The following is a 57,671-nucleotide window of genomic DNA, read 5'->3' as shown; positions in this document are numbered from 1 at the left end:
ACGTTGACGTAGCCGCCGCGCAGGCTGGCCAGGATAGCCGGCACCTTGTCGAAGCCGCCGGCCACGGCGATACGCAGGCCTATGGCTTTCAACATGTCCAGCGATATGCCGATTGTCCGGTCGTCGAGCGGGCCGGCCACCGGATTGCCCTGGCCATCGATGAAGCGGCCGGCGACGACGCCGACCGCGTTCCTGGCGAGATATTGCTGCAGTGAAACGGATTCGAAGAAGCCACTGGTGTGGATCGTCGAGTTCGGACGCAGCGACGAGATGCCGAAAAGCGCCTTGTTGGCTTTGGCAAGCGCGTCGAACTGGCTTTGAATGAGCGGCTCGCGCAAAAGCATGTCGCGGACTTCGGCGGTGGACACGACGGCAGGCGCCGTGATGTTGATCAGCCGCGCCTTGACAGCGCCGGCGATTGCCGATGCGCAGAGCTCCGGCGTATAGGCGAAGTTGGCGGCCGTTCCACCTGTGGCCTGGACGACGGTGACGTCCTGCAGGCCGGGCACCGATGCCTGCTCGCCGATCGCCAGCACCGTGCGTCCCCAGGCGACGGCCAGCGTGTCGCCGGATTTCAACAGCTTGGCCAGCGCCTGCGCCGCCGCCCCGCCGAGGCGGTCGATCAGCGGCCGCGCGTTGTCGTCGCTCGGCACGACCAGGCAGTCATGCAAGCCGAAATGGCGTTTGAGCTCCTGCGCGATCGAAAGCGAGCTCAGCCGCGACGGTTCGAGCGAGATGTTGACGATGCCGCGGGCGCGGGCGTCGGCCAGATAGCTGTTCACCGTCGCCCGCGATATGCCCATGATCTCGGCGATGTCGCCTTGCGTCATGTGGTCTTCGTAGTAGAGCCAGCAGGCCCACACATACGGGTCGTCGCCGTAGCGCAAGGGGATGGGCTCGGCCGCCGCCTCGGTTCCGTTCCTGCGCGCCGATGATGTCTTGACGGTCATGCTGCCTGGTTTCCCCGAATCCAAGATCGATCGTCAAGATGAGCGCAAACGGGCGAACTCTCAATCTTGCTGCGATCGGCCATCTAGCGCGCTCCCGGCTGCAATGTCAGCCGGGAGCCTTTGCTCGGGAGGAGCATATTCATAAATCAATGGCTGGCGGTCGCAGGCGACCGCAGCTTCTGCTTGGCGCCGGATGCCAGGGTTGTCAGGATCAGCGCGCAGGATGTCGCGCCGGCGTCGAGGACGCCCACCGAACGTTCGCCGAGCCGGCTGGCGCGGCCAATCTTGGCCACCAGATCCCTGGTGCTGTCACGGCCTTCCTCGGCTGCGGCGGCCATCGCGTCGAGTGCGTCCGCAAACGGCTTGCCGGCGGCGTTGGCGCTGTTGAAGGCCTCGATGGCCGGCACAAGCGCGTCGAGCAGGGTCTTGTCGCCGACCTTGGCCGACCCGATCGTCTGGATGCCTTCGAGGCCGCTGCCCAGCATGGCGCCGAAGGTCTCGGCGCCGATCGACGGCGAGGCTTCGATCGTTTCGGCGAACTGGGTGAACATGATGCCATAGAGCGGTCCCATGGAGCCGCCTATCTCGGTCATCAGCACCGTGCCGAGCGTATCGAAGGCCGAAGCCAGCGACATGTCGTTGCCCCTGATCCTGTCCGCCGCCATGCCGAAGCCCTTGGCCATGTTGACGCCGTGGTCGCCGTCGCCGATCTTGCCGTCGATTTCGCTGAGATAGGCCCGGTTTTCGATAATCCGGTCGGCGAGCGAAAGCACGATGTCGCCCGCGGAAGCATTGTCAAACTGCTGCATTTGCCTGTCTCCTAAAGCCTTGCGGGACAATCGACATCGACGTCCAGCAGCCGCTTCAGCTCTGCGTCGAGCGCCATGACCGTGAGTGTGGCGCCGACCATTTCCAAGGAGGTGAAATAGTTGCCGACATAGGTCTTGTGGATGATCAGACCGCGTCCGCCGATCTCGGCCTCGATGGTGTCGTTGAGGATGTAGAGTTCGTTGACCGGCGTCGCGCCGAGGCCGGACACCAGCACCGCCACTTCGGTTCCCGCCGCAAGCGCATGATCGTCGAGCACGATCTTGACCATATCCCGCGCAATGTCGGCCGCCGGCTTCAACGGCTCGACCCGCACACCCGGCTCGCCGTGGTGACCGATGCCGACCTCCATCGTGCCCGGCTCGATCAGGAAATTCGGGTGCCCGACGGCAGGCAGCGTGCAGGGACCAAGGCCGACGCCGATCGAGCGGCAATTGTCGATCGCCCTTTGCGCCGTCGCGTGCACGTCCTCGAGGCTTGCGCCTTCCGCCGCCAGCGCACCGGCGCATTTCCACATGAAGATCTCGCCGGCGACGCCGCGGCGCTTTTCGCGTTCGTCCGGTCCCGCCGAGCAGACGTCGTCATTGGCGACGACGGTGGCGATCTCGATGCCTTCCTTGGCGGCCAGCTTGATGGCCATCTTCACATTCATGTTGTCGCCGGCATAGTTGCCGTAGAGGCAGACGACACCTTTGCCGCCATTGGCTTCGCGCGCCGCGTCGAGGAAGCTCTTGGCCGTCGGCGAGGAGAACAGTTCGCCGACCGCGACCGCGTCCAGCATGTTGCGGCCGGTGTAGCCGATGAAGGCCGGCTCGTGACCGGAGCCGCCGCCGGTGATCACGCCAACCTTGCCGGCGACCGGGGCATGGCGGGCCGCGATGACGCGGGGGTTGCTGCCGAGCCTGACGATGTCGGCATGCGCCTTGACGAAGCCCTTGACCGTGTCCTCGACGACCTCGTCGGGATTGTTGATGAAACGCTGCATTGTTGCTCCCGCCGCTCAGATGATGGTGTAGCCGCCGTCGACCAGAAGGTCGGCGCCGTTGATCATGTCGGCGCCGTTCGAGGCCAGGAACACGGCAGCGGCGGCGATTTCCTGCGGGAAGGCGAAGCGGCCGGTCGGAATGCGCAGCTTCAGCGCCTCGCCACGCGGCCCGTCCCAGGCCTTCTTGCCGAGCTCGGTCAGAACCACGGTCGGTGAGATCGTGTTGACCGTGATGCCGTGCCTGCCCCATTCGGCGGCAAGCGTCCTGGACAGGCCGATGACGCCGAATTTCGAGGCGCAGTAGGCGGCGTGCTGATCGATCGCGACGGTACCGGCCTGCGAGGCCATGTTGATGATCTTGCCGCCCTTGCCGGCCTTGATCATGGCGCGCCCGGCGGCCTGGGAAATCAGGAACGTTCCCTTGAGATTGATGGCGATGGTCTTGTCCCAGGCATCGAGGCTGAGCTCCTCGGCGGGGGCAAGCATGACCACGCCGGCGCTGTTGACGACGATGTCGATATGGCCGAATGCGGCTTCCGCCGCGGCAAACACCGTCGCCACGGATTGCGGGTTGGACACATCGCAGACGAAGGCTTTCGCGCCATTGCCGAGTTCGACGGCTTTCGCCTGCGCAACCGCTTCATTGATATCGATCACCCCGACAATTGCGCCCTTGGCGGCGAATGCCGATGCGATGGCGCTGCCGATGCCCGAAGCGCCGCCGGTGACCAGGGCGACCTTGCCGCCCAGCGAAAAATTGAGATCAACATCTATTGTTTCGGTCATGGTTCTCTTCTCGGCCTGATGGAATGCGGGGCGGGCCGCAAAGCCCACCCCGCGGCTGGATCACTTGCGCGTCGCAAGCAGCTTGTCGACATTGTCGGCCGTCACTGGCGTCCACGGCACATTGTAGAGCTTCTCCTTGCCGTCCTTCCAAGGCATGTCCTTGTAGGTCTCCCAGATGTCGGACTGCGGCTTGTAGTCACCCTTCTTGGCATTGAAGATGGCAAGGTCGAGCGCACCTTGCGCCTGGGCGCGGGCATCCTGGAGGATCGAGGTCATGTCGCCGTTCTTGACCGCATGCAGCGCGTCGGTGATGCCGTCGATGCCGGCAATGGAGAAGCTCTTCACGTCAAGTTTGGCCGCCTTGATCGCCTCGATGGCGCCGAGCGCCATCTCGTCGTTCTGGCCGATCACGCCATTGATCTGGTTCGGGTGAGCGGTGAGCCAATTCTCCATCAGCGTCTGGGCCTCGGCGCGCGACCAGTTCGCCGTCTGGTCCTCGAGGACCTTGACGTCGGGGCATTCGGCCAGCGCCTTCTTGTTGCCTTCCAGCCGCGAGATCTGCGCGGACTGGCCGACGGGACCTTCGAGGATGACCACATTGCCCTTGCAGCCGATCTTGTCGAGCACGGTCTTGGCTTCCATGTAGCCCGAGATCGTATCGTCCGATCCGACATAGGAGGTCAGAAGATCGGAATGGACGCGGGTGTTCGAGCCGATGACCGGAATGCCGGCGTCGGCGGCGGCTTGCACGGCGGCAGCGCCCGCGTCGACGTCGATCGGCGCAAAGATGATCGCATTGTACTTTTGCGTGACCATCGTCTTGAACTGGTCCTGCTGCACCAGCGCGTCATAACGGCCGTCAAAGACCGTCAGTTCGACCTCGCCGCTCTTGACGGCGGGATGGTCCTGCAGCGCGGCCACCCAGATCTGCATGAACTCGGCATTCAGCCCGTAGGGCGCGGCGCCGATCTTGATCTTGTCCTGCGCCATGGCCGGCGCGGCCAGCAGCGCTGTCGCGGATGCGAGCGCAATCATCCATCTTTTCATTTCGTTACCTCCACCTTGAGTGAGCGACCGACATGGTTCGCCTTGCAACGGACACGCCTGACGCAGGTCCGGTACCGGAAAGGGGCCTAGGCCCCGTAGTTTCGCTTCTGGTCGAGCATCACGGCGCCGACGATCAGGGCGCCCTTGAGGACCTGCTGGTAGTAGGATTGGATGCCCATCAGATCGAGGCCGTTGTTCATGACGCCGATGATCAGCGCGCCGATCAGCGTGCCGGTCACCCTGCCGACGCCTCCCGACAGGCTGGTTCCGCCAATCACCACCGCCGCGATCGCGTCGAGCTCGTAGGCAATGCCGGCCTGCGGGAGCGCGGATCCGGTGCGGGCGCTGAGCAGCATCCCGGCGAAGCCGGCAAGGCCGCCGGAAATGACGTAGACGAGGAACTGGATGCGGGTGATGTTGATGCCCGAGGTCCTGGCCGCGTGCGGGTTGCCGCCGACGGCATAGATGTAGCGGCCAAAACGCGTCCGGTTGAGGATCCACCACGACACGGCGAACACGACGGCAAGAATGAAGACCGGCGCGGGTATGCCGAACACGTCGCCGGTGCCGATCCAGCGGAAAGCCGGCGTCAGCGCGGGAACCGGACGGCCGCCGCCATAGATGAGGGTCATTCCGCGCGCCGCCGAAAGCATGCCGAGCGTCGTCACGAAGGCCGGCACCGAGAAGCGTGACACGATGAGGCCCGAAATCGAGCCGCAGGCAATGCCGACCAGCAGGCCGATGCCGAGGCCCAAAGCAACCGGATAGGGCGCGCCGGCGATGCCGGCGGTCGCCGAAGTGGTCATGAAGCTGGCGCTGACGATACCCGCGAGCGCGACGACGGAGCCGACCGAGAGATCAATGCCGCGGGTGAGGATGACGAAGGTCATGCCGATGGCCAGGACACCGTTGATCGATGTCTGCAGCAGCACGTTGGAGATGTTGCCAGCCGTCAGGAAGAACTCGTTGGAGACCGAAAGCACCGCCACCAGGATCAGGAAGGCAAGGAAGATGCCGTACTCCTGGATCAGCAGCCGGCGCTGCTCGGAACCGAGCCAGCCTTGCATCGTCTTCTTGTCGCCAACCGACATTCCTGGCTCCTTTGCCGCCGAACCCTGTTCAGGTCGATAGGTGGACGAGTGATTGCGCATCCGTTTCCTCCCGCCTGAAGATTCCGGCGCTTCTGCCGGCCCGCATCACCATGATCCGGTCCGAAATCCCGAGAACTTCATCGATCTCGGAAGAGATCATCACCACCGTGCCGCCGGCGGCGGCGAAGTCGCAGATGATCCGGTAGATTTCACGCTTGGCGCCGACATCGACGCCACGGGTAGGCTCGTCCAGCAGCAGCACCTTCGGGTTGCGAAGGAACCACTTGCCGAGCACCACCTTCTGCTGGTTGCCGCCCGACAGGCCGGAGACCGGCATGGTGTCGCGCGCCGCCTTGATCTGAAATCGCTCCCGCATCCGGCGGCTTGCTTCCGCCTCGCGCGCCCGGTCCATGGCAAAGGCCGGGCTCATCTCGGGCAGGCTGGCCATGCAGATGTTGGCGCGCACGGAATCGGAAAGATTGAGGCCGGTCAGCTTGCGATCCTCGGTGACCAGCGCCAGGCCATGCGCCATCGCATCCGCCGGCTTCGAAATGGCGACCGGGGTTCCGTCGATGGCAATGGTTCCGGCCGAAGGCCTGTCGAGCCCGAACAGGCAATTGAAGATTTCCGTCCGCCCAGCCCCCATCAGCCCGTAAATGCCGAAGATCTCGCCCTTGCGTGCCGCAAAGGAGATGTCCTCGATCTTGTTCGGGCAGGTCAGCCCGGCAATTTCGAGTCCGGTTTCCTCGGTCGGCGTGTTGGTCTTGACGTATTCCTCGGACAGTTCACGGCCGACGATCATGCGGATCAGGCCGGGCCGGTCGATCTCGGCAAGTGCCCCGCTGCCGACATAGGAACCGTCCCGGAAGACCGTGTAGGAATCGGCGACCTGGAATATTTCCGACAGGCGATGCGACACGTAGACGATGCCGCGGCCCTGCTTCCGCAGGCGGCCAATCGCGGCAAACAGGTGCTGTGCCTCCCGCTCGCCGATCGCCGACGTCGGTTCGTCCATGAAGATGACCTCGGCGTCGTGGCTGAGCGCCTTGGCGATCTCGACCAGCTGCCTCTGCGCGACCGAGAGGTTCATCATGTATTGGGTGGCTCGAATGTCGAATTCGAGGTCGTCCAGAAGCTTCTGCGCGGCGCGGTTCATGCCGCGAAAATCGATGCCGCCGAACCGCGCCTTGGGTTCGCGGCCGAGATAGATGTTCTCGGCGACCGTCATGTGGGGAACCGGGCTCAGTTCCTGCTCGATGATGGCGATCCCCGAGGCCAGCGCGTCGGCGGGGCTGGCGAATTCCACGTCCTTGCCGCGGCGGCGGATCGAGCCGGCATCACGCTTTTGGATGCCCATCAGGATCTTCAGAAAGGTCGACTTGCCGGCGCCATTGCCGCCGCAGAGCGCGTGAACCGTGCCGGCGCGAAGCTGAAAGCGGCCGTCGCGCAAGGCGGCGACGCCACCAAAGGACTTCTTCAGCCCCTCCACTTCGAGCAACAGCTCCACCATCGTCCTCCCATGACTTCGGATAATCCCTGTCGGATGCCGATCGGCACGTGATCTCCCGCCCAAATGCCGATGCTGACAATAGTCAAGTTTCGATCGACAAATGTCAAGTGATGCGCAAACTTTAAAATTTGGAGACCGGAGGAGTTCCTCTGGATTTAGAAAAACCATGGAAAAACAAACGATTATCGAGGCCGCCCCAATTCGTGGCGTGCTCGACAAGGGATGGTGTTCACGGAATTGTTCCGCCGATGGTTCACGGGGGAAGGGCTAGAAGGACCGAACCGCAAGCCACGTTGCGGCTCGTGCGGGACGGTCGATTTAACGGAGAAGACTCTGCCGAAAAAAGGCGGAAGGGGCAGGGCGCCGCTATGACGCCGTCCCATGTCCAGGACAGGCACGAAGGCCGCGCCTTGAGCGTAGGCCTGCCTCGTCGTCTCATCCGGTGCCGCCTTGCTACGAAGCGTGGCGTTCGTCGTCGGAGCGGCTGAGGACCATGCCGCGCTAACCCGCCCTATTGTCTACGCCTCGATTTCGAGAGCCGACAACGGCTTCGAGCAACAGGCGAGGATGAAGCCGTCGTCGATCTCGTGATCGAGGATGCCGCCATTGTGGCTCATCTCGACGGCGCCGGAGACTTTCTTCACCTTACAGGTTCCGCACAGGCCGAATTCGCAGGCCGCCGGGATCCGCACGCCCGACGAGCGCGCGGTCTGCAGCACGGTCTGGCCGGCGACGCACTCGGCGTCGACGTCCGAAAGCGCGAAGCGGATCGGTGTTGCGGCTTCGACGGGAACGGCGACGCCGTCCTGCGCCGGTGCTGCGAACGGTGCCGGGATTTCCTCCACCGCGGGCGCGGCAAAGCTCTCCTGGTGGTATTTCGTCATGTCGAATCCGGCGGCGTCCAGCATGCCGCGCACGGCGCGCATGAAGGGGTCCGGACCACAGCAGAAGATCTCGCGTTCGCGGAAATCGGGCGCCAGCAGCGGCAGCCGGATGGCGTCGATACGGCCCATATGGCCGTACCAGCCCTCGCGGCTCGACCGCTCCTCGATCATGAAGCCGAGCGATAGGCCCGGCATATGGCCGCCGAGCAGTTCGAGCTCCTTGCGGAAGATGATCTCTTCGGCGCGCCGCGCGCAATTGACGAAGCCGACATCGGTCCATGGCGCGCAGTCGTTCAGCCAGCGCAGCATCGACATCATCGGCGTCACGCCGGAACCGGCCGAGATGAACAGATATTTGGCCGCTGGATGGCTGTGCAGCGAAAAGTCGCCCGCCGGCCCATAGGCCTTGACGTGCGAGCCGGGCTTCAGGTGATCGAACATCCAACGCGTGCCGATGCTGCCGGCCTGCGCCTTCACCGTCACGGCGATCGAGAATGGCCGCGACGGCGAGGACGACAGCGTATAGGTGCGCATCAGCGGCCCGTCCGACGTCGGCAGCTCCAGCGTCACGAACTGGCCCGGCTTGTAGCGGAACCAGGTCTGGTTGTCGGAGCGGAAGGTGAAGGTCTTCACGTCAGGCGCTTCGTCGGTGACGCCGATCACTTCCAGCACCTGCAGCCTGTCGTTCCAGGGCGCCATCTGGTCGAGATGGCGATAGAGGCCAAGGTCAGTCATCGCGTTCATCCCTCAACCTCTCAGGCGACATTGCGCAACGCCGGCCTGCCATCTCCGGCAAGGCGCGGACCGATGAAGCGCGCGTACCAGTCGACGAACTGGATCACGCCACCCTCATGCAACTCCGAATAGGGACCAGGTTCATAGGCCGGCGACAGGATGCCGAAGGCGTTTTCCTCGACGATGCGGCGGTCCTGGTCATTGGTCTCGGTCCAGACATGGGTGAGCTCGGCGAGATCGTAGTCGACGCCCTCGACCGCATCCTTGTGGACCAGCCATTTGGTCGTCACCGCCGTTTCCGTGGCGCTGATCGGCAGCACGCGGAAGGTGACGGCATGGTCGATCAGGATGTGGTTCCAGGTCGTCGGATAGTGATAGTGCATCAAGGTGCCGATACGGTCGGCCGAGACTGTGTCGGAGAGGTTCTTCTTCACCGCCCGCTTGCCGGTCATCGTGTAGCTGACAGCATCGCGCAGCAGCGGCGCGCGGGTGGCGCGGTATTGCCCGGCCGGGTCGATGCGGAACTTGCTCGGCAGGCCGGTTGCCTCGCATTTGGCCCAATGCGCCAGCATCTCCGGGTCGCTGTCGGCGCCTTGCACGCCGGTCACTGTCGGGGCTTCCGGGAAGGTCTTGCACAGCTCCGGATGATTGCCGGCGCAATGGTAGCACTCGCGGTTGTTTTCCCAGACCAGCTTCCAGTTGCCCTTCTCGACGATCGTGCTCTCGAAGGCGATCTTTGCTTCGCTGAGCCGGTGCGGCTTGAGATAGGGTTCGATCATCGCCCGCATCGGCGCGAAGTCGGCGGGCTCCTTGGCCAGGCAGATGAAGATATAGCCGGCCACGCTTTCGCAGGCGACCGGCTTCAGGCCGAACTGGCTCTTGTCGAAGCCGTCGGCCATTTGGCGGGCGAACAGCAGCCTTCCGTCCAGCTCGTAGGTCCACTGATGATAGGGACAGACCAGCTTGGCCGCCGTGCCCTTGTCGGTATTGCAGACGCGGCTGCCGCGATGGCGGCAGGAATTGTGGAAGGCATTGATCTTGCCCTGCTGATCGCGCACCAGCACGACCGGATAGTCGCCGATCTGCACGGTGATGAAGCTGCCGGGCTTGGGCAGTTCGCAATCATGGCCGATGAACAGCCAGTCGCGATACCAGATCAGCTCCATGTCCAGTTTGAAGAAATCGGGATCCGTGTAGAAGGGCTGCTCGAGCGAGAATCCGTCCCTGCGGCTGTTCAAGAGCCTCAGCATGTCGTTGCGCGTATCCATGTCCTGTCCTCATACTTCAAGGACTGAACTGGTGGTGATTGAGGAAGGATTAGGCGCAGACCGGCGAAAGCCGACATGCGCCATCCGCCTCTTGACCGCCCACCGCGATCAGTCGAGTTCAAATTCTCGGGCTGGTTTCCGGGCTCTGGAGTGTCCTTGCAGACGATCGCGACACCTTCCCAGGCTTTTGCCCAGTGGTCTCCCGTTGCGACTTGAACTCCACCACCGTTGCGGGGGCAGCGCCGGAATCTGACCGGCTTCCCAATTCTCCGCTCCATCGTCACGAAGCGGCACCTGAGATGACATGATCTAATCACGACAGCGCTGGCGACATCGGCATGAAAGCGACATCGCATCCATGTGGCGCGACACGCATGCACAACGATCGGGTCAAGAATCGCGGTCCACGAAAATCGTCGCGGTGACGGCTGTACCGGCTATCAGAATCGACCCCGGAATGGGCGCTAAAAGGCTAACGGTATCGGAAAGTGACTATTAGCAGATTCTAAAATCGAACCGAACGGTTCGTTTCTATTGACGGTGCGTGCATCACGGTGTGAACGCTGAGCCTCCGATACAGTCGGTGATCGCGGCGCTGGTTTTGCCTAACAGTATGATATCAAAAACAAAAATACATGACGTAGAAGGCCTTGGCACAATTTCAAGTGGTGGATTCTTGGTCCACGCGGAACAACTTCGTGATTGGAAACGGCCAACTGGCTTTCCCACATCGGGGCTGTCCGAACGACGCGATTTTAATCCCAAGACACGCCGCTAGACGGACGGAAAAATACTGGAGTGCCCAAAATGAAAAAGATTGTTCTCACTGCCGCCGCCCTTCTGGCCATTTCCGGCAGCGCCTTCGCGGGTAGCGACCACTACGGTTCGAATGCCCCGGCAGCCACGGCTGTCGACAGCCAGTACACCGCTTCGACCAAGAAGTCGGCCCCGGCCACTCAGGCGCCTGCTCAGCCGGGCGCTGACCGCAACCTTTTCGGCAACAACTAACAGCCGCAGGGGACAGTGGGCATACCCCGCTGTCCCGGCAATCTAGAAATTCAGGAGACTTGAAATGAAGAAGATCATCCTTGCTGCCGCCGCCGTTCTGGCCATCTCCGGCAGCGCCTTCGCCGGCAGCGACAACTATGGCTCCAATGGCGCCAACCAGCCTGCCGCAACTTCGGTTGACAACTCGCGCACGGCTTCGATCCGCGAAAACGGCTCGCCCGTCTACAAGCTGCTCAATTCATCGAGCGACGTGCAGAAGTCGATCCCTCAGAGCAGCGACCGGGACCGCTTCGGCAACCACTAACAGCCGAAGTCGACCTCTAGAAAAAGAGCGGCGGGCATAGCTCGCCGCTCTTTTTTACGCCGTCGAGACGGGGTTCTGTCTTAAGCCGCTTTTGCTTCCGGCTTCTGAAGTGCGAAGGAATGTCCGTCCGCATCGAAGATATGCAGATCCTCGCCATTGGCGCTCAGCCGCAGCGTCGAGCCGCGCTTGACCTCGACATTGCCAGGCAGCTTGGTCACCAGCGGCAGGTCGGCGCGGCCGATGTCGACATAGACCAGCTGAACCTCGCCGAGCTGCTCGACATAATCGACTGTTCCCTCGAACAGATAATCCGCGCCGGTGGCGACGATCAGATCCTCCGGCCGCACGCCGAAGCTCACCGCCGCCCCCTTGGCCGAGACAGGCGTCGTAATCGGCACCGTAGCCTTGCGCCCGCCGACATGGCTGACGACGGTTGGGCTGCCGGTCTTGTCGATCGTCGCCGGCAGGATGTTCATGGCCGGCGAGCCGATGAACTGGGCGACGAACAGATTGCCAGGCTTCTTGTAGAGATCCATCGGCGTACCGACCTGCTCGATATGGCCGTCCTTCAACACCACGATGCGGTCGGCGAGCGTCATCGCCTCGACCTGGTCGTGGGTGACGTAGATCATGGTCGTGTTGGGCATCGATTCCTTAAGCTTGGCGATCTCGATACGCGTGGCGACGCGCAGTGCGGCATCAAGGTTCGACAGCGGCTCGTCGAACAGGAACACTTTCGGATTGCGCACGATGGCGCGGCCGATGGCGACGCGCTGGCGCTGCCCGCCCGACATCGCCTTGGGCAGCCGGTCGAGATATTTGGTCAGCTGCAGGATTTCGGCGGCCTGCTTCACGCGCCGGTCGATCTCGGCCTTGTTCTCCTTGCCGATCTTCATCGAGAACGCCATGTTGTCGTAGACGGTCATGTGCGGATAGAGCGCGTAGGACTGGAACACCATGGCGATGCCGCGCTTGGACGGCGGCACGTCATTGACCACTTCGCCGTCGATCTTCAACTCGCCCGACGTGATTTCCTCGAGCCCGGCGATGGAGCGCAGCAAGGTCGACTTGCCGCAGCCCGACGGACCGACGAAGACGATGAACTCGCCCGATTTGATATCGAGGTCGATGCCATGGAGAATGTTGAGATTGCCGTAGGACTTCTTCACTTGTCTCAGATTGACATCGGCCATTGGTTTCCTCCCAGTGATTTCCTCAAAGATTTCAGTCGATGCGCCCGAACCAGGCGCCGTAACCGCCAAGCTCGATCGAACCGGGGCTCGCCTGCCCGGAAAACCCGTGTCCCGGCAAAGGTTGCAGGGATCGGCTGCCAAGGTCAACCTTGGCCGGCTTGGCGCCGAGGTTGAAGACGCAGACAATCTGCTCGTTGCCCGCCCGGCGTGTGAAGGCGACGGTGTCGCCCTCACTTTCGATGAAGGTGATATCGCCCTTGGCCAGTGCCGGATGGGCGCGGCGGAAGGTGAGGAAGCGCCGATAGTGCTCGAGCAGCGAAGCCTGGTCGCCCTGCTGGACATTGACTGCTTGTGCCAGATGCTTGGCCGGCACCGGCAACCAGGGCTTTGCCTGGGAGAAGCCGCCGTTCTTGGCGCTGCCATCCCACACCATGGGCGTGCGGCAGCCGTCGCGGCCCTTGAATTCCGGCCAGAAGCGGATGCCATACGGATCCTGCAAATCCTCGAAGCGCAACTCGGCTTCGCCGAGCCCGAGCTCTTCGCCCTGGTAGAGGCAGACAGAGCCGCGCAGCGACATCAGCAATGCCGAGATGACCTTGAGATAGGCGATCGGGTCGGCTTCGCTGGCGGCCCAGCGCGAGGCCGGGCGCATCACGTCATGGTTGGAAAAAGCCCAGCACGACCAGCCGTCGCTGGCGACCTTGCCGAAGGCTTCCAGCACCGAGCGGACCTTGTCCGCGCTGATCTTTTCCGGCGCCAGGAAGTCGAAGGAATAGCACATGTGCACGCGCTTGCCGCCGGCGGTATAGGCCGCCACGACCTCCAGCCCGCGCTGCGAATCGCCGACCTCGCCGACAGCGGCGGTCGCCGGATATTCGTCGAGCAGGGCGCGGAAGCGTTCGAGGAAGCCGAGGTTTTCCGGTCGGCTCTTGTCGTAGATATGGTCCTGATAATTGTAGGGATTGACCGCCGGCGCGGTCTGGTCGTTGCGCTCCTCCGGCGGCAGCGGCGGATTGTTTTCCAGGCCCTGGCTGTGGAAGTAGAAATTGATCGTGTCGAGGCGAAAGCCGTCGACGCCGCGTTCCAGCCAGAAGCGGGTGACATCGAGCAGCGCGTCCTGGACTTCGCGGTTGTGGAAGTTGAGGTCCGGTTGCTCGGCCAGGAAATTGTGCAGATAATATTGCTGGCGGCTGGTGTCCCACTGCCAGGCCGACCCACCGAAGATCGACAGCCAGTTGTTGGGCGGCGTGCCGTCGGGCCTTGCGTCCGCCCAGACATACCAGTCCGCCTTCGGATTGGTTCGGCTCGCCCGGCTTTCCTTGAACCACGGATGGCTGTCTGCCGTGTGCGACAGCACTTCGTCGATCATCACCTTGAGACCCAGCCGGTGCGCCTCCGCCGTCAGCGCATCGAAATCGGCCAGCGTGCCGAACATCGGGTCGACGTCGCAATAGTCCGAGACGTCGTAACCGAAATCCTTCATCGGCGACTTGAAGAAGGGCGAAATCCAGATGGCATCTGCGCCAAGCGAGGCGATGTAGGGAAGCCTGCCGATAATGCCCTTGAGGTCGCCGATACCGTCGCCATTCGAATCCTGATAGCTGCGCGGATAGATCTGGTAGATCACAGCACCTCGCCACCAGTCGCGATCGATGGCGAGGTCAGGGTTCGAACTGGCTTTCAAAGCGGATTGCATTGTCTCAGCCTCCTTTCACCGAACCGGCAAGCAGTCCGCGGACGAAATAGCGCTGCAGCGAGAAGAACACGATCAGCGGCACGATGATGGTCACGAAGGCCGATGTCGTCAGAATCTCCCAATCGCCGCCGCGCGAGCCAAGCAGTGCGTTGAGCCTGGCCGTCAGCACGATCTGGTCTGCTTCCGTACCAAGGAAAACCATCGCCACCAGCAGATCGTTCCATACCCACAGGAATTGGAAGATGGCAAACGACGCCAGCACCGGGAAGGACAGCGGCAGCACGATCTTGACGAAGATCTCGAAATCGCTGGCGCCGTCGATGCGTGCCGATTCCATGATTTCGCGTGGCAGGCCGGCGATGTAGCTCCTGAGCAGATAGATGGCGAAGGGCAGGCCGAAGCCGGTATGCGCCAGCCAGATGCCGAGATAGGTCTTCGACGGCACGCCGAAGAAAGTGCCGACGCCGTTGTAGAGTTTCAACAGCGGGATCAGCGACATCTGCAGCGGCACCACCAGGAGGCCGATGATCACCGCGATCAGCAGCGCGCGACCGGGAAAACGCATCCAGGCCAGCGCGTAGGCGGCAAAGGCAGCGATCAGGATCGGGATGACGGTCGCCGGAATGGTGACGGTCAGCGAGTTCATGAACGAGCGCCCGATGCCTTCCGAAAGCAGCACGGTCTTGTAGTTATCGGTGGTGAATTTCGGCGGCGCCGACGAGGCGTAGTAAACGCGCTGGCCGCGGTCGCCTTCGAACGCCTTGGGCGAGACCATGACGAAGCTGCCATCGGCATTGACCTGCAGGGTCACGCCGTCGCCGAGATCGGCCGGACTGCCGACGGGATACTGTGTCGGGGCCGCCGCCTTGACGCCGAAGGCGCTGATCGCACGCTTGGCGCCGTCGCCGAAGATGTTGCCCTCGAGGACGAACTTGCCGTCCTTCTGGGCCTGCGCCGAGGCGGGCGGCAGTCGCCCGGCTTCCGTCTGGCTGGAACTGGAGAACGAGTTCCACCAGCCCGAGGCGATGATCTGGTCCTTGTCGCGCAGCGAGGATACCAGGATACCGAGCGTCGGAATGGTCCAGATCGTAACGAAGATCAGCACCGCGATGTGGACGCCGAAGCGGCTGGCAAAGGAATTTCCGGTGGCGACGGCCATCTCAATGCCCTCCCGTTTCTTTATTGGCCTGGCGAATGTTCCAGACCATGATCGGAATGACCGCGATCATGATGATGATGGCTATCGTCGCGCCGCGGCCGAAATCACCGCCGCCGCGGAACATCCAGTCGAACATCAGATTGGCCAGCACCTGGCTGTTCCACTGGCCGTTGGTCATGGTCAGCACGATGTCGAACACCTTGAGCACCAGAATGGTGATCGTGGTCCAGACGACGGCGATGGTGCCCCAGATTTGCGGCACCATGATCTTCCAGAAGATCTGGAACGGGTTGGCGCCGTCGATCACGGCGGCTTCCAGCGTCTCTTCGGGAATGCCGCGCAGCGCCGAGGACAGGATGACCATGGCAAATCCGGTCTGGATCCAGATCAGGATGACCATCAGGAACAAATTGTTCCAGAACGGCAGCGATATCCAGACCTGAGGCTGGCCGCCGAAATGCTGGATGATGGCATTGAGGATGCCGATCTGCACCTGGCCTTCGCCGCGGTATTCGTAGATGAATTTCCAGATCACGCTGGCGCCGACAAACGAAATTGCCAGTGGCAGGAAGATCAGGCTCTTGGCGATCGTGCCCCACCAGATCTTGTCGGTCAGCACGGCGATGATCAGGCCAAGGAAGGTGCAGGCGGCGGGCACGACAGCCAGCCACAGCACATTGTTGAGGATCGAGTTGCGGAAGTCGCGGTCGCCGAAGGCCCATTGATAATTGGCCAGGCCGACGAAATTGATGCCGCCGCGATCGAGGAAGGAGAGCCGCAGCGTTTCGATCACGGGGTAGATCAGATAGATGGTCAGGATGATCATCGCCGGACCGACGAACAGCCACGGCCGGACCAGGCCTTGCCGGCGCAGATTGTCGATGGCCGCAGCGCCGGCGACACCGCGCGATGGGAATATCAGGTCGACCAGCTTGTTGGCGCCCCAGAAATAGGCGACGCAGCCGCCGACACCGACGATGATGACAAATATGGCCGAGAAAATCTGAGACGCCATGCATTCCTCCCCCTGCGCACGATCCGGCAAGGTTTGTGTCCTTGGGGATCAGGCGCCGATTCAGTTGTTTGAAGCGCGATCGGCCGCAAAATGTCTCGCGTACGGATTGCGCTTCATGTCGATGCGCTCATGACGAAACGGGGCGGCGTGGGCCGCCGTCGAATCCGGGCCATCAAGGTCCGAATCCAGTGCGAAGATAAAGCGGCCGCTCGGCGACCGAGGCGATCAATTGCTTACTTGATCCCGTCCCAGCTCTTTTGGATGTCTGTGGCGACATCCTGGGCGGACTTGCCGCCGACCAGATCGATCATCCCGGTCCAGAACGAGCCGGCGCCGATCTTGCCCGGCATCAAGTCGGAACCGTCGAAGCGCACGGTCGTCGCTCCAACCAGAATCTCGCCCTGCTTCTTCAGCGCTTCGCTGCCATAGGCGTCCTTGTTGGCTCCCTTGAAGGGGGTGACGAAGCTTTTCTGCGCCATCCACAATTCATGCGCGAGCGGCATCTGCAGGAACTTGATGAATTCGCGCGATGGCTTGGAATCCTTGGTGATCATCACCAACGTTCCGGCCACTTCCAGCGGCGTGCCGAGCTCCGGCTTGGAGGCGTAAGGCGGATAGTTGAAGAAGTCAGCATCCTGACCGAGCTTTACGCCCTCCGGGAAGAAGGAGGGGATGAAGGACGCCTGATGGTGCATGTAGCACTTCGGCGGTACCGAGAAGAGGCCCTTCGGGCTGTCGCGGAAATCGGTCGCCGCGACTGCCTTGGCGCCGCCGTCCACCATTTTGTCGTCGGTGGCGATCTTGCCGAAAATGTCGATCGCGTTGACCACGGCGGGGTCGTTGAACGGAATCTCGTTCTTGACCCACTTGTCGTAAACCTCAGGCGGCTGCGTGCGCAGCATGATGTCCTCGACCCAGTCGGTCGCCGGCCAGCCGGTGGCGCCGCCGGAGCCAAGCCCGATGCACCAGGGCTTGCCGCCATCGGCGATGATCTTCTTTTCAAGCTCGGCCAGTTCCTCCTGGGTCTTGGGCACCTTGTAGCCGGCTTCCTGGAAATTATCGGGCGAGTACCAGACCAGCCCCTTCACGTCGATCTTGTAGGGAAGCGCATAGAATCCGGGCTTGCCATCCTTGCCGGCGAAGGTGCCGAGCTTGGCCCAGGAGTCGCCGGCCGCGTAGTTCTCCTTGACCCATGCGGCGACGTCGTCACCCAACGGGGTCAGCACGCCCTTGGAAGCAAGATCCTGGATGAGGCCCGGCTGCGGCAGGATGGCGATGTTGGGCGGGCTGCCGGCCTGGGTGTCGATGACGATCTGCTGCTCGTAGTTCTCGGACGAGGAATATTTGATCTCGACGCCAGTGGCTTCGGCGAAATAATCGAGCACCGAACGGGCAAGCGCCTCGTCTTCACCGCGCCATGGCCCGAAGATCGTCAGGGTCTGGCCCTTGAGATCGACTTTCTTGAGGTCTTCGTAATTTGCCCAGTTGAAGCGCTTGTCCTCACCCGGCTTGAACTTGAGTTCGGCATGCGCGGGCGCATTCAGGGCGAACGTGGCAAACGCAGCGCCCAGCAAAAGCATTTTCTTCATCGGTATTCCCTCCCAGTGGGTCACATACACCGGACGGAACCTCCATTCCGCCCGCCGACGCTGCAGGACTGTGACTCAGTCGCAAGGAAACCGCAACCTTTCGAAGAGTCTTCCAAAGCGCTTTGGCTTTCCCGATCACGCCATTGATTCACTCAAGAGTCAAGAGGGGGCAGTGGCTAATCGATTTAAGCTTGAGCATTTGTGGGCAAAAAAGTGCGCTGCAACATACTTTTATGGCGGTGCAGCAGTAATTTCTGTTTCAAACTCGCGCAAACCGCGCTTATGCTTGGTACTGGTATGACCACGCCCTTGTGGTGCTTGGGTCGATTCAATTTAAAAGCGCTTTGAGGGAATGGAGGCCTTTGTGAACCTCAAGCAGCTAGCGCATATGCTGGCGCTTTCGCAGACCACGGTAAGCCGGGCGTTGAACGGCTATCCGGAGGTCAACGAGGAAACGCGCCGGCGCGTCATGGACGCCGCCAAGCGCCATGGCTATCGCCCCAATCCGAGCGCGCGGCGGCTGGCGACCGGCAAATCCGGCATGATCGGTTATGTCCTGCCGACGGGTGCGGCCGTCGACATCGATCCACATTTCGTCGAGTTCCTGTCCGGCCTGGGCGACTATGCCCGCTCGCACGAGCTTGACCTCGTGCTGTCCCCGGCCGATGCCGACGACCAGGAGACGACCTACCGGCGCATCGTCGCCAACCGGCAGGTCGACGCCGTCTATATCTCTTCGCCGATGCCGCAGGACAGTCGGGTGGCGCTGGTCAGCACGCTCGGCATTCCCTTCCTCGTCCATGGCCGCAGCGAAGGCTTCGATTTCGACTATCCCTATCTCGACATCGACAATGAGGGCGCCTTCCATGAGGCGGCACGATTGCTGGTGCAGCTCGGCCACCGGCGGCTGGCGCTGATCAATGGCGACGACCGCGAGACCTTCGCCATCCATCGTGAGCGCGGCGTGCGCCGGGCACTCGCGGCAAGCGGGCTGACCCTGGGCGAACGCCATGTCTGCTCCGTGGCCATGACCGAAGAAAACGGCTATCGCGCCACCAGGCGTCTGCTGGAGGCTGGCGACGCGCCGACGGCGATCGCCTGCTCCAGCCTGATCATGGCGCTGGGCGTCGTGCGCGCCGTGCGCGACCTCGGCCTCACCATTCCCGGCGACGTCTCGCTGATCGCCCATGACGACGTCTTTCCCTGGCTGAAGCCGGAGAATTTTTCCGTGCCGCTGTCGACGACGCGCTCGTCGATCCGTCTCGCTGGCGCCCGCGTCGCCGAACGGCTGGCAGCGCGGATTTCCGGCCTGGAAGAGGGGGCGCGCGGCGAGGTCTGGCCGGTCGACCTGGTGGTCCGGGGATCGGTCGCCGGGGCGCCGGCCTGAAGCCGTGCTGATAGTGCGAGACTATTGCTTCGCCGTCTCCGCCGCCTTGAGGTCCAGCAGCCCATAGCCGAAATCATTGTCGCGCCCCTTGGGGCCGAGATCTTTTGCCGTTGCCGCCAAGGCCTTCTCGATGTCGTCGGCTGAGCGGCCGGGCGCAGCATGGATGAGATTGGCGATGGCGCCGCTGACGATCGCCGCCGCGAACGAGGTGCCGGTGACAACGTCCGAGCCGGCGCCGCTCGGCGCCACCATCTCGACGCCGGGCGCCGAGATGAAGACATAGGCGCCACGATTGGCCTGCGGCATCAGCTCGTCCTTGGCGTCGGTGGCGGTCACCGCGATGACGCCGTCGAAAGCGGCCGGATAGCCATAGGGCGCTTTCGGGCCGTTATTGCCTGCCGCGGCCACCAGCACCATGCCGAGCGCGCGGGCATTGCGGCAGGCGGCGCCGAGCAGGTCGTTCTTCGGCCCGACGAAGCTCATATTGATGATGCTGACATTCTGCTCCGCCGCCCAGTCGAGCGCCGACAGAATGACGTCCATGGTCGACTTGCCACCTTCGAAGGCGCGGGCGTGATAAATCTTGGCGCCCGGCGCCATTCCCTCCAGCGCGCCGACGCCGGCGATCAGCCCGTCGATCGACGTGCCATGGTCGCGCTTTTCGATCGGCACGTCTGGCATGGCGTCGAACTGCGCGGCGATGACGCCTGCCAGTGCCGGATTGCTGTCGTCGATGCCGGTATCGATGACGGCGACACGAACGTTTTCGCCGCTGGCCTGTTTGGCATCGAGCGCGATGCGATCGAAGGCATAATTGACGATGCCGGCCGCCTGCTGCAGCGAATAGATGTGGTTGGGCTCGCGCCGCTGCGTGCGGCCATCGGCGGCAAGCTGCGCCAGCACGACGCCGACGGGGCGACCGTCGGGAATGCCGAAGCGCACCAAAGTGGTGCCAAGCAGCCGGGACTGGCGCTGCGAGCGCACTTCGAGGCCGAAGGAGGCGGCGATCTGCTGCACGGCGCCGGCATCACCGTCGACCGTCACCAGCACCTCGTCGGGCACGAAATCGCCGGTCACGGCGCGCGGCGGCTGGACGGCAATAAGATCGGTCGGCGAGACGATCGGGCCGCCGGCCGGTGGGCCGGCCTGGTTGTTGCCCGGCGGCGTCGCCGGTTCCGGTCGCGGTGTCGGCACCGGTGCCGGGGGCGCGACCGGGTTGGGGAAGAGGTCGACGATCAGGGCAGGAAGAAGACGGCGCCGGCCTGGGCAGGCCCCGCACCTCCGGCATTGTCGCCGGCGCCGCTGCCGTCCTTGGGGCAGTTGGCGCCAGCGGCATTGGTGCCGTTGCGGCAGTCGATTTTCGTCTGGTCGCCATTGGCGGCGTTGCTCTGCGCCGACGCAGGCACGGCGGCGATTGTCATCGCCACTGCCAGGATCGCTGCAAATCGAAGGGCCGCCTCAGCCGCCATCAACCGGTTTCCTTCCCTCGATCACAGTCTCCGCGAAAGGCTGGGCGGCAATAAGGCCAAGCTGCTTGGTATAGTCGGCCGCGTTGGCGGCGGGGATGGCAAGCCGGAAGACGCCGTCGGCGGTTGGTCCGCCGATAACCTTCAGCCCGTTGCTGCCGAGGAACGCCGAAATATCCGACATCTTCGCATCCGGTTTGAACTTGACCAGCGCGAACGGCAGTTTCGCCAGATCGTCTTCCGCGCCGGCGATCTCGAAATCCTTGCCCTTGCCGCCGGGCTGCACCAGGGATTGCACCGCGATCAGCGCCAGCAGAACCGCCGCCGCAGCCCAGGCGACGCCGACCGGCACCGCCATGAAGCGGCCCCAGGCCTGCGCCAGCCAGGACGAGCCTGCCGGCTTGCGTGCAGGTCCGGCCTCGGCGTCGAGCGCCTTGGCGAAGCGGCTGAGCGCATCGGCAGGCGGGCGGATCGCTTCATTGGCGGCCGATGTGCCGGAGAATTCGGCTTCGGCCTCGCCAAGGGCTGCCATTGCCGCCGGATCGGTCGCCAGCCATTCCTCGATAGCTTCGAGGTCGGAACCTTCCAGCGAGCCGTTCAGATAGAACGGCAGCAGCGTTTCCATTTCGTCGCGGCGCGACATCTTTTCAGCGGCGCTCATGGCCACCCCCTGTCGTAACCGGCGGCCTTGAGGGCCTCACCGAGTTTCTTGCGGGCGTAGAACATCCGGGTCTTGACGGTCGCGACCGGGATGCCGAGCACCTCGCCGATCTCGGTCACCGATTGTCCGTGATAATAGGCAAGGTCGATCACCGTGCGATGCTCTTCGGGCAAGGCGTCAATGAAGCGGCGCAAGGCGGCGGCCTTGTCCTCTTTCATCGTGACGACCTCCGGCGTGTCGGCGCTGTCGGGCACCGCTGCGGCGGCCTCGTCGTCGATCCAGTCTTCCTTCTTCTTGCGCAGCAGCGACAACGCCTTGAACCGGGCGATGCCGAGCAGCCATGTCGAGACTTCGGAGCGTCCCTCGAACCCCGGCGCCTGTCGCCACAGTTCGAGGAAGACTTCGTTCGCGATATCGTCAGCCATCATTTCCGATCCCGTCTGGCGCGCCACGAAGCGGTAGACCCGCGCGTGGTGACGCATGAACAGGAGCCGAACGGCGGCACGGTCGCCCTTCGCGACCCGGTCGACAAGCGCGCGATCGGTCTCCGTCGCTGCCGTCATGGCCGGTCGAGCCGCCTGGCTCCTGTCTGCTCTGTCGCTGATCGGTCCAAAAAGGTTCATCCTCCGCCAAGGAATTTGCGGAGGCTAACTGAAGAAAGGGGCGGTTGCCAGAGCTGCCAGCTCAACTCAAAAAGGGCTTCGCCTTCATTGTCGCCGGAATGGCTACGCCCAGCCGGCTCAACACGGTCGGCGCCAGCTGCAACTGGTCGAGCAGCACCTCGCCCTCGGGGCCTTTGCCGGGCCCGAAATAATACAGCGCGAAATCCTGCATCTCGTCGTCGTGGCCGCCATGGTGGCCGCGGTCGGTCTGGCCGTGATCGGCGGTGACCATGACCTCGTAGCCGGCCGCGATCCAACCCGGCAGGAAGGCCGCCAGCATACCATCCATCGCATAGACGGCATGGTCCATCTCGTGGCAGTCGTGGCCGAAGCGATGGCCCATCGAATCCAGCGTGCAGGTGTGCAGGATGCCGTAGTCGATGCCATGGCGTTTCGTCAGCATGGTCAGCGTCGCGAACAGATCGACATCGCTCGGCGTCATCTGGTTGCGCAGATTGTAGCCAGTCATGGTGTGGAAGCGGCCATGCGTTATCGGCCCGCCGGGTTCGTCATATTCCATGTCCTCGACCAGATCGAACGGATAGGAGCGGAAGAATTCCGACCAGTAGGAGTGGGTGACGGCACCTGTCTTGCCGCCAGCCTTGCTGACTTCCGAGAAGATGTCGGGCTGCCCGACGCGGAACCGGTTCTCGTTGGAAAGAATGCCGTGCACCTGTGGCGACACGCCGGTGTGGATCGAGGCATAGCAGCAGGCCGAGGTCGACGGCAGCACCGAGCGCATCTTCCAGACCTGTGCTTCACCCGATTGCACCCAGCCCTCGAGATTGCCCATCAGCCGGCGCCAGTTCCGATAGGGGACGCCATCGAGGATGATGAGCAGCAGCTTGGAGCCGAGCGCCATGGGTAGCCTCCTGCAGTCGTTCGTTGAAACAAGTACGCCGCGTGTCGCAGGGACACGCGGCGCTTTTCAGTACCAGCCTGGCGTCAAGCGGTCAGCCAGCACGCGCCAAGCGCGTAGCCATCCATCATCTCACCGTTGGGGTTCTTGACCCAACCGGCAATCTTGTTGGTGGCGGCCGCGTCGATGAACTGGTTGAAGAACGGCACGATCAGGCCGCCTTCGTCGCGCATCAGCACCGCCATGTCGTGGTAGATCGCCTTGCGCTTGGCTTGGTCGAGTTCGGCGCGGGCGGTAAGCAGCATCTTGTCGAATTCCGGCCGCTTGAAGCGCGTGTCGTTCCAGTCGGCGGTCGAGACATAGCCGGTGGAGTACATCTGGTCCTGCGTCGGGCGGCCGCCCCAGTAGGAAAGGGAGAAAGGCTTCTTGTTCCAGACTTCCGACCAGTAGCCGTCGCCGGGCTCGCGCTTGATCTCGATCTTGATGCCGGCCTTGGCGCAGGACTGCTGGTAGAGCTGGGCTGCGTCGACAGCGCCGGGGAAAGCGACGTCGGAGGTGCGCAGCAGGATGGAGCCGCTGTGGCCCGACTTCTTGTAGGCAGCGGCCGCCTTTTCCGGATCGAATTTGCGCTGCTCGATGTCGGTTGAAAACAGCGGATAGGCTTCATTGATCGGGAAGTCGTTACCGACCGAACCATAGCCGCGCAGGATCTTTTCCAGCAGCTCGTCGCGGTCCATGGCGAGCTTCAGCGCCATGCGAAGGTCATTGTTGTCGAAGGGCGCTGTGTCGCAGAACATGTTGAACGGATAGTAGCCCCTGCCCGAGACGTTCTCGATGGTGACACCGGGGATGCGCTTGACCAGGTCGACAACCTTCGGCTCGACACGGTTGATCAGCTGCACCTGTCCGCCCTGAAGTGCCGCCAGCCGCGCCGTTGCGTCGTTGATGACGACGATCTCGACCTGGTCGGCATGGCCGAGCTTGTCGCCTTGCCAGTAATTGGCGAAGCGCTCGCCGCCATGGCGCACGCCGGGCTGGTTGACGGTGACCTTGTAGGGTCCGGCGCTGATGCCGGCATTCGGATTGTCCTTGCCGCCATTCGGCTGGATGACGAGGTGGTAGTCGGCCATCAGATAGGGGAAGTCGGCGTCTGCGTCGCCGAGCGTGACGACCACTTCCTTGCCGCTCGGCTTGATCGTCTTGATGTTCTTCAGCACGCCCAATGCACCCGACTTCGACTTCTCGTCGGCGTGGCGCTCGAGCGTCGCAGCGATATCCTCCGCGGTCACGGTCTTGCCATTGTGGAATTCGATGCCGTCGCGCACCTTGATGGTCCAGGTCTTGGCGTCGGCCGAGGCGCCGATCTCCTGCGCGATCAGGTTCTCGACGCCACCTTCCGGCGTCAGCCGGACGAGATATTCGCCCCACTGTTTGGCGAAGCTGTAAGTGACCTGGCTGAGGTTCAGCGCCGGGTCGAGGCTGTTGGTCGATTCACCGCCCTGCAGGCCGGCCTTGAGGATGCCGCCCTTGGCCGGCGTCTGTGCGAAGGCTTTCCCGGCCAGCGTCGTTGCCAGCGCCGCCGACACGCCCAGTGCCGCCGTACGGCCAAGGAAGTCACGACGCGATATCCGGCCCTGGCCGGCGAGATCAGCGAGATGGTCGAGTTCAGTCTTCATGTCCTACCCCTTGTTGAAAACAACGTCACGAGCAGCGCCCGTCCGGAAGGACGTGTGGCGCTCTAGTGTTGCATCTGAATGACGACAGTTGCCGCTGACCAACCGCTCGCTAGAGCAATTCCAGGAAAAGTGTGAAACGGTTTTCCGTCCGGGAATTGCTTCAAAAACAAAGAGTTGGAGTGGTTTGCCGTTTCCTCGAAACGGTGAACTGCCCTAGTTCCCCGCGCTGGCCATGCGCCGTCCCTTGATCGCCTTTTCCAGCCAGCCGATCTCCATCTCCGGGACCGATGACAGGAGAAGGTCGGTGTAGTCATCGAAGGGGGGCGTCAGCACCTTGCTTTTCGCGCCATAGCGCACCACCTCGCCGCGATACATCACCGCGATCGAATCGGCGATCGATTTCACCGTCGCCAGATCGTGGGTGATGAACAGATAGGCGACATTCTCCTCCTTCTGCAGCTCGAGCAGCAGCTTCAGGATGCCGTGCGCCACCAAGGGGTCAAGCGCCGAGGTCACCTCGTCACAAATGATCAGCTTGGGTTTTGCCGCGAGCGAGCGGGCGATGCACACGCGCTGCTTCTGGCCGCCTGAAAGCTCGGCCGGATAGCGGTCGGAAAAGCCCTTGCCCATCTCGATCTTGTCGAGCAGTTCGGCGACGCGTTTGTCGCGCTCCTTGCCGCGTATGCCGAAATAGAATTCGAGCGGCCGGCCGATGATGGTGCCGACGGTCTGGCGTGGGTTCATCGCCACGTCGGCCATCTGGTAGATCATCTGCAACTGCCGCAGATCTTCTTTCGGCCGGTCGGCAAGCTTGTTGGCCAGTGGACGGCCGTCAAAGGTGACTGTGCCTTCTTCCGGAGGCAGCAAACCGGTGATGGCACGCGCCAGCGTCGATTTGCCGGAGCCGGACTCGCCAACGACGGCCAGCGTCTGGCCCGGAAAAATGTCGACCGAGACGTTCTTCAGCACCTTGATGTGGCTGCGGCCATAGGCGGCGGTGACGTTCTTGACCGACAGGAACGGCGTCGTGCCGGGCTTTTGCTCGGCATGTTCGATCTCGTGCACCGATACAAGCGCGTTGGTGTACTCCTGGCGCGGTTCCTTGATGATCTGGCGCGTGCCACCCCATTCGACCAGCCGGCCGTGCCGCAGTACCATGATCTCATCGGAGACCTGGGCGACGACGGCGAGATCATGGGTGATATAGAGCGCCGCCACATGCGTGTCGCGGATGGCGTCCTTGATCGCCGCCAGCACGTCGATCTGCGTCGTCACGTCGAGTGCCGTCGTCGGTTCGTCGAAGACGATCAGGTCCGGCTCGGAGCACAGCGCCATCGCCGTCATCACGCGCTGCAACTGGCCGCCCGAAACCTGGTGCGGGAAGCGTTCGCCGATGGTTTCGGGGTTTGGCAGGCTGAGCTTCTTGAACAGCGCGACGGCGCGCTTCTCAGCCTCGGCCCGTGTCGCCGTGCCGTGCAGCAGCGTGGCTTCCACCACCTGATCCATCAGCCTGTGCGCCGGGTTGAAGGCGGCAGCTGCCGATTGCGCGACGTAGCAGACCTCGCGGCCGCGCAGCTTGCGGAAGCCTTCCTTGCCGCCCTTGAGGATGTCGCGGCCGTTTAGGATCACCTCACCGCCCGTGATGCGCACGCCGCCGCGGCCATACCCCATCGACGACAGGCCGATGGTCGACTTGCCGGCACCGGATTCGCCGATCAGGCCGAGCACCTTGCCCTTCTCGAGCGTCAGCGAGACGTCATGCACAAGCACGATGTTCTTCGGCGCCTCGCCGGGCGGGTAGACGGTCGCCTCGATGCGCAGATTGCGGATGTCGAGCAGCAGGCCAGGCTTTGCTTTGCTGTCGGCCATCACCCGCGTCCTCCCTTAAGGCTTGTCGTACGGTTGAGCACCCAGTCGGCAACCAGATTGACCGAAATCGCCAGCATGGCGATCGCCGCCGCCGGGATGAGTGCCGCGCCTATGCCGAAGACGATGCCATCCTTGTTTTCCTTGACCATGCCGCCCCAGTCGGCATCCGGCGGCTGCACGCCAAGGCCGAGGAAGGACAGTGTTGACAGGAACAGCACCGCATAGATGAAGCGCAGCCCGAGTTCCGAGACCAGCGGCGACAGCGCATTGGGCAGGATCTCGCGGAAGATGATCCAGGCGCTGCCTTCGCCGCGCAGCTTGGCGGCTTCAACGTAATCCATGACGTTGATGTCGACGGCGACCGCGCGCGACAGACGGTAGACGCGGGTCGAGTCGAGAATGCCCATCACCAGGATCAGCGTCACCAGGTTGGTCGGCAGCACGGAGAGCACGACCAGGCCCATGATCAGCGTCGGGATCGACATCAGGAGATCGACCAGGCGCGACAGGATCGTGTCGAACCAGCCGCCGAACACCGCCGCCGAGAACCCCAGTATGGCGCCGAGCGAGAACGACAGCGCGGTGGCCAGCACCGCGATGAACAAGGTGATGCGGGCGCCGTAGATCATCCGCGACAACAGATCACGGCCGAGATTGTCGGTGCCCAGCCAATGCGCCGCCGACATCGGCTCCCAGACATCGCCGACGATCTCGGCGTTGTCATGCGGTGAGATCCAGGGCGCGAAGATCGCCGCCAGCACGAACAATGCCGTCAGGATTATGCCGATCAGCGCGGGGATGGGGATGCGTTTGATATCGAGCATGCCCGCCCCCTATTTCGGATGTCGAAGACGCGGATTGGCGATGATCGCCGCTATGTCCGCGATGATGTTGAGACTGATGTAGACGGCTGCGAAGATCAGGCCGACGGCCTGCACCACCGGCACATCGCGCTTGGTCACGTGATCGACGAGATATTGCCCCATGCCGGGATAGACGAAGATCACCTCGACTACGACGACGCCGACGATCAGATAGGCGAGGTTGAGCATGACGACGTTGATGATCGGCGCGATCGCATTGGGGAAGGCGTGCTTGCGGATGACGTTGAACGCCGACAGGCCTTTCAATTCCGCCGTCTCGACATAGGCCGACTGCATGACATTGAGGATCGCCGCGCGCGTCATGCGCATCATGTGGGCGAGCACCACCAGCGTCAGCGCCGTCGCCGGCAGCGCGATCGCCTGCATCCGCTCACCGAACGGCATGCCGTCATAGACAGTCGAGATGCCGGGAAAGATCTGCCACTTCACGGCAAAGAAATAGACCAGCACATAGCCGATGAAGAACTCCGGGAAGGAGGTCGAGGCGAGCGCCAGTCCGGAGATCAGCTTGTCGACCCAGCCATTGCGGTAACGCACCGCGATCAGGCCGAGGATGATCGCCAACGGCACGGCCACGATCGCCGCCCAGAAGGCGAGGAACAGCGTGTTCCACAGCCGGCCCTTGATCGAGGTGGCGATGTCCTGGCCGCTCGACATGGCGGTGCCGAGGTCGCCGGTCAGCACGCCGCCGAGCCAGTGGAAATACCTGACATAGGCCGGGTCGTTCAGCCCGAGCTGCTCGCGCAGATTGGCGAGCGACTCCGGCGTCGCCGATTGTCCGAGAATGGCTTGCGCGACGTCGCCGGGCAGGATCTGGGTGCCGGCGAAGATCAGGACCGAAATGGCCAACAGAAGAGGATGCCCAGCGCAATGCGCTGGGCGATTAGTTTCAGGATGGGTGAGGACATCTCTGCAAAGCCGGACTCAGGCCTGCAGCCAGCACTTCGCCAGGGCGTAACCGTTCATCAGTTCCTGATGCGGATCATCCACCCAGCCGTCGACCTTCGCACCGGTCGCGTCAATGAACTGGTTGAACATCGGCAGGATCAGGCCGCCGTCGTCGCGCACCATGACAGCCATGTCGTGGTACATCTGCTTGCGCTTGGCGTCGTCGAGCTCGGCACGCGCCGCCAGCACCATCTTGTCGAAATCCGGGCGCTTGAAACGCGTGTCGTTCCAGTCGGCGGTCGACAGATAGGCGGTCGAGTACATCTGGTCCTGTGTCGAGCGGCCGCCCCAATAGGAAGCGCAGAAGGGCTGCTTGTTCCAGACCTCGTTCCAGTAACCGTCGCCGGGCTCGCGCTTGAGCTCGATCTTGATGCCGGCCTTCGCCGCGCTCTGCTGGAAGAGCTGCGAGGCGTCGACAGCGCCGGGGAAGGCGACGTCCGAGGTCCGCAGCAGCACGGTGCCGTCATGACCAGACTTCTTGTAGTGGAACTTGGCCTTGTCCGGATCGTACTTGCGCTGCTCGATCTCGGTGAACAGCGGATAGGCCGAGTTGATCGGGAAGTCGTTGCCGAGCGAGCCATAGCCGCGCAGCACCTTGGTCAGCATCTCTTCGCGGTCGATGGCGAGCTTCAGCGCCATGCGCAGATCGTTGTTGTCGAACGGCGCCGTGTTGCAATGCATGATGAACACGTAGTGGCCCGGACCGGCGTGATTGCGGATGGTCACGCCCGGCACGCGCTTGATCAGGTCGACGATCTTCGGCTCGACGCGGTTGATCATGTTGACCTGGCCGCCCTGCAGGGCCGCCGTGCGCGCCGTGGCGTCGTTGATGACGATGACTTCGATCTGGTCGGCATGACCCATCTTGTCGCCCTGCCAGTAGTTGGCGAAACGCTCGCCGCCATGGCGCACGCCGGGCTCGTTGGTCTTGACCACATACGGGCCGGCCGAGATGCCGGCATCGGGCTTGTCCTTGCCGCCGTTCGGCTGGACGATCAGGTGATAGTCGCTGAGCAGGTAGGGAAGGTCGGCGTTGGCCTCCTTCAGCGTCAGCACCACTTCCTTGCCGTTGGCCTTGATGGTCTCGATGCCCTTCATGTAGCCGAGCGCGCCGGATTTCGACTTCTCGTCGGAATGGCGCTCGAGCGTGGCGGCGACGTCCTCGGCGGTCACGGTCTTGCCGTTGTGGAATTCGACGCCGTCGCGGATTTTCAGCGTCCAGGTCTTGGCGTCCTTGGACGAGCCGATCTCCTCGGCGATGCGGTTCTCGAGCTTGCCGTCCGGCGACAGCTCGACGATCATTTCGCCCCAGCACTTGCCGAAGGCGAACGGCACCTGCGTCATCATCAGCGCCGGATCGAGGCTGTTGGTGGATTCGCCGCCGACCAGGCCGGCCTTGATGGTGCCGCCCTTGACCGGACCCGCCGCGCGGGCCGCACTTGAAAGCAGCGAGTTGGCGAAGGGTGCCGCGGTGCCGAGCGCAGCCGCCCGGCCGAGAAGTCACGACGGCTCAGCTTGCCCGCTGCAACACGTCGGCTAAGGAATTCGAGTTCATCAGACATTTTGAGTTCCTCACTCTGTTGGTTCGACTCTGCGGTCGATTTTCTCTGTTAATTCTCCCTGAATAATGAGGGTAAGCTAATGCCGTAAGCAAGACCGAATGCGACATGCCGTGGCGTAAATCGTACGTCGCATTTGGACCAACGGCTTCATCGCTCAGACCAGCGCGCGTGGAATCTTTTCCTCGAAATTGCGCTCGAAGACGATTCTTTCACCCTCATAGGCCTCGATTCTGGCGCTGACGATGAAGTTTTGCGCGTCCGATCGCATCTCCGCCCATGTCTCGGTGCGCACCGACCATCCATTTCGCGACAGTGTCTGCGTCCAGTGTGTTTTTCCCGAAGCCGACAATGCATTGTCAGGATGGATCGTCCAGGTCTCGCGGGCGATGCTGCCATTGACGAGGCCGTGGTCGAGATCGCGCACCGCGCCGAAATCGTCCGCTATGGAAAGCGTGACGAATCCCGTCTTTTCATCGCGATCGACATGGCGTTCGGAATTGGTGGGCCGAACCGTCTCGGTGGCCCAGGGCGTGGCGCCTTCCGGCTCGGCGAACGTCGTTTCGTTGCCTGTCGCCAGCGGGCGAAGCGGCAAAGCCAGTGCCGCTGTCGACAAGGTGAGTTGCACCGGCTCCGGCGAGGGCCAGATCATAGGCCAATAGGCGTTCGACACGGCGATGCGCAGGCGGTGGCCTGCCGGCGCGCGGTAGGCGCATTGATCGAGCACGACGCGCGCCGACACGGTTTCGCCCGGCACCAGGGCTTGCGGGAATTCATGCGAGTCGCGGTGCGTCAGGTTGAGCACGCCATAGGAGATGAGCTCCGAAGCGCCATCGGGATGCACGTCGCACAGCCGCACCGCGATGTTGGCCTGCGGGCGGTCGGAGGAGAGCGTGACGTGAACTTCGGGTGCACCGACAATGTCGATCGCCTCGCTGAGTTCCTGGTCGAAACACACCGACAGCGCATCGTCGGGACGCTGGTCGCCGGGCAGTTCCGAGCCAAAGGTGAACGGAAAATATTCGCCGCCGGCGAGGCCGCAGGTCTGCGGCGAGGCGACGATGGCCGGTTTGCTCCCCTTGGGGAGCAGATCGATCGTCTGGACCTTGATGGCGGGCGACGGCCATTGTTGCTCGGCCACCCAACGGCCCGGCCGCTCCGGATGCCAACGGGCCGGGCGCACACTGTCCATCACATAGGCGCGGTAGGCGGGATCGTCCTCGACGCCGGTCTCCGTGCCCTTCAGCCAATGGTCCCACCAGCGCAGCGCCTCCTGCAGGAAGCCGATGGCTGGCCGGGGCCCGGCATAATGCGGATACTTATGGATCCATGGGCCGACGATGCCCTTCACCGGCGCCTCGATGTTGGTGACGAGGTGCGAGATCGTGTTGCGGTAGCCGTCATGCCAGCCGCCGATCGACAGCACGGCGGCTTTGACAGCGGAAAAATCCTCGCAGATCGAGCCGCGTTTCCAGTAGGCATCACGGTGCTGGTGGCTGAGCCAGAGCGGCAAAAGGAAGGACTGGTTCTCCAGCCGCGTCAGCCACAGGTCGCGCCAGCGGTTGTCGCCGGCGATCAGCGGATCCGGCGGCCGCGACGAATAGGACAGCATCGTCGAGGCCCAGCCGAAATTCTCGATCAGCAGGCAGCCGCCTTTGTAGTGGATGTCGTCGGCATAGCGGTCGACGGTCGAGCACAGGCTGATCACCGCCTTCAGCGCCGGCAGCTCTCTGGCCGCCACCTGCAGGCAATTGAAGCCGCCCCAGGAGATGCCCATCATGCCGACATTGCCGTTGCACCAGGGCTGGCTTGCCGCCCAGGCGATGACATCACAGGCGTCCTGCAATTCCTGCTCGGAATATTCGTCGTCCATCAGCCCTTCGGAATCGCCATTGCCGCGGATGTCGACGCGGATCGAGGCGTAGCCGTGCCCGGCGAAATAGGGATGCGTCAGCTGGTCGCGAAAAATGGTGCCGTCGCGCTTGCGGTAGGGCAGGTGCTCGAGGATGACAGGCACCGGATCGTCGCCGGCATCCTCCGGCATCCACACCCGCGCCGACAGCCGGCAGCCATCCGGCATGACGATGCCCATATCAGGAAATTCGACGACCTTGCGGGGAAATTCGGTGATGGTTTTCATGGCAGGCATAACGCCCCGCAGCGCGGCAATTTTCAATCGCCATTCGCGACTGGAGCAGCGAATTATGCGACCTGTGCCGCTAGCTGCTCCACGCCCTCAATTCAGCGGAATGTCGTTTTCGGCCTTGCTTGCCTGGTAGGCGCCGGACAGCTCGTCGTAGCGGGCCGAGATATCGCCGATACGCGATTCCAGCCGTTGGCGCTCGGCCTCGGGCAGCGCCCGCACCAGCCTGCGGATGGAAAAGCTCTTCCAATAGGCATTCTCGGCATTGTAGCCGCCGGGATCGAGGGTGAAGACCTCTTTCAGGATTTTCAGGTCATGCGGGATGGCGAAACTGTCGCGCGAATCCTCGTGGCTGAACAGATAGTAGAAATTGTCGAAGCCGGTCCAGGTAATCGCCGACAGACAGAGCGAGCACGGCTCATGCGTGGCAATGAAGATGGCGTCTTTCGTATCGACGCGTTCGGCCCTGGGCATTTCGTAGAAACGCTTCAGGCAGTGCACTTCACCGTGCCAGAGCGGGTTCTCGATCTCGTTGTTGGTTTCGGCCAGCACCAGCGAGCGATCATCCTTGCGCAGGATTGCGGCGCCGAACAGCTTGTTGCCGTGGGCGACGCCATCCGCCGTCTTCGGCACGATGTTGTGCTCGATGACGTCGAGCAGGCGGTCGATCAGAGAAATGTCAGTCATTGGAAAGGGAATCCTTCAGGGAAGGTGGATCTCGTAGGCGTGCGAGAAGTGGAATTCTTCGAGATTGGAGCCGTCGCCGCCACGGTCGACGATCAGGAAATCCTGAGCCTCGCCGAGCGGCGTCAGCACGCCATGCCAGAGATTGCGGGAATAATTGATACCTTGTCCGGGCGCGGTGATGAAGGCGTGCGGCTCGCCCGGCCCCTCTTTGCCGTCATGACAGACGACGACCAGGAATGGGCGCGGCGACAGCGGGATGAAGGCCTGGCTGCCGAACGGGTGACGCTCGACCATGGTCAGTTTCAGCGGCAGTTCGTAAGGCGTACCGCGCACCATCGAGATCAGCACACGGGCGTTCGGCCCTGCGGCCTCGGCGGTGGCGAGATCGTGGTAGCGTTCGGCGCGCCCGCCATTGATCGGGTAATGGTTGTCGCCGCCCATGTCGATCACATCGCCGAATGCGGCAAAGCTCTCGCGGGTCAGCGGCCGCGCGACGATTCGGGTCACGGCGCCCGCCTTGCAATGCCGGCACCGCCAAGCTTGGCGTGGCGGTTGACGTCCTTGTACAGCAGATAGCGGAATTTGCCCGGGCCGCCGGCATAGCAGGCCTGCGGGCAGAAGGCGCGCAGCCACATATAGTCGCCGGCCTCGACCTCGACCCAGTCCTGGTTGAGGCGATAGACCCCCTTGCCTTCCAGCACATAGAGCCCGTGCTCCATGACATGCGTCTCGGCGAACGGAATGACGGCACCTGGCTCGAGCGTGACGATGGTCATGTGCATGTCGTGGCGCAAATCGGCCGGATCAACGAACCGCGTCGTTGCCCAGCGGCCCTCGGTGCCGGGCATCGGTGTCGGCGCGATCTCCTGCTCGTTGGTGAAGAAGGCTTCCGGCGTGTCGAGACCATCGACCGCCTCGTAAGCCTTGCGAATCCAATGGAAACGAACAGCAGCCTTTGCTTCGTTGCGAACGGTCCAGCCACTCGCCGGCGGCAGGAAGGCAAAGCCGCCTGGTCTCAAGACGTGTTTCTTGCCGTCCAGCAGAACCGTCAGTTCGCCTTCGACCACGAACAGGGCACCCTCGGCGCCGGCATCGGGCTCCGGCCGCTCGCTGCCGCCGCCCGGCGCGACCTCGACGATGTATTGCGAAAACGTCTCGGCGAAGCCGGACAGCGGCCGCGACAGGATCCAGACGCGGGTCTTGTCCCAGAACGGCAAGGCGCTGGTGACGATGTCTTGCATCACGCCCCTGGGGATGACGGCATAGGCATCGGTGAAGACGGCGCGGCCGGTCAAAAGCTCGCTCTGGCCGGAATGGCCGCCATGCGGCGCATAATAGGTTCGCTCGGGCATCCTGATCGTATCCATGGGTTCAACCTATTGCGGTAGCATGTCTTTGAGGCGGAGCAGCGCGATGCGCTCGACCTGTTTGCAGGCGGTCTCGAATTCGACGCCACGGCCGTTGCCGATGCGCGCCTCGAATTCGGCGAGGATTTCCTCCTTTGTCTTGCCCTTCACCGCGATGATGAAGGGGAAGCCGAAGGTGGTGACGTAGGCGGCGTTGAGCTTGGAGAAGAGTTCGCGTTCCTTGTCGGTCAGCGCGTCGAGACCGGCGGAGGCTTGTTCCCTGGTCGATTCCGCCGTCAGCCGCCTGGCCTTGGCCAGCTTGCCGGCAAGGTCGGGATGGGCGTTGAGCACGCCGAGCCGTTCGGTCTCGCTGGCGGCACGGAAGATGCGGCAGAGCGCATTGTGCAGGCCGCCTGCCGTATCGTGTGCCGGACCGAGTTCCAGCTCGTAGGCCCGCTCGGCAATCCAGGGCGAATGCTCGAACACGCCGCCAAAGGTGTGGACGAAGGTCTCGAATTCCATTTTCGACGGGCGCAGCGCCGCCGGCTTGTAGGGATGGTTCTCTTGCCAGTGCCTGGCGATGTCGATGCGCCGTGCCAGCCAGACCTTGTCGTGCGATCTGACATAGTCGACGAAGCGCTTCAGCGCCGCCACCCGGCCTGGCCGCCCGACGAGCCGGCAATGCAGGCCGATATTCATCATGCGCGGCCGCCCGGCCTGGCCCTCGGCATAGAGCGTGTCGAAGCTGTCCTTCAGATAGGCGAAGAACTGGTCGCCCGAATTGAAGCCCTGCGGCGTGGCGAAGCGCATGTCGTTGGCGTCGAGCGTATAAGGGATGACGAGCTGTGTGCCGCCGCTGTGCTCGAACCAGTAGGGCAGTTCGTCGTCATAGGTGTCGGAGACGTAGTCGAAGCCGCCCTCTTCGGCGACCAGACGCACCGTGTTGACCGAGGTGCGGCCCGTATACCAGCCGGTTGGGCGCTGGCCGGTCACCTCGTAATGCAGCTTGATCGCTGCTTCGAGGTCACGGCGCTCGTCCTCGGCGCTGTGGTCCCGGTAGTCGATCCACCGCAGCCCGTGCGAGGCGATTTCCCAGCCGGCATCCTGCATGGCCGTGACCTGGTCGGGGGAGCGGGCGAGTGCTGACGCGACGCCGTAGCACGTGATCGGCACCTCGGCCTCGGTGAACAGGCGCAGCAGCCGCCAGAAGCCGGCCCGCGCGCCATATTCGTAGATCGATTCCATATTCCAGTGGCGCTGGCCCACCCAGGGTGCCGCGCCGACGATCTCGGACAGGAAAGCTTCTGAAGCCTTGTCGCCGTGAAGGACGCAATTCTCGCCGCCCTCCTCGTAATTGACGACGAACTGGACGGCGACATGCGCACCACCAGGCCATTTCGGGTCCGGCGGGTTGGCTCCATAGCCGCGCATGTCTCTGATGTAACGCATTGTCCCTCCGGCCGGGCATCGCCCGAACTATGATCAGGATATCGAAAGGGTGCTTCTCGCATTCCCCGAAAATTTTTGAAAGTGTTTTTGTCGCACTCCGCTCGACCGGGACTTATGCATCGCCTTTAATTGGCGCACAATTCATCACTAGTGTTCGATTGTACCAGCCAGTTCGTTCATACTGGAAAGGGAGGCGGCCAATGGCAGAAACGTCGAAAGCCGATGGCGGGCGCCTGACGACCCACGTCCTCGATACCGCAACCGGCAAGCCGGCGGCAGGATTGTCGATCGAGCTTTATCACCTCGATGGCGACGCGCGGACACGTCTGAAGACCGTTGTCACCAATGCCGACGGCCGTTGCGACGCGCCGCTGCTCGCCGGAGCGGAATTCCGCACCGGAGAATACGAACTGGTGTTCGCGGCCGGCGATTATCTGCGCGGCCAGGGCACAAAACTGCCCGAACCGGCTTTCCTTGACAGCGTGCCGATCCGTTTCGGTATGGCCGACGCCGTGCACTATCATGTACCATTGCTGATCTCGCCCTACGGCTATTCAACCTATAGGGGGAGCTGAGGCATGGCCAAGATTTCTATCCGCAACGAGATCCGCTTCATCCTGAATGGCAGGGATGTCGTGCTGTCCTCGCTGGCGCCTGATGCCACCTTGCTCGACTGGCTGCGGCTCGACTGTTCGCTGCGCGGCACCAAGGAAGGCTGCGCCGAGGGCGATTGCGGCGCCTGCACCGTGCTGGTCGGCAAGCTTTCGGCTGGTGGCTTGGTCTATGAAAGCGTCAATGCCTGCATCCGCTTCCTCGGCTCGCTCGACGGTACCCATGTCGTGACGGTCGAGCATCTGCGCGGCGAGCCTGGCCAGTTGCACCCGGTGCAGCAGGCGATGGTCGATTTCCACGGCTCGCAATGCGGCTTCTGCACGCCGGGCTTCGTCATGTCGCTCTATGGCCTGTGGATGAAGTCGCCGGACCCGTCGAATGCGGCCATCGAAAAGGCTTTGCAAGGCAATCTCTGCCGCTGCACCGGCTACGAGGCGATCATGCGCGCCGCACATGCCATCTCCAGCTATGGCAAGGTGGCGAAGGATCCGCTGGCGGTGGAGCGCAAGGCGATCACGGCAAGGCTCGAGGCCATGCATGATGGCGCGCGGGTCGAGATCGGTTCGGCCAAGGCGCGGCTCATCGTGCCGGGCAATGTCGACGATTTCGCCGCCGTGCTCGACAAGGAACCCGGCGCCACCATAGTTGCCGGTTCGACCGATGTCGGCCTGTGGGTGACCAAGCATATGCGCGACATCTCGCCGGTGGTCTTCATCGGCAATCTCGACGGGCTGTGCACCATCTCGGAAGACAAGGGCGTCATCTCGATCGGCGCCGGCGTGACCTACACCGAAGCCTTCTCGACGCTCGCCAAACGCATCCCGGCGCTGGGGCCATTGTTCGACCGCATCGGCGGCGAACAGGTGCGCAACATGGGCACCATCGGCGGCAACATCGCCAACGGCTCGCCGATCGGCGACACGCCACCGCCCTTGATCGCGCTCGGCGCGCGTCTGACGCTGCGAAAGGGCAAGAAGCGGCGCACGATCCCGCTGGAAACCTTCTTCATTGCCTATGGCAAGCAGGACCGGCAGCCGGGCGAGTTCGTTGAGGCAGTCCACGTACCTATCCCGGCCAAGGGCACGAAGTTTGCCGTCTACAAGATCACCAAGCGCCGCGACGAGGACATTACCGCCGCCCTCGGCGCCTTTTTCCTAGCGCTGGCCAAGGACGGCACGGTCGCCGATGTGCGCATCGCCTATGGCGGCATGGCGGCGACGCCGAAGCGGGCGTCTTCTGTCGAAAAGGCACTGCTCGGCAAACCCTGGACCGAAGAGACGGTCGAGACGGCGATGGCCGAATACGCCAGGGATTTCACGCCGCTCACCGACATGCGGGCGTCAGCCGAATACCGAGCTCTGGCGGCGAAAAACCTGTTGTTGCGTTTCTTCGCCGAGGCCAGCGGCACCAAGGCACCCTTCCAGGTGTCACGCAACGAGGCGGCATGATGAACAAGCACGCCACATCAAATCTCAAGGCCGAGAAGATCGCCGGCGGCGTCGCCACCGATCAGCGCCATGACTCGGCCCACAAGCATGTCAGCGGCGCCGCCGTCTATATTGACGACATGCCGGAACCGGCCGGTACGCTGCATGTTGGGCTCGGCCTGTCAAAAGTCGCGCACGGCACGCTGAAGAGCGTCGATCTCTCGGCGGTGCGGGCAGCGCCCGGCGTCGTCGATGTGCTGACCTATGCCGACGTGCCCGGCGAGAACGACGTCTCGCCCAGCAATATGCATGACGACCCGGTGCTGGCGGAAGGCACGGTGCAGTTCTTTGGCCAACCGATCTTCGCGGTCATCGCTGAAACACGGGATGCAGCGCGCCGAGCAGCGCGCCTGGCCAGGATCGAATACGACGAACTTCCCGCCATCCTCGGCATCTGGCCGCTGGACCCGGTCAAGGACAGGCTGGTCACTACCCCGTTGACCTTGCGGCGCGGCGATGCGGCTGCCGCGATTGCTGCGGCGCCCCGTCGGGTGAAAGGGCGGATGAAGCTTGGCGGACAGGACCACTTCTACCTCGAGGGCCAGGTATCGTTGGCCGTGTCGGGCGAGGACGACGAGGTCACGGTCTATTGCTCAACCCAGGGGCCGAGCGAGACCCAGCACCTTGTCTCCCATGTGCTCGGCGTGCCCAGTCACGCGGTGACGGTCGAGGTTCGGCGCATGGGCGGCGGCTTCGGCGGCAAGGAAACACAGGCCAACCAATGCGCGGCAATCGCCGCGATCGCGGCCAAGAAGCACAAACGGGCGGTGAAGGTCAGGCTCGACCGTGACGAGGATATGACCGCCACGGGCAAGCGGCACGACTTCGCCATCGACTATGAGGTCGGCTTCGACAATGAGGGCAATATCCTCGGCGTCGACTTCATGTTCGCACTCAATGCCGGCTTCTCGGCCGACCTGTCGGGTCCGGTCGGCGACCGTGCGCTGTTCCATTGCGACAACGCCTATTTCTATCCGAACGTCCACGCCAAATCGGCGCCGCTTTACACCAACACCGTTTCCAACACGGCCTTCCGGGGCTTCGGCGGTCCACAAGGCATGATCGGCGCCGAGCGCGTCATCGACGAGGTCGCCTTCGCCGTCGGCAAGGACCCGCTCGAAATCCGCAAGCTGAATTTTTATGACCCGATGGAGGCGATCGCCAGCCGCAACGTCACGCCCTATCACCAGAAGGTCGAGGACAACATCATCCAGCGCATCGTCGCCGAGCTCGAGGAAAGCGCCAATTATGCGCGGCGCCGGCGCGAAATATCGGCCTTCAACGCCAACAGCCGTTTCATCAAGCGCGGCCTGGCACTGACGCCGGTCAAGTTCGGCATCTCCTTCACCAAGACCGAGTCCAACCAGGCCGGTGCGCTGGTGCATGTCTATGCCGACGGCTCAGTGCACATGAACCATGGCGGCACCGAAATGGGGCAGGGCCTGCACCTCAAGGTGGCGCAGGTCGTGGCGGAGGAATTCCAGATCGATCTCGAGCGAGTGAAGATCACCGCCACCACCACCGCCAAGGTGCCGAACACGGCACCAACGGCGGCATCTTCCGGCGCCGACCTCAACGGCATGGCGGCACAGAACGCCGCCCGCCAGATCCGCCAGCGGCTGACCGACTTCGCCGCCGAGAAATATCAGGTGCCGGTCGATCAGGTGGTGTTCCTGCCTAACCGGGTGCGCATCGGCAACCAGGAAGTCAGCTTCAACGACCTGGTCAAGCAGGCCTACATCGCGCGCGTCCAGCTTTCGGCCGCCGGCTTCTACAAGACGCCGAAGATCCATTGGGACCGCAGCAAAGGTCAGGGCCACGCCTTCTACTACTACGCCTATGGCGCGGCCTGCTCGGAGGTGTCTGTCGACACGCTGACCGGCGAATATGTCGTCGAGCGCGCCGATATCCTGCACGATTGCGGCCGTTCGCTGAACCGGGCGATCGACATCGGCCAGGTCGAAGGCGGCTTCATCCAGGGCATGGGCTGGCTGACGACGGAGGAACTGTGGTGGGACGACAAGGGCCGGCTGCGCACCCATGCGCCGTCGACCTACAAGATCCCGCTGGCGTCCGACCGGCCGAAGATTTTCAACGTGGCGCTGACCGACTGGTCGCAGGCCTACGAGCCGACCATCCACCGCTCCAAGGCGGTCGGTGAGCCGCCGCTGCCGCACGGCATGTCGGTTCTGCATGCGCTGTCGGATGCGGTGGCCAGCGTCGCCGATCACAAGATCTGCCCGCGCCTAGATGCGCCGGCAACACCGGAACGGGTGCTGATGGCGATCGAACGGCTCAAAAGCGAGATGAAGGCAGGAGCCTGAATCCGGCAAAACGTGCAAATTCAGGGCGAAAAGCCTATATTTCCCATTCGGGAACGCAAAGATGAACTCGAAAGTGCAAAGCCTAAAAGCCTTTCTCGCCAGCGCCGGCCGGCTTGCGCTGGTCGAAGTGGCTGGTACCAAAGGCTCGACACCGCGCGAGAAGGGCGCCTTCATGCTCGTCTCGCAAGCGGCGATTTTTGGCACGATCGGCGGCGGCCAGCTCGAATACATGGCGATTGACAAGGCCAGGCAAATGCTCCTCTCCCCCTCGAGGGGGAGAGGAGCGGTCGGCCGAAGGCCGAGAAAAAGCCAACGATTTGGCTTTTTCAGCGACGAGCGCCCGGAGCCATAGCGAAGGGCAATCCGCAAGGCGGCCAGAGGGGGTCCTCTCAGAAGGCACCGCAAGGACGTCGAGCACTGCCGCAACGACCCCACCCGACGGCTTCGCCGCCACCCTCCCCTCGAGGGGGAGGGGAACCCGCATCGCGGTCGATGAAGTCTGCGCCACGCTCGATGTGCCGCTCGGACCGGAGATCGGCCAATGCTGCGGCGGGCGCGTCGAAGTCTTGATCCGGCTTGTCGATGCCGCGCTCGCGTCTGAACTGGTCACGACGGCGGAAGCCGAGGAAGCCCATTTGCCGCATGTCTATATCTTCGGCGGTGGCCATGTCGGGCAGGCGCTGGCGTCGACGATTGCGCTCCTTCCCGTGCACGGCGTCGTCATCGAAACGCGGGCCGAGGCGCTGGAAGGCATGCCGGAAACCGTCGAGACGCGGCTGACGCCAATGCCGGAAGCCGAGATTCGCAAAGCTCCCGCCGGCACGGCTTTCGCCATCCTCACCCACGACCATGCGCTGGATTTCCTGATTGTCACCGAAGCGCTGAAACGCGACGATACGGCCTATGTCGGCATGATCGGCTCGAAGACCAAGAAAGCGACCTTCAAGAACTGGTTCCTGAAATCGGCTGAAGGTACAGAAGTAGAGTTTGCCCGCCTCGTCTCGCCGATCGGCGGCGATGCCGTCAAGGACAAGCGCCCGCCCGTCATCGCCGCACTTGCCGCCGCTGAGATCATGACGGCGCTGGTCGTTCACAACGCGGCGTCAAATGCAGAGCATCAGGTTCTGCGTGACAAGGTGATGGCCGGTTAGCCAACACTGCCCGACGGCCTGTCCGTTTTTCAATCGCAGGAAAGATGCATTTGCGGTATCCACCCGGCGTGCTGCACGAGGTGAGGATACATGAACGTTTTGAAAATCGCGGCTTTTTCGGATGGCAACATCGGCGGCAACCCTGCCGGGGTGCTGATCGGCGATGTCTTGCCTGATGCCGTCGAAATGCAGCGTCTGGCGGCGGAGGTCGGCTTCTCTGAAACCGCCTTTGCCGCACCGGATGGCGACAACTGGCGGGTGCGCTATTTCTCGCCGGAATCCGAAGTTCCCTTCTGCGGGCACGCCACCATCGCCCTGGGAGCCGCCCTCGTCCGGCAGTTCGGCGATGGAATTTTCCCGCTGAAACTCAACCAGGCCAGCATCACCGTCGAAGGGTTCCGCGATGGGGCGACCATTGCCGCCGCCTTGCAGTCGCCGCCGACACGCAGCAGGCCGTCGCCGCCGGCGCTGATCGCCGAGGCGCTGGCGCTGTTCGGCTATGCCGCCACCGATCTCGATCCGGCCATTCCGCCGGCGCTGATCCACGGCGGCGCGGACCATCTCGTACTGGCCCTCAAATCGCGCGAGGCGCTGGCCGCCATGCGCTATGAGCTGAAAGCCGGGCAAGTGCTGATGCGGCGCGAGGGGCTGATGACGATCCTGCTCGCTTATGCCGAAACGCCGCGGCTGTTCCACACGCGCAATCCCTTTGCCTCCGGCGGCGTCTACGAGGATCCGGCGACAGGGGCGTCGACGGCTGCCTTTGCCGGCTATTTGCGTGACATTGGCTGGCCGCATGGCGGCGCGATCGATGTGGTGCAAGGCGAGGATATGGGCATGCGTTCGCGCCTGCACGCCGATATTGCGCCCGAGATCGGCAGCTCGATCAGGGTTTCGGGCACCGCGCGGATGATGGACGAAGCATAGGGCCGCCGGCTTTTGTCTCAGGCCGGCCGTTTCAAGCCGAGGTGGTCGCGCAGCGTTCGGCCTTCGTATTCCCGGCGGAACAGGCCCCGCCGCTGCAGCTCCGGCACGACCAGCGTCGCAAAGGCATCGAGCTCGCCGGGGAAATAGGACGGCATGACATTGAAGCCGTCGGCAGCACCGCCTTCGAACCGCGCCTGCAACTCGTCGGCGACCTGCACCGCCGTGCCGACGATGCGCCAATGGCCGCGCGCCCCGGCGAAGTGGCGGGCAAGTTGGCGGATGGACAGGCCGTCGCGGCGCGATTGCTCGACGACCAGCGCCTGCCGGCTTTTCATGCCCTCGCTCTCCGGCAGTTCGGGCAGTGGCCCGTCGATCGGATAGCGTCCGAGATCGGAGATGCTGAGATAGCTGGACAGCAGCGCCACGCCGACATCGTCGGGGATCAGCGCCTGCAACTCCTCATGTTTCTCGCGGGCTTCGGCCTCGGTTTCCGCCACCACAGGTGAGACGCCGGGCATGATCTTGATGTCGTCGGGTTCGCGCCCATAGGCGGCCATGCGCCCCTTGAGATCGTCATAAAAGGCCTTCGCTTCCTCGAAGGTTTGCGCCGCCGTGAACACCACATCCGCGGTGCGGGCGGCAAGGTCGCGGCCGACATCCGAGGCACCGGCCTGGACCATGACCGGCGCGCCCTGCGGTGAACGCGGCAGATCGAGCGGATCGTGCACCGAAAAGCTCTGGCCATCATGGCCGGGAGCCTTGCCGTGCCAAAGGCCGGTGACCACCTCGGCGAATTCACGCGCCCGCTCATAGCGGTCGGCATGGGGCTTGAGCCCGGTCGCGCCGAAATTGGCGGCTTCGATGGGGCTGGCCGAGGTGACCAGGTTCCAGCCGGACCGGCCGCCACTCAGATGGTCGAGCGACAGGAAGGTTCGCGCCAGGCCATAGGGCTCGTTGTAGCTCGTTGACGCCGTCGAAACGAGACCGATGCGGCTGGTCTGGACCGCCAACGCCGAAAGCAGGCTGATCGGCTCGAAGCCGATCGAACGCGACGTCTGACTGGCGATGCCGACATTGGCCTCGCGCAGACCGGCGGCGTCCTCGCAGAAGATCATATCGAACTTCGCCGCTTCCGCCGTGCGCGCCAGCTGGATGTAATGGTCGATGTCGATGCCGGCGGTTACATGCGCCTTGGTGTGGCGCCAGGCGGCGATGTGATGGCCGGTCGCCCAAAGGAAGGCGCCGAGCTTCATCTGCGCGCTCATTTTGCGCCTCCGGTGCCAAGCCCAAGATGTGCGCGCAGCGTTGTGCCTTGCTGACCCTGGCCGGCGATGCCATGGCGCCGGAGCTCTGGCAAAACGCGGTCGGTAAAACTCTGAAGTCCCGGGACATCAGCTGGCAAAACAAAATTGAAGCCGTCACAGCCACTCGATTCCAACAAGGTTTGGAGGCTGTCGACGTCCGGTTCGGATGTCAGGCCCATCGTTGCCAGTACCTTCACTGTCTCCGGTTTGCGGCCGATCGCGGCGGCTCGGCGCTTCAGGTCGCCAACGGCAACTTTAAAGGTCTCAGGCGGCTGTCCCTCGATAAGGACAACGTCGGCGACGCCGCTTGCGAAATCGATATCAGCCTCCGGCGGGCCGGACATGATTAGCACCGGCCTGTCCTGCGGCGACCGTGCGACATTGAGCGGCCCGCGTACCGAGAAGAATTCGCCGATGTGGTTCAGCGGGTGCATCTTGTCCGGATCGTGGAAGCGGCCAGCTGCCTTGTCGAACAGCAGCGCGTCGGGTTCCCAGCCGACCCACAACGCCCGTACGATGTTGATGAACTCCTTGGCACGGCGGCGGAAATCATCGTCGGAAAAACCTTCGGGTCGGCTGAAATTCGTCGCTTCGCGAGGGTTCTGCCTCAGCGTCGCATTCCAGCCGATGCGGCCATGGCTGACGATGTCGAGCGAAGCAAACCGGCGCGCGAGGTTGTAGGGCTGATGCGCGAGAGTAGAGGCGCTGGCGACGAGACCGATCCTGTCGGTCACTGTCGCGAGAGCGGCCAGCAGCGTTGTCGCTTCAAACGGGCTGCTCGATGGCTTATCGGCGGAGTCGGAAATGATGACCATGTCCACGCCCGCCGCTTCCGCCTTACGCACGAAGCTGCTGACCTGGCCGAAGTCCAGCACGGTCTCTCCGGCGGCGGCAGCGATGTCGAGCGAAATGGCGAGATGCATCGCACCAACCTAAGTTCGCCGCTGCGCAAGGCAAGCCCGTTGAATGGACCAGCGGGCCATCACTTGCCGGCCAGCAGATCCTTGATCAGCCGCTGGCAGCGCTCGGCCATGAAGTCGAGCAGCAGCCGCACCTTGGGATCCTGCAGCTTCTTGTGCGGATAGACGGCGGCGAACTGCACCGGCGTCGGCGGCGTGCTGGCCAGGATCACCTTGAGCCGCTGGTCGCGGATGAACGGCTCGACCTCGAAGCGCGGCTTGTTGATGATGCCGCGCCCGGACAGCGCCCAGCCGGTCAGGACGTCGCCATCGTCGGTGTCATAGGGCCCATGCACTTCGAATTTCTGCGGGCCTGCGGGCGTTTGCAGCGTCCAGACATATTCGCGCGCACCGGAATAGCGCAGCATCAGGCAGTCGTGCTTCTTGTCGATCAGCTCCTGCGGCTCGGTCGGTTCGCCGCGCGCTTCCAGATATTTCGGCGCCGCCACCAGCACGCGCTCACATTCCATGATGCCGCGCATCCTGAGGCTGGAATCCTCGATGATGCCGAGCCGGAAGGCGACGTCGATGCCTTCCTTCATGATGTCGACATTGTGGTCCGAGAGCCTCAGCCGCACCTCGATATCAGGATACTTGTCGTGGAAATCGGGAATGCCCGAGGCCACCAGCCGGCGCCCGAGTCCCAGAGGCGCGGTCACACGAATGGTTCCGCGCGGCTGGCCGGATAATGCGGACACCGCGGCTTCCGCCTCGGTGATCGCCTCCAGCACCTGCTTGGCACCCGAGTAGAAAACCGTGCCATGCTCGGTCGGCATCAGTTGCCGCGTCGTACGGTTGAACAGCCTGACGCCCAGATGTTTTTCCAGTTCCTTGATGCGGTTGGAGGCGACCGCCGGCGAAATGCGCATGTCGCGGCCCGCCGCCGACAGATTGCCAAGCTCGACGACACGGACGAAGACGGCAATGTTGTCGAGATAGGCCATGCGGTTCCGTGGCTTTCCTGAGGCCGCCTTCGGGCGGCTCCCATCCTGCTGCGTGTGACTACCCTAGTATTTTCCATTTTTTTTTGAAAGTCATCGTACACCTCGCCTCTTTCCGTTTGCGTGCGACACCGTAAAGTCGCGTCATCGGCAGGGACGACTTCAATGATGGATTTCGCGATTTTCTGGGACTGGCTGAGTTTTGCCGTGCGCTGGCTGCACGTCGTCACCGGCATCGCCTGGATCGGCTCGTCGTTCTATTTCGTTGCGCTCGATCTTGGCCTGCGCCAGCGTCCCGGTATGCCCGTCGGCGCCTTCGGCGAGGAATGGCAGGTGCATGGCGGCGGCTTCTACCACATCCAGAAATATCTGGTGGCGCCGGCCGAAATGCCGGAGCACCTGACCTGGTTCAAATGGGAATCCTACGCCACGTGGCTGTCCGGCTTCGCCATGCTGTGCGTGGTCTACTATGCCGGCGCCGATCTGTTTCTGATCGATCCCAACGTACTGCCGATGTCGGTGCCGGTCGGCATCCTTTTGTCGATGGCGACGATCGGTGTCGGCTGGGTGGTCTATGATCTGCTCTGCCGCTCGCCGCTTGGCAAAAGCGACACCGGCCTGATGCTGGTACTCTATGGCGTGCTGGTGTTCATCGCCTGGGGGCTGACGCACCTGTTCACCGGCCGCGCCGCCTTCCTGCATCTCGGCGCCATCACCGCCACGATCATGTCGGCCAATGTCTTCATGGTCATCATCCCCAACCAGAAGATAGTCGTCGCCGACCTGATCGCCGGCCGCAAACCCGATCCGAAATACGGCAAGATCGCCAAGCAGCGCTCGCTCCACAACAATTATCTGACGCTGCCCGTGCTGTTCCTGATGCTGTCGAACCACTATCCCTTGGCGTTCGGCACGCAGTTCAATTGGGTCATTGCCTCGCTGGTGTTCATCATCGGCGTCTTGATCCGGCACTATTTCAACACCGTGCACAAGCGTGCCGGCAACCCGCACTGGACCTGGCTCGGCGCCCTTGTCCTGTTCATCATCATCATCTGGCTGTCGACCGTGCCCAAGGTGCTGACCGGTGAGCCCAAGGCGTCCGCCTCGGCGGACATCTACATCGCCTCCGCCCATTTCCCGGCCGTGCGCGACACCGTGCTCGGCCGCTGCTCCATGTGCCACGCGGCAGAACCGGTCTATGAGGGCATCTATCACGCACCCAAGGGGGTGATGTTGGACAGCGACGCGGACATCGCCAACCACGCCCGCGAGATCTATCTGCAGGCCGGCCGCAGCCATGCCATGCCGCCCGCCAACGTCAGCCAAATCACCGACAAGGAGCGGGCACTGCTGGTGGCCTGGTTCGAAGGCGCAGGGAAATAGCATGACCTCGACACTTCTGCGCGGCCGCACACTGTCCTTCGTGCGCTGGCCGCAAACCATCGACGACCATTCGGCCTGGCGTTACGAGGAGGATGGCGGCCTGCTGATCAGCGATGGCAGGATCGTTGCATCGGGCGCTTATAGCGATATCGAGAAACAGGCCGGTGGGGGGACAAAAAAGATCGATCACCGGCCACACCTGCTGCTGCCGGGCTTCATCGATACCCACGTCCATTTCCCGCAGATGCAGATCATTGCATCCTACGGCGCCGAACTGCTCGACTGGCTGAACACCTACACCTTTCCTGAAGAGACGAAGTTCGCCAACGCGCAGCATGGCCGTCGCATCGCGCGGCTCTTCCTCGACGAGATGGTGCGGCACGGCACCACGACGGTCACCGCCTACTGCTCGGTGCACAAGGCGTCGGCCGAAGCCTTTTCGCCGAGTCGCATGACCGCAACATGCTCAACATCGCCGGCAAGGTGATGATGGACCGCAATGCCCCCGAAGGTGTGCTCGACACGCCGCAATCCGGCTATGACGATACCAAGGCGCTGATCGCGGAGTGGCACGGCAAGGGCCGCCAGCTTTATGCCATCACGCCGCGCTTCGCCATTACCTCGTCGCCGGAGCAGATGGAGATGGCCGGCGCGCTGTGCCGCGAGCATCCCGACCTGCACATGCAGACGCATCTCTCGGAAAACCACGCCGAGATCGCCTTCACGCAACAGCTTTACCCGTGGTCGCGCGACTACACCGACGTCTATGAGCATTACGGGCTGCTGGGAAAAAAGAGCCTGTTCGGCCATTGCATCCATTTGTCCGAGCGCGAGGCGGACGCGCTTTCGGACAGCGGCTCGGTGGCGGTGTTCTGCCCGACCTCGAACCTGTTCCTCGGCTCGGGTCTTTTCGACTACCAGCGCTTTCGCCGCCGCGACAAGCCGCTCAGGATCGCCGCCGCCACCGATGTCGGCGGTGGCACCAACTATTCCATGCTGCGCACCATGGATGAGGGCTACAAGGTGATCGCGCTGAACGGCGAGAAACTGAACCCGTTCCAGTCCTTCTGGCAGATCACGCGTGGCAATGCCGAGGCACTGTCGGTTGCCGACAAGATCGGCACGCTGGAGCAAGGCACCGACGCCGATATCGTCGTGCTCGATGCCAGGGCAACGCCGGCGATGCGGCTCAGGATGGAAACGGCGCAGACGCTGGCGCAGGAATTGTTTCTCTTGCAGACGCTGGGCGATGACCGCGCCGTGCGCGAGGTCTACGTCGCGGGGCGGGCCGCCAAGAGCGATATGATCGCCGGGTAGACCCCCTCACCCGGATTGCCAACCGAATTGCGAAGAGCAATTCGGGGCAATCCGACCTCTCCCCGAGGGGAGAGGAGGGGGCTGAAGCGCCTGGATGAGGGGGCGGTCTCGACGGGAGCTTGACCCGGCAGTCCTTGTCGTACAAACGACGTGTGACGATTTTCGGAGAAAGAAAATGGCCGTTGCGGACGACATCGCTCTGATCCGGAAACAGGAGGAGACGCTGGTCTTTCCGACCTTCGACGAGGCCGTTGCCTTCAAGATCGGCTCAGCCATCCGCGATCGCGCATTGGCCGAAAACCTGCCTGTTATCGTCGATATCAGGCTGTGGGACCGGCCGCTGTTCTATGCCGCGATGCCGGGTTCGAACGCCTCCAATCCCGACTGGGCGCGGCGCAAGATCAATGTCGTCAGGCGCTATCTCAGAAGTACCTATCGTCTGGTGCTGGAACAACAGCGCCCCGACCGCACTTTCAAGATCGGCGAAGGCCTCGACATCTCGGACTACGTGCTCGCTGGCGGTGGCTTTCCGGTGACTGTCAAAGGCGCCGGCGTTATTGGCGTGATCGCCGTTTCCGGCCTGCCGGAACGTGAGGATCATGGCGTCGTGGTCGATGCGCTCTGCAATTATCTGAGCATCGACAAGCGTCGGCTGGCGCTGTCGTCGGAAGCTGAATGACCGTGCTCGACCCGAAGGCTTTCCTCATCTCCATCTTCAACGCCGCCGTGGCCGCCGCCGATCCGCAGCGGACCATCAGCGACCATCTGCCGGCCAAACCCAAAGGCCGCACCATCGTCATCGGCGCGGGCAAAGGCTCGGCGCAGATGGCTGCGGCCTTCGAGAAGGTCTGGGACGGTCCGATCGAAGGGCTGGTTGTCACCCGCTACGGCTATGGCGCCAAATGCGAGCGCATCGAGATCATCGAGGCGGCGCATCCAGTGCCGGATGCCGCCGGCTTGGAAGCCTCGCGGCGACTGCTGGCAAAAGTTCGGGGTCTGACGGCGGACGATCTGGTCGTGGCGCTGATATCGGGCGGCGGCTCGGCGCTGCTGCCGTCGCCGGCCGGCGGCCTGACGCTGGCCGACGAGATCGCCGTCAACGAGGCGCTGCTCGCCTCCGGCGCGCCGATCGCGGCGATGAACACCATTCGCAAGCATGTCTCGACCATCAAGGGTGGCCGGCTGGCCGCCGCCGCCTGGCCGGCCAAGGTCGTGTCGTTGGTGGTCTCCGACATTCCCGGCGACAATCCGGCCCTTGTCGCCTCCGGGCCAACGGTCCCCGATACCGGCAGCCGTGAAGACGCGCTGGCCTCGATATCAGCCTACGGAATGAAACTGCCAGCCTCGGTGATGGCGCATATCAATTCGCCGGCCGCCGATGCCCCAGATCCCGACGATCAGCGCTTTTCGCGCAACGAGGTGCATCTGATCGCCTCGGCCGGTGTGTCGCTGGAAGCAGCAGCGGCGGAAGCGAAGAGGCAGGGGATAGAGGCCGTCATCCTCTCCGATGCCATTGAAGGAGAAGCGCGCGAGGTCGGCGGCGTCCATGCCGCAATCGCGCGCGAAGTCGCCACGCGTGACCGGCCGTTTCAAAAGCCGGTGCTGGTCCTCTCCGGCGGCGAAACCACCGTGACCTTGCGCGCAAAAGGCAAGGGCGGCCGCAACTCCGAATTCCTGCTCGCCTTCGCCATCGGCATCAACGGTGCCGAAAATATCCATGCGCTGGCAGCCGATACCGACGGCATCGACGGTTCGGAAAACAATGCCGGCGCCTTCGCCGATGGCTCGACCGTGTCGCGCATGAGGGCGGCCGGCGTCGACGCCAAGGCCCTGCTGGCGGGCAACAATGCCTGGACGGCGTTTGACGCAGTCGGCGACCTGTTTGTGCCAGGACCTACGGGCACGAATGTGAATGATTTGAGGGCGATCCTCATTCGTTAGAGCGCGTGCAACGCTCTTAACGCAAACGTTCGCTCTGCCCTTCATCCGCCTGCCGGCACCTTCTCCCGTATAGTGACGGGGAGAAGGGAGCTAGCCGCGTCTTCGCGCCCTTCTTGCAACGTTGGTGGTTGGCGAAAGCGCTGATGACAGCGTCTTCTCCCCGTCACTATACGGGGAGTTGAGGAGCGATCCGCGCAGCGGACGAAAAGCCAATTGCTTGGCTTTTCGAGTGACGAACGTCCGGCAGGACAATGAGGGGCAGCGCCGACCGACGTCCGATCAAGCAGCCATCAGTCGCCTTATCTGCTTCATATCCTGCAAAAAGCGCTCGCGCTCGGCTTCCTTCTCCGCAGGCTCCTGAATGCGCAGGATAAATGACGGGTGGATGGTGATGAAAACCCTCAGTCCATCCTCGCGCTCGATCACCTGGCCGCGCATTTTCGTCACCGGGATCGCCTTGCCCAGCAGCGACAGTGCCGCCGTTGCGCCGAGCGCCACCGCAAGGTCCGGCTTGATCAACGCGAACTCCCGGTCGATCCACCAGCGGCAGGCCTGGACCTCGCCGGCATTCGGCTTGGAATGGATGCGGCGTTTGCCGCGCGGCTCGAACTTGAAGTGCTTGACCGCATTGGTGACGTAGACCTTCTGCCGGTCCACGCCGGCGTCATCGAGGATAGCGTCGAACACCTTGCCTGCCGGGCCGACAAAAGGTTTGCCGGTGAGATCCTCCTGATCGCCCGGCTGTTCGCCGACGAAGATCACCTTGGCATTGTCAGGTCCCTCGCCGAACACGGTCTGCGTCGCATCACGCCACAGCGGGCAGCGGCGGCAGCCTTTCGCCGCCTCGCGCAATTCGGAAATCGTGCCGGCGTCGGCATCTTGCGGCGACTTGGCCGGCTGCTTCGGCCAATGTCTGGCCTGAACCTTGGCGTGGTGGGGCGCCGGCGTCGTCGGCATCCTCGCAATCATATCCTTGGCGGCCTTGTCAGCTCCTGCGATCAACTCTGGAATTAGCGAGGCCTCGGGAAGGTTCCGCCAATATTTCTTCGGCATCTCCTTTTGCATGGTTTTCACCTTCAGCCGTGCCGGGTTGAAAATGTTTTCGAAATAGGTGCGCCACAGCGCCTCGGTGTCGTCCTGATCAGGGGCATCGGCCTTGGCGGCGCCCGGCCCGATCGCCAGCTTTTCGCCGTCCCAGTCGGCGGAGGTGTGCGGCGTCAGGATCGTCCAGCGCATGCCGGTGAAGCGCCTGATGAAGAAATCCGCGTTGCGCTCGACGATGAAATGATCCGGTTCGAACCAGGCAACATAACGCTCATCGGTGCCGTCACTGATCTTCCGGAAGCGCACGAAGGCATGCATCTTGTGGCTGTCGCGCCGCACCGCCTTTTCCATCGCCTCGAGCCGTCTGGTGTCGGGATCCGACGCAATCGCCAGCAGCTTGGGCTCGCTGCGCAGCCGCCACAGCAACCGATAGAGAAAGGCGAACCGGCTGGGGTCGGAATGGCAGAAGGCGGTTCCAGCGTGCTCGATAAAGTCGCGCGGCACCACGAGTTGCGCCCCCGCAGGCACGGCCGGCAAATCGTCAGGCGATTGGTCGGAGCCGGCCGCGACGTGCCAGCTGATGTCTTCGGGCCTGACCTCGTTCAGCGCCAGTCGCCGTGCCGCGTCGCGCCAGCCCGAAAAGTCGGTCTCGCTCTCGAGCCGCACACTGTACCGGGCAAGATTAAGCTCAGCCGGTTGCATGGTCAAAACAGCGACAGCTGTTCGCAGGAGGGCACGATCTTGTCGCGCAAGCCCTGCTTGTCGGTGAGTGTTCCGGGCGACCAGCCTTCGGCGATGATGAACGGCCTGAGCTTGGCGATCGACTGGCAAATCCGCCCGACATCTTCAAGCCGCAGCCGCCGGTGGTGGCGTGTCTCCAGGATTTTCGCCACCACCTTGGTGCCGAGACCAGGCACGCGCAGCAGGGATTCGCGGTCGGCGCGGTTGATGTCGACGGGAAACTGTCCCCTGTTGCGCAGCGCCCAGGCGAGCTTGGGATCGATGGCAAGGTCGAGCATGCCATCGCTGCTGCCGGCCAGGATTTCCGGCTGTGAGAAGCCGTAAAACCGCATCAACCAGTCCGCCTGATAAAGCCGGTGTTCGCGCATCAGCGGCGGCTTCTGCAGCGGCAGGGACGATGACGAATCCGGGATCGGGCTGAAAGCCGAATAATAGACGCGTCGCAGATGGTAGCTGCCATAAAGCCGGGCGCTGGTGTGCAAGATGCCGTCGTCGGATGTCTTGTCCGCGCCGACGATCATCTGCGTCGACTGGCCACCGGGCGCAAAGCGTTCGCGCTTCTTGGTCCTCAGCGTCGGCTCGGCTTTTTCCTCCATCTTCTGGCGCAGCCTGGCCATGGAAAGGCGGATTGTTTCGGGCTTCTTTTCCGGCGCCAATTTCTTGACGCCCTCGTCGGTCGGCAGCTCGACATTGATCGACAGCCGGTCGGCGTAGAGACCGGCCTGCTCGACCAATTCCGCCGAACTTTCCGGGATGGTTTTCAGATGGATATAGCCGGAGAATTTCTCCTCCAGCCGCAGCCGTCGCGCCACCTCGACCATCTCGCCCATGGTCTCGTCGGGCGAACGGATGACGCCCGAGGACAGGAACAGGCCCTCGATGTAGTTGCGCCGGTAGAAATCCATCGTCAGCTTCACCACCTCGTCGATGCTGAAGCGGGCACGGCGCACATTCGAGGAGGAGCGGTTGATGCAATAGCTGCAGTCGTAGATGCAGAAATTGGTGAGCAGGATTTTCAAAAGCGAGATGCAGCGGCCGTCCGGTGCATAGGAATGGCAGATGCCCATGCCTTCGGTAGAACCGATGCCGCCGGATTTCAGCGAATCTTTTTGCGTCGAACCAGATGAGGCGCAGGAGGCGTCATATTTGGCGGCGTCGGACAGGATCGCCAGCTTTTCACGGATGGTGAGAGCGCTCATCCGTTCATGATATGTTCTAGAGAGGCGGGAGGCTACCTCATTTGAGGCAGGCGGCTAAAAAGTGATCGCCGCCCAGCATCAAGGCGTCACACCTCGTGCAGGTAGAGATGATAATCCAGTTCGCTGACCGTGCGTGCCACGCGCAGATATTCGGACTGTTTGATCGCCACGAAGGTCCGGTGCAGGTCCTCGCCAAGCGCGCCTTTCAGGAAGCTCGATGCCTTGGCCGCTTCGATCGCCGCGCGCCAATCGGCCGGCATCGTCGTACGCGTGACGGCAGCCTCATAGCCGTTGCCGGTCGTTTCGGGGCCAGGATCGAGCCCCTCGTCGAGGCCTTTGATGATGCCGGCGAGCACCGTCGCGGCGATCAGATAGGGATTGGCATCGACGCCCGACGGCCGGTGTTCGATGCGCCGGTTCTTGGCGTCGCCGGCTGGCACGCGCAGCGCCACCGAACGGTTGTTGACGCCCCAGGTCGGCGCCACCGGCGCGTAGGATTGTGAGACGAAGCGCCGCCAGGAATTGGCATGCGGCGCAAACACCAGCATCGATTCCGCCATCGTCTGGATCAGGCCGCCGAGACCTTGCAGCAAGGGCAGCGACCAGCTCTCGCCGCCGGCCTCGGCAAAGGCGTTGCGGCCGGCCCTGTCCTGCAGCGAGACGTGGAAATGCATGCCCGAGCCGGCATATTTCTCGATCGGCTTGGCCATGAAACAGGCGGTCACGCCATGGCGGCGCGCCTGTGCCCGCACCAGCCGCTTCAGCATGACGAGGTCGTCGGCCGCCCGCATCACATCCTTGCGGTAGTTCAGCGTCAATTCGTATTGGCCGGGCGCATATTCGGAAATCACCGTCTCGGCCGGAATGCCTTGCGCCTTGGCTGCGGCGTAGATGTCGGAAAACAGCGGCTCCATGCCATGCAGATGGTCGACGGAATAGACTTCGGTCTTGCCCGAGACACGGCCGTCAAGCACTGCGCGCGCCGGCTGCACCTTGCCCTCGGCATCGCGCTCATTGGCCAGCAGGAAAAATTCCAATTCGAAGGCGCCGGCCGGGTAAAGCCCCTTGGCCGCCAATATATCGACCTGCCGGGCCAGCGCCAGCCGCGGATCCGACGACATCGGCTGGCCATCGAGGTGATACATCGCCATCAGCACCTGGCCGCGCGGCGGGTTGGTGCCGTAGAGCGGCACCAGCGTGCCGGGGATCGGCCATGCCCTGAGGTCGCCGTCGCCGGTCGTCCAGATCAGCCCGGTCTCGTGCACATCCTCGCCGGTGATATCGAGGCCGAGGATCGAGATCGGCATATGCCGGCCGCCCTCGAAAATGCTTTTCAGCTCATGCCGGCGCACGATCTTGCCGCGGCCGACGCCATTGGCGTCGGTCAGCACGATATCGAAGGCCTCGATCTCGGGATGGGCGTCGAGAAAGGCTTGCGCTTCGGTGGGCGAGGACCCCGAAGGTGAGGTCACAATGGCATTGTCCATGGCCGCTTGTCTCATGCCGTAAGCTTTGCCGCAACCGCGGCGAAGGCGCTGATCAGCCGGTTGACCTGGGCACCTGACGTCGCCGGCGAGATCAGCATCATGTTGTGGAAGGGCGCAATCAGCACGCCGCGATTGACCAGCGCGACATGGATGGCGGCTTCCAATTCGGGTGCATGCGCGCCTTCTGCCTCCGCGCCATTGCGCAACGGGCCGGGCGCGCAGATGAATTCGACGCGGGCGCCGACACGGGCGACGTGCCAGGGCAGACGATAGCGGTCGATCACGCCGGTCAGCCCGGCATCGAGACGCCGCGCCAGATGGTCCATGCGGCCATAATTCTCAGGCGTCATCACTTCTTCGAGCGTGGCGCGCATGGTCGCGAATTGCAGCGGATTGGCCGACAGCGTCGTGCCCATGCCGGAATAGCCAGGCTCCTTGGTCCTGTTGTAGTCGGCATAGCGCGAAGCGACCTCATCACTCATGCCCCAGACACTTGCCGGCACGCCGCCAGCGATCGGCTTGCCCAGCACGAACAAGTCCGGCTCGAGCCCATATTTCCTGGTGTAGCCGCCGGGACCGGTCGAGATCGTGTGCGTCTCGTCGATCAGGAGCAGCGTGCCGGCTTCGCGCGTCAACTTTCGCAGCGCGTCATGGAAGCCCGGGTCGGCCAGCACCATGCAGGAATTGGTCAGCACCGGCTCGGCGATGACGCAGGCCACATCCCTGTCCTTGAGCGCGGCTTCCAGCGCGGCAACGTCGTTGAACTCGATCACCTTGGCCGTGCGGGTCAGGTCGCGGAATTCGCCCGCCAGTCCCGGCCGGTTGACGGGCTTGCCGTCGATCAGCCGCACCATCGTCTCGTCGACAGAGCCGTGATAGCAGCCGTTGAAGACGAGGATTTTTTCCCGCCCTGTAACGGCACGGGCGACGCGCAACGCAAAGCGGTTGGCGTCGGTCGCCGTCGTCGCGATCTGCCAGAACGGCAGGCCGAAACGTTGTTGCAGCAACGGCCCGATGGCAAGCGCGTCTTCGGAAGGCAGCATATAGGTCAGGCCGCGTCCGGCCTGGCGGCGAATGGCGCGCGCCACCGGCGGCGGCGAATGGCCGAACATCGAGCCGGTGTCGCCAAGGCAGAAATCGTCGAGCTTGTTGCCGTCGATGTCGGTGATCGCAGCGCCTCTGGCGCTGTCGACCAGGATTGGAAACGGCGTCGGCCAGTCGTTCATCCAGTGCATCGGCACGCCGCCGAAGAAGCCCGGCAGGCCGTTGCCGACCTTGGCCTGTGATAGCGGCCGTGCTGCGCGGAAAGCCGCACCCTCGGTCTCGCGCAATTCTACGATGCGGTCACGGCTGATGCCGCCGATGGTCTTTGAACTGTCGCTGCTGTGCATGAAAACCCCTCTGGACTGGTCCCTCTTAGCCAATCCATGTCCGCAACCGCAATTGGCCGCGCATCTGCCCTGCATTGGCTCAGCCTTTGCGGGCGGCGCTTGACCGTGCTGCCGAAGTCGGCGCCAATATGAGCGGGAATTGAGGTGGGGGGACAAAAATGCGGACAATCATCTGTTCGGCAGTGCTTCTGGCGTCGGCCAGCACGGCCTTCGCCTCGGGCGGCATCTGGTGCAATGTCGACGATACGGCGGTGACATTCGACGTCGGCGCCGGCGTCACCAGAGGCATGGGCGGACCGACCTTCAACTTTCGCGGCGATCTCGAAATCAAGGCAAGGCCGGCTGGCGACGGATTGCGCAAGACGGTGTTCGAGGATTCCAACCTGACCCAGTACTGGCTGGACGACAAGGAGCTGCGGCTGAACATCTACCGCGAGTACGAGGCGGCAAACACCTTCAATTCAGTCGAACTGACGATCCTGACCAAGGCCAGCGACGAAGGCGTCTATGACGGGCAGTACAAGCTTGCCGTCTATGACAATGCCGCCGACACGGACAAGGACGGCAAGCCGGCGGAGTTGACCGGCAAGGTGTCGTGCGGCGCCGAGTGATCGGCGATCTTGAAGCTACGCCGTAATATCGATAACGCCGCAGTCGCCAGCGGCGCTGCCGAAGGCGACACGCCGTTCTTCCTTGTCCCACATCATCGAGGTGATGGCGCCCTTGCCCGGCCTGCGCAACAGCACTTCCTTGGCGTCGGAAAAACGCACCGCCATAACCATGCCGTCGTCGTAACCCACGGCGACGACATCCTGGCTCGGGTGGCAGGCGACCGCCGTCACCATGGCGTTGCCGCGCGTGCCGAGTTCCAGCGGCGCCTTGCCCATCGGGCCGTCCTTGCCGGAAAACGGCCAGACGATCGCCGCCGGCGCGCCGGAACTCGCCAGCCATTTGCCTTTGACGCTCCATGACAGGCTTTTGACCTTGCCGGGATAGCCGGTCATGCGCATGTGCTTGCCGTCCGCCAGCTTCCAGCCATGCAGCGCGTTTTCCTGCATGGTGGTGACGAGGAAGGCGCCGTCCGGCGAAAAGGTGATGCCGGTGTGGGCGCCGGCCCATTCGAGCTCCACCGGCTTGCCCTCGGCGGCCGGGAAATGCAGCGTCGCGCCATTGTAACGGGCAACGCCGAAGCGCATGCCCTTGGGCGAAAACGCCAGCCCCTCGACCGAACGCGGATGGACAAATTCCCTGGTCTTGCCATCGGCGAAGCGTACGAAGGCGGTCTTGCCCGTGGCATAGGCAATGGCGCCCTGTGGTCCCGCGGCGACACTGGTGATCCATTTCTTGCCGGCTGTCGCCAGATCGGCGACTTCGCCGCCCGCCTTAACGGCAAACACCTTGCCGTCCTCGCCGCCAGTGATCAGCCGGTCATTGGCTGCATCATGGAAGGCCGCGAGCAGTCCGTCATTGGCCTGCACCGTCTTGTGGCCATTGTCGAGCCGATGGATAGCACCGTCGGCCAGCGCAAAATGCGGCACGTCACCGAGGAAGACGGCGGCGACGCAATGGCCTTCAAGGTCTAGGGGGGCGACTGTGGGCATCAGAACCATTCCAGTGAAATTCGTCGCCATCCCCAGGAAGCAGCCAGCGCGGCCAGGTGTGGCGCCAACCTTCTCCCCTTGTGGGAGAAGGTGGATCGGCGTGCAGCGCCGAGACGGATGAGGGGTGCGTGACGGATCGCCGTCCTTGCCAAGCTGGAACACCCCTCATCCGACCTCGCTTCGCGAGGCCACCTTCTCCCACAAGGGGAGAAGGAAGA

Annotated in this window: 46 protein-coding genes, 4 pseudogenes and 1 riboswitch (1 of these 51 cut by a window edge); of the genes and pseudogenes, 14 read left to right on the top strand and 36 right to left on the bottom strand. The window is 63.2% G+C overall.

What is annotated here, in order from left to right:
• From AC0V7N_RS02670 to AC0V7N_RS02630, 9 genes are all read right to left on the bottom strand, one after another.
• A protein-coding gene (locus tag AC0V7N_RS02670; RefSeq protein WP_475454457.1) for a bifunctional sugar-binding transcriptional regulator/dihydroxyacetone kinase subunit DhaK crosses the window boundary here: on the bottom strand, positions 1 to 950 show its 5' end (the start). Its footprint begins 1,132 nt before the window's first position; 950 of the gene's 2,082 nt are visible here — the first part of the coding sequence; its start codon is at positions 948 to 950; its stop codon lies beyond the left edge, outside the window.
• Positions 951 to 1,096: 146 nt separating this feature from the next.
• Positions 1,097 to 1,759, bottom strand: coding sequence for a dihydroxyacetone kinase subunit DhaL (gene dhaL / locus AC0V7N_RS02665; protein ID WP_475454455.1), 663 nt, complete (start codon positions 1,757 to 1,759; stop codon positions 1,097 to 1,099).
• 11 nt (positions 1,760 to 1,770) lie between these two features.
• Positions 1,771 to 2,763: a dihydroxyacetone kinase subunit DhaK gene (locus AC0V7N_RS02660; protein ID WP_475454453.1), complete on the bottom strand. Its 993-nt coding sequence runs from the start codon at positions 2,761 to 2,763 to the stop codon at positions 1,771 to 1,773.
• Between the two features lie 15 nt (positions 2,764 to 2,778).
• Positions 2,779 to 3,549: an SDR family oxidoreductase gene (locus tag AC0V7N_RS02655; RefSeq protein WP_475454451.1), complete on the bottom strand. Its 771-nt coding sequence runs from the start codon at positions 3,547 to 3,549 to the stop codon at positions 2,779 to 2,781.
• Between the two features lie 60 nt (positions 3,550 to 3,609).
• Entirely contained in the window at positions 3,610 to 4,596 is a 987-nt protein-coding gene (locus AC0V7N_RS02650; RefSeq protein WP_475454449.1) for a substrate-binding domain-containing protein, read from the bottom strand.
• 86 nt (positions 4,597 to 4,682) lie between these two features.
• Entirely contained in the window at positions 4,683 to 5,687 is a 1,005-nt protein-coding gene (locus AC0V7N_RS02645) for an ABC transporter permease (protein ID WP_475454447.1), read from the bottom strand.
• Positions 5,688 to 5,715: 28 nt separating this feature from the next.
• Entirely contained in the window at positions 5,716 to 7,194 is a 1,479-nt protein-coding gene (locus AC0V7N_RS02640) for a sugar ABC transporter ATP-binding protein (protein WP_475454445.1), read from the bottom strand.
• 521 nt (positions 7,195 to 7,715) lie between these two features.
• Entirely contained in the window at positions 7,716 to 8,816 is a 1,101-nt protein-coding gene (locus tag AC0V7N_RS02635; RefSeq protein ID WP_475454443.1) for an FAD-binding oxidoreductase, read from the bottom strand.
• A 20-nt stretch (positions 8,817 to 8,836) separates the two neighbouring features.
• A complete protein-coding gene (locus tag AC0V7N_RS02630) occupies positions 8,837 to 10,084 on the bottom strand; it encodes an aromatic ring-hydroxylating oxygenase subunit alpha (protein ID WP_475454441.1) in 1,248 nt (415 codons plus the stop codon).
• Between the two features lie 112 nt (positions 10,085 to 10,196).
• Positions 10,197 to 10,397, bottom strand: a riboswitch (cobalamin riboswitch).
• Positions 10,398 to 10,891: 494 nt separating this feature from the next.
• Between AC0V7N_RS02630 and AC0V7N_RS02625 the strand changes: the two genes are divergently transcribed.
• Both AC0V7N_RS02625 and AC0V7N_RS02620 read left to right on the top strand, forming a co-directional pair.
• Positions 10,892 to 11,092 (top strand): DUF680 domain-containing protein, encoded by a 201-nt coding sequence (locus AC0V7N_RS02625; protein ID WP_475454439.1) that lies wholly within the window; start codon positions 10,892 to 10,894, stop codon positions 11,090 to 11,092.
• Positions 11,093 to 11,156: 64 nt separating this feature from the next.
• Positions 11,157 to 11,396 carry a DUF680 domain-containing protein gene (locus tag AC0V7N_RS02620; protein WP_475454437.1) on the top strand — a complete coding sequence of 80 codons (240 nt, stop codon included), beginning with the start codon at positions 11,157 to 11,159 and terminating at the stop codon, positions 11,394 to 11,396.
• Between the two features lie 80 nt (positions 11,397 to 11,476).
• On the opposite strand, the gene AC0V7N_RS02615 is transcribed toward AC0V7N_RS02620, so the two are convergent.
• From AC0V7N_RS02615 to AC0V7N_RS02595, 5 genes are all read right to left on the bottom strand, one after another.
• The gene (locus AC0V7N_RS02615; protein ID WP_475454435.1) at positions 11,477 to 12,589 is read right to left on the bottom strand and encodes an ABC transporter ATP-binding protein; all 1,113 of its coding nucleotides are present in this window, start codon (positions 12,587 to 12,589) and stop codon (positions 11,477 to 11,479) included.
• A 31-nt stretch (positions 12,590 to 12,620) separates the two neighbouring features.
• On the bottom strand, positions 12,621 to 14,285 hold the full coding sequence (bglA, locus tag AC0V7N_RS02610) for a beta-galactosidase BglA (protein ID WP_475454433.1): 1,665 nt from the start codon (positions 14,283 to 14,285) through the stop codon (positions 12,621 to 12,623).
• A 4-nt stretch (positions 14,286 to 14,289) separates the two neighbouring features.
• On the bottom strand, positions 14,290 to 15,444 hold the full coding sequence (locus AC0V7N_RS02605) for a carbohydrate ABC transporter permease (RefSeq protein ID WP_475454431.1): 1,155 nt from the start codon (positions 15,442 to 15,444) through the stop codon (positions 14,290 to 14,292).
• A gap of 1 nt (position 15,445) precedes the next feature.
• The gene (locus AC0V7N_RS02600; RefSeq protein ID WP_475454429.1) at positions 15,446 to 16,459 is read right to left on the bottom strand and encodes a carbohydrate ABC transporter permease; all 1,014 of its coding nucleotides are present in this window, start codon (positions 16,457 to 16,459) and stop codon (positions 15,446 to 15,448) included.
• 233 nt (positions 16,460 to 16,692) lie between these two features.
• Complete coding sequence (locus tag AC0V7N_RS02595) at positions 16,693 to 18,048, bottom strand: ABC transporter substrate-binding protein (RefSeq protein WP_475454427.1); 1,356 nt, start codon at positions 18,046 to 18,048, stop codon at positions 16,693 to 16,695.
• Between the two features lie 364 nt (positions 18,049 to 18,412).
• Here AC0V7N_RS02595 and AC0V7N_RS02590 point away from each other — a divergent pair, with 364 nt between their 5' ends.
• The gene (locus AC0V7N_RS02590) at positions 18,413 to 19,435 is read left to right on the top strand and encodes a substrate-binding domain-containing protein (protein ID WP_475454425.1); all 1,023 of its coding nucleotides are present in this window, start codon (positions 18,413 to 18,415) and stop codon (positions 19,433 to 19,435) included.
• A gap of 21 nt (positions 19,436 to 19,456) precedes the next feature.
• On the opposite strand, the pseudogene AC0V7N_RS02585 reads toward AC0V7N_RS02590, so the two are convergent.
• The 14 genes and pseudogenes from AC0V7N_RS02585 to puuE form a co-directional block, all read right to left on the bottom strand.
• A pseudogene (locus AC0V7N_RS02585) lies at positions 19,457 to 20,904 on the bottom strand (S8 family serine peptidase).
• Positions 20,894 to 21,562, bottom strand: a complete 669-nt coding sequence (locus AC0V7N_RS02580; protein WP_475454421.1) for an anti-sigma factor — start codon at positions 21,560 to 21,562, stop codon at positions 20,894 to 20,896. Before AC0V7N_RS02580 ends, AC0V7N_RS02585 begins: the two are co-directional and overlap by 11 nt.
• Entirely contained in the window at positions 21,559 to 22,125 is a 567-nt protein-coding gene (locus tag AC0V7N_RS02575) for a sigma-70 family RNA polymerase sigma factor (protein ID WP_095201022.1), read from the bottom strand. The genes AC0V7N_RS02580 and AC0V7N_RS02575 overlap by 4 nt, the downstream gene beginning before the upstream one ends.
• 121 nt (positions 22,126 to 22,246) lie before the next feature.
• Positions 22,247 to 23,086 (bottom strand): alkaline phosphatase family protein, encoded by an 840-nt coding sequence (locus AC0V7N_RS02570; RefSeq protein WP_475454419.1) that lies wholly within the window; start codon positions 23,084 to 23,086, stop codon positions 22,247 to 22,249.
• Positions 23,087 to 23,169: 83 nt separating this feature from the next.
• Positions 23,170 to 24,759: an ABC transporter substrate-binding protein gene (locus AC0V7N_RS02565; protein ID WP_496627691.1), complete on the bottom strand. Its 1,590-nt coding sequence runs from the start codon at positions 24,757 to 24,759 to the stop codon at positions 23,170 to 23,172.
• 213 nt (positions 24,760 to 24,972) lie between these two features.
• Positions 24,973 to 26,628, bottom strand: a complete 1,656-nt coding sequence (locus AC0V7N_RS02560; RefSeq protein ID WP_475454417.1) for an ABC transporter ATP-binding protein — start codon at positions 26,626 to 26,628, stop codon at positions 24,973 to 24,975.
• Positions 26,628 to 27,452 (bottom strand): ABC transporter permease, encoded by an 825-nt coding sequence (locus tag AC0V7N_RS02555; RefSeq protein WP_477218581.1) that lies wholly within the window; start codon positions 27,450 to 27,452, stop codon positions 26,628 to 26,630. Before AC0V7N_RS02555 ends, AC0V7N_RS02560 begins: the two co-directional genes overlap by 1 nt.
• A 9-nt stretch (positions 27,453 to 27,461) precedes the next feature.
• Positions 27,462 to 28,420, bottom strand: a pseudogene (locus tag AC0V7N_RS02550) (ABC transporter permease).
• Positions 28,421 to 28,436: 16 nt separating this feature from the next.
• A pseudogene (locus AC0V7N_RS02545) lies at positions 28,437 to 30,022 on the bottom strand (ABC transporter substrate-binding protein).
• A 154-nt stretch (positions 30,023 to 30,176) separates the two neighbouring features.
• Positions 30,177 to 32,159 (bottom strand): CocE/NonD family hydrolase, encoded by a 1,983-nt coding sequence (locus tag AC0V7N_RS02540; RefSeq protein ID WP_496627690.1) that lies wholly within the window; start codon positions 32,157 to 32,159, stop codon positions 30,177 to 30,179.
• 96 nt (positions 32,160 to 32,255) lie between these two features.
• A complete protein-coding gene (locus AC0V7N_RS02535; protein WP_475454409.1) occupies positions 32,256 to 32,849 on the bottom strand; it encodes a nucleoside deaminase in 594 nt (197 codons plus the stop codon).
• A 15-nt stretch (positions 32,850 to 32,864) separates the two neighbouring features.
• Complete coding sequence (locus AC0V7N_RS02530; RefSeq protein ID WP_475454408.1) at positions 32,865 to 33,356, bottom strand: ureidoglycolate lyase; 492 nt, start codon at positions 33,354 to 33,356, stop codon at positions 32,865 to 32,867.
• Positions 33,353 to 34,216, bottom strand: a complete 864-nt coding sequence (locus AC0V7N_RS02525; RefSeq protein ID WP_475454406.1) for a bifunctional allantoicase/(S)-ureidoglycine aminohydrolase — start codon at positions 34,214 to 34,216, stop codon at positions 33,353 to 33,355. Before AC0V7N_RS02525 ends, AC0V7N_RS02530 begins: the two co-directional genes overlap by 4 nt.
• 9 nt (positions 34,217 to 34,225) lie before the next feature.
• Complete coding sequence (gene puuE, locus AC0V7N_RS02520; protein ID WP_475454404.1) at positions 34,226 to 35,644, bottom strand: allantoinase PuuE; 1,419 nt, start codon at positions 35,642 to 35,644, stop codon at positions 34,226 to 34,228.
• A 200-nt stretch (positions 35,645 to 35,844) separates the two neighbouring features.
• Between puuE and uraH the strand changes: the two genes are divergently transcribed.
• From uraH to AC0V7N_RS02490, 6 genes are all read left to right on the top strand, one after another.
• Positions 35,845 to 36,219 (top strand): hydroxyisourate hydrolase, encoded by a 375-nt coding sequence (gene uraH / locus AC0V7N_RS02515; RefSeq protein WP_475454402.1) that lies wholly within the window; start codon positions 35,845 to 35,847, stop codon positions 36,217 to 36,219.
• A gap of 3 nt (positions 36,220 to 36,222) precedes the next feature.
• Positions 36,223 to 37,704 carry a xanthine dehydrogenase small subunit gene (xdhA, locus tag AC0V7N_RS02510; RefSeq protein ID WP_475454400.1) on the top strand — a complete coding sequence of 494 codons (1,482 nt, stop codon included), beginning with the start codon at positions 36,223 to 36,225 and terminating at the stop codon, positions 37,702 to 37,704.
• Complete coding sequence (gene xdhB, locus AC0V7N_RS02505; protein ID WP_475460177.1) at positions 37,704 to 40,067, top strand: xanthine dehydrogenase molybdopterin binding subunit; 2,364 nt, start codon at positions 37,704 to 37,706, stop codon at positions 40,065 to 40,067. Before xdhA ends, xdhB begins: the two co-directional genes overlap by 1 nt.
• A gap of 61 nt (positions 40,068 to 40,128) precedes the next feature.
• Positions 40,129 to 40,419: an XdhC family protein gene (locus AC0V7N_RS02500; protein WP_496627689.1), complete on the top strand. Its 291-nt coding sequence runs from the start codon at positions 40,129 to 40,131 to the stop codon at positions 40,417 to 40,419.
• Positions 40,385 to 41,218 (top strand): xanthine dehydrogenase accessory protein XdhC, encoded by an 834-nt coding sequence (gene xdhC, locus AC0V7N_RS02495; RefSeq protein ID WP_496627688.1) that lies wholly within the window; start codon positions 40,385 to 40,387, stop codon positions 41,216 to 41,218. The genes AC0V7N_RS02500 and xdhC overlap by 35 nt, the downstream gene beginning before the upstream one ends.
• Positions 41,219 to 41,308: 90 nt before the next feature.
• Positions 41,309 to 42,145: a PhzF family phenazine biosynthesis protein gene (locus AC0V7N_RS02490; protein WP_475454396.1), complete on the top strand. Its 837-nt coding sequence runs from the start codon at positions 41,309 to 41,311 to the stop codon at positions 42,143 to 42,145.
• 17 nt (positions 42,146 to 42,162) lie between these two features.
• Here AC0V7N_RS02490 and AC0V7N_RS02485 read toward each other — a convergent pair whose 3' ends face one another.
• The 3 genes from AC0V7N_RS02485 to AC0V7N_RS02475 are packed head-to-tail and all read right to left on the bottom strand — an operon-like array spanning position 42,163 to position 45,352.
• Positions 42,163 to 43,410: an LLM class flavin-dependent oxidoreductase gene (locus AC0V7N_RS02485; RefSeq protein WP_475454394.1), complete on the bottom strand. Its 1,248-nt coding sequence runs from the start codon at positions 43,408 to 43,410 to the stop codon at positions 42,163 to 42,165.
• Complete coding sequence (locus AC0V7N_RS02480; protein ID WP_475454392.1) at positions 43,407 to 44,372, bottom strand: LLM class flavin-dependent oxidoreductase; 966 nt, start codon at positions 44,370 to 44,372, stop codon at positions 43,407 to 43,409. The genes AC0V7N_RS02485 and AC0V7N_RS02480 overlap by 4 nt, the downstream gene beginning before the upstream one ends.
• Before the next feature lie 59 nt (positions 44,373 to 44,431).
• Positions 44,432 to 45,352, bottom strand: a complete 921-nt coding sequence (locus AC0V7N_RS02475) for a LysR family transcriptional regulator (protein WP_475454390.1) — start codon at positions 45,350 to 45,352, stop codon at positions 44,432 to 44,434.
• A 162-nt stretch (positions 45,353 to 45,514) separates the two neighbouring features.
• Between AC0V7N_RS02475 and AC0V7N_RS02470 the strand changes: the two genes are divergently transcribed.
• The 4 genes and pseudogenes from AC0V7N_RS02470 (at position 45,515) to AC0V7N_RS02455 (ending at position 49,990) form a co-directional block, all read left to right on the top strand.
• The gene (locus tag AC0V7N_RS02470; RefSeq protein ID WP_475454388.1) at positions 45,515 to 46,732 is read left to right on the top strand and encodes a urate hydroxylase PuuD; all 1,218 of its coding nucleotides are present in this window, start codon (positions 45,515 to 45,517) and stop codon (positions 46,730 to 46,732) included.
• A 1-nt stretch (position 46,733) separates the two neighbouring features.
• Positions 46,734 to 48,049, top strand: a pseudogene (gene guaD / locus AC0V7N_RS02465) (guanine deaminase).
• Positions 48,050 to 48,224: 175 nt separating this feature from the next.
• Complete coding sequence (locus AC0V7N_RS02460) at positions 48,225 to 48,728, top strand: heme-degrading domain-containing protein (RefSeq protein WP_496627687.1); 504 nt, start codon at positions 48,225 to 48,227, stop codon at positions 48,726 to 48,728.
• On the top strand, positions 48,725 to 49,990 hold the full coding sequence (locus AC0V7N_RS02455) for a glycerate kinase type-2 family protein (protein ID WP_475454384.1): 1,266 nt from the start codon (positions 48,725 to 48,727) through the stop codon (positions 49,988 to 49,990). Before AC0V7N_RS02460 ends, AC0V7N_RS02455 begins: the two co-directional genes overlap by 4 nt.
• 279 nt (positions 49,991 to 50,269) lie before the next feature.
• On the opposite strand, the gene AC0V7N_RS02450 is transcribed toward AC0V7N_RS02455, so the two are convergent.
• From AC0V7N_RS02450 to AC0V7N_RS02435, 4 genes are all read right to left on the bottom strand, one after another.
• A complete protein-coding gene (locus tag AC0V7N_RS02450; protein WP_475454382.1) occupies positions 50,270 to 51,736 on the bottom strand; it encodes a UdgX family uracil-DNA binding protein in 1,467 nt (488 codons plus the stop codon).
• A gap of 2 nt (positions 51,737 to 51,738) precedes the next feature.
• Positions 51,739 to 52,974, bottom strand: coding sequence for a putative DNA modification/repair radical SAM protein (locus AC0V7N_RS02445; protein ID WP_496627686.1), 1,236 nt, complete (start codon positions 52,972 to 52,974; stop codon positions 51,739 to 51,741).
• Positions 52,975 to 53,060: 86 nt separating this feature from the next.
• Positions 53,061 to 54,461: a glutamine synthetase family protein gene (locus AC0V7N_RS02440; RefSeq protein WP_475454378.1), complete on the bottom strand. Its 1,401-nt coding sequence runs from the start codon at positions 54,459 to 54,461 to the stop codon at positions 53,061 to 53,063.
• Positions 54,462 to 54,472: 11 nt separating this feature from the next.
• The gene (locus tag AC0V7N_RS02435) at positions 54,473 to 55,852 is read right to left on the bottom strand and encodes an aspartate aminotransferase family protein (RefSeq protein WP_475454376.1); all 1,380 of its coding nucleotides are present in this window, start codon (positions 55,850 to 55,852) and stop codon (positions 54,473 to 54,475) included.
• 158 nt (positions 55,853 to 56,010) lie between these two features.
• Between AC0V7N_RS02435 and AC0V7N_RS02430 the strand changes: the two genes are divergently transcribed.
• Positions 56,011 to 56,463: a hypothetical protein gene (locus AC0V7N_RS02430; RefSeq protein ID WP_475454374.1), complete on the top strand. Its 453-nt coding sequence runs from the start codon at positions 56,011 to 56,013 to the stop codon at positions 56,461 to 56,463.
• A 15-nt stretch (positions 56,464 to 56,478) separates the two neighbouring features.
• Here AC0V7N_RS02430 and AC0V7N_RS02425 read toward each other — a convergent pair whose 3' ends face one another.
• Positions 56,479 to 57,453: a WD40 repeat domain-containing protein gene (locus AC0V7N_RS02425; RefSeq protein WP_475454372.1), complete on the bottom strand. Its 975-nt coding sequence runs from the start codon at positions 57,451 to 57,453 to the stop codon at positions 56,479 to 56,481.
• Between the last annotated feature and the right edge of the window lie 218 nt (positions 57,454 to 57,671).

The organism is Mesorhizobium kamtschaticum (genome assembly GCF_056174585.1).
This window is presented reverse-complemented; position numbering and strand designations above follow the sequence as displayed.

Coding starts and splice junctions, on each gene's coding strand:
- dhaL (WP_475454455.1), bottom strand. CDS start 1,759: ATGCAGCAGTTTGACAATGCTTCCGCGGGCGACATCGTGCTTTCGCTC.
- AC0V7N_RS02660 (WP_475454453.1), bottom strand. CDS start 2,763: ATGCAGCGTTTCATCAACAATCCCGACGAGGTCGTCGAGGACACGGTC.
- AC0V7N_RS02655 (WP_475454451.1), bottom strand. CDS start 3,549: ATGACCGAAACAATAGATGTTGATCTCAATTTTTCGCTGGGCGGCAAG.
- AC0V7N_RS02650 (WP_475454449.1), bottom strand. CDS start 4,596: ATGAAAAGATGGATGATTGCGCTCGCATCCGCGACAGCGCTGCTGGCC.
- AC0V7N_RS02645 (WP_475454447.1), bottom strand. CDS start 5,687: ATGTCGGTTGGCGACAAGAAGACGATGCAAGGCTGGCTCGGTTCCGAG.
- AC0V7N_RS02635 (WP_475454443.1), bottom strand. CDS start 8,816: ATGACTGACCTTGGCCTCTATCGCCATCTCGACCAGATGGCGCCCTGG.
- AC0V7N_RS02630 (WP_475454441.1), bottom strand. CDS start 10,084: ATGGATACGCGCAACGACATGCTGAGGCTCTTGAACAGCCGCAGGGAC.
- AC0V7N_RS02625 (WP_475454439.1), top strand. CDS start 10,892: ATGAAAAAGATTGTTCTCACTGCCGCCGCCCTTCTGGCCATTTCCGGC.
- AC0V7N_RS02620 (WP_475454437.1), top strand. CDS start 11,157: ATGAAGAAGATCATCCTTGCTGCCGCCGCCGTTCTGGCCATCTCCGGC.
- AC0V7N_RS02615 (WP_475454435.1), bottom strand. CDS start 12,589: ATGGCCGATGTCAATCTGAGACAAGTGAAGAAGTCCTACGGCAATCTC.
- bglA (WP_475454433.1), bottom strand. CDS start 14,285: ATGCAATCCGCTTTGAAAGCCAGTTCGAACCCTGACCTCGCCATCGAT.
- AC0V7N_RS02605 (WP_475454431.1), bottom strand. CDS start 15,444: ATGGCCGTCGCCACCGGAAATTCCTTTGCCAGCCGCTTCGGCGTCCAC.
- AC0V7N_RS02600 (WP_475454429.1), bottom strand. CDS start 16,459: ATGGCGTCTCAGATTTTCTCGGCCATATTTGTCATCATCGTCGGTGTC.
- AC0V7N_RS02595 (WP_475454427.1), bottom strand. CDS start 18,048: ATGAAGAAAATGCTTTTGCTGGGCGCTGCGTTTGCCACGTTCGCCCTG.
- AC0V7N_RS02580 (WP_475454421.1), bottom strand. CDS start 21,562: ATGAGCGCCGCTGAAAAGATGTCGCGCCGCGACGAAATGGAAACGCTG.
- AC0V7N_RS02575 (WP_095201022.1), bottom strand. CDS start 22,125: ATGACGGCAGCGACGGAGACCGATCGCGCGCTTGTCGACCGGGTCGCG.
- AC0V7N_RS02570 (WP_475454419.1), bottom strand. CDS start 23,086: ATGGCGCTCGGCTCCAAGCTGCTGCTCATCATCCTCGATGGCGTCCCC.
- AC0V7N_RS02565 (WP_496627691.1), bottom strand. CDS start 24,759: ATGAAGACTGAACTCGACCATCTCGCTGATCTCGCCGGCCAGGGCCGG.
- AC0V7N_RS02560 (WP_475454417.1), bottom strand. CDS start 26,628: ATGGCCGACAGCAAAGCAAAGCCTGGCCTGCTGCTCGACATCCGCAAT.
- AC0V7N_RS02555 (WP_477218581.1), bottom strand. CDS start 27,452: ATGCTCGATATCAAACGCATCCCCATCCCCGCGCTGATCGGCATAATC.
- AC0V7N_RS02540 (WP_496627690.1), bottom strand. CDS start 32,159: ATGAAAACCATCACCGAATTTCCCCGCAAGGTCGTCGAATTTCCTGAT.
- AC0V7N_RS02535 (WP_475454409.1), bottom strand. CDS start 32,849: ATGACTGACATTTCTCTGATCGACCGCCTGCTCGACGTCATCGAGCAC.
- AC0V7N_RS02525 (WP_475454406.1), bottom strand. CDS start 34,216: ATGGATACGATCAGGATGCCCGAGCGAACCTATTATGCGCCGCATGGC.
- puuE (WP_475454404.1), bottom strand. CDS start 35,644: ATGCGTTACATCAGAGACATGCGCGGCTATGGAGCCAACCCGCCGGAC.
- uraH (WP_475454402.1), top strand. CDS start 35,845: ATGGCAGAAACGTCGAAAGCCGATGGCGGGCGCCTGACGACCCACGTC.
- xdhA (WP_475454400.1), top strand. CDS start 36,223: ATGGCCAAGATTTCTATCCGCAACGAGATCCGCTTCATCCTGAATGGC.
- xdhB (WP_475460177.1), top strand. CDS start 37,704: ATGAACAAGCACGCCACATCAAATCTCAAGGCCGAGAAGATCGCCGGC.
- AC0V7N_RS02500 (WP_496627689.1), top strand. CDS start 40,129: ATGAACTCGAAAGTGCAAAGCCTAAAAGCCTTTCTCGCCAGCGCCGGC.
- AC0V7N_RS02490 (WP_475454396.1), top strand. CDS start 41,309: ATGAACGTTTTGAAAATCGCGGCTTTTTCGGATGGCAACATCGGCGGC.
- AC0V7N_RS02485 (WP_475454394.1), bottom strand. CDS start 43,410: ATGAGCGCGCAGATGAAGCTCGGCGCCTTCCTTTGGGCGACCGGCCAT.
- AC0V7N_RS02480 (WP_475454392.1), bottom strand. CDS start 44,372: ATGCATCTCGCCATTTCGCTCGACATCGCTGCCGCCGCCGGAGAGACC.
- AC0V7N_RS02475 (WP_475454390.1), bottom strand. CDS start 45,352: ATGGCCTATCTCGACAACATTGCCGTCTTCGTCCGTGTCGTCGAGCTT.
- AC0V7N_RS02470 (WP_475454388.1), top strand. CDS start 45,515: ATGATGGATTTCGCGATTTTCTGGGACTGGCTGAGTTTTGCCGTGCGC.
- AC0V7N_RS02460 (WP_496627687.1), top strand. CDS start 48,225: ATGGCCGTTGCGGACGACATCGCTCTGATCCGGAAACAGGAGGAGACG.
- AC0V7N_RS02455 (WP_475454384.1), top strand. CDS start 48,725: ATGACCGTGCTCGACCCGAAGGCTTTCCTCATCTCCATCTTCAACGCC.
- AC0V7N_RS02450 (WP_475454382.1), bottom strand. CDS start 51,736: ATGCAACCGGCTGAGCTTAATCTTGCCCGGTACAGTGTGCGGCTCGAG.
- AC0V7N_RS02445 (WP_496627686.1), bottom strand. CDS start 52,974: ATGAGCGCTCTCACCATCCGTGAAAAGCTGGCGATCCTGTCCGACGCC.
- AC0V7N_RS02440 (WP_475454378.1), bottom strand. CDS start 54,461: ATGGACAATGCCATTGTGACCTCACCTTCGGGGTCCTCGCCCACCGAA.
- AC0V7N_RS02435 (WP_475454376.1), bottom strand. CDS start 55,852: ATGCACAGCAGCGACAGTTCAAAGACCATCGGCGGCATCAGCCGTGAC.
- AC0V7N_RS02430 (WP_475454374.1), top strand. CDS start 56,011: ATGCGGACAATCATCTGTTCGGCAGTGCTTCTGGCGTCGGCCAGCACG.
- AC0V7N_RS02425 (WP_475454372.1), bottom strand. CDS start 57,453: ATGCCCACAGTCGCCCCCCTAGACCTTGAAGGCCATTGCGTCGCCGCC.